The organism is Streptomyces sp. NPDC019396 (assembly GCF_040632375.1).
In the GTDB taxonomy this organism is placed as follows: Bacteria; Actinomycetota; Actinomycetes; order Streptomycetales; family Streptomycetaceae; genus Streptomyces.
The window spans coordinates 1-56,725 of sequence record NZ_JBEYBS010000032.1; the positions used below are offsets into that span (position 1 = coordinate 1).

Annotated in this window: 46 protein-coding genes; 29 read left to right on the forward strand and 17 right to left on the reverse strand. The window is 71.8% G+C overall.

Annotated elements, in window-relative coordinates; genetic code table 11:
- The first annotated feature begins 250 nt into the window (after positions 1–250).
- Positions 251–1,537, forward strand: coding sequence for an aldolase/citrate lyase family protein (locus tag ABZ532_RS27725; protein ID WP_361289419.1), 1,287 nt, complete (start codon positions 251–253; stop codon positions 1,535–1,537).
- 257 nt (positions 1,538–1,794) lie between these two features.
- Here ABZ532_RS27725 and ABZ532_RS27730 read toward each other — a convergent pair whose 3' ends face one another.
- On the reverse strand, positions 1,795–2,070 hold the full coding sequence (locus tag ABZ532_RS27730) for an antibiotic biosynthesis monooxygenase family protein (RefSeq protein WP_361289422.1): 276 nt from the start codon (positions 2,068–2,070) through the stop codon (positions 1,795–1,797).
- A 287-nt stretch (positions 2,071–2,357) separates the two neighbouring features.
- Positions 2,358–3,410 carry a LacI family DNA-binding transcriptional regulator gene (locus tag ABZ532_RS27735; RefSeq protein ID WP_361289425.1) on the reverse strand — a complete coding sequence of 351 codons (1,053 nt, stop codon included), beginning with the start codon at positions 3,408–3,410 and terminating at the stop codon, positions 2,358–2,360.
- A 252-nt stretch (positions 3,411–3,662) separates the two neighbouring features.
- On the opposite strand from ABZ532_RS27735, the gene ABZ532_RS27740 reads away from it, so the two are divergent.
- Together ABZ532_RS27740 and ABZ532_RS27745 are read left to right on the forward strand one after the other, a co-directional pair.
- The gene (locus ABZ532_RS27740) at positions 3,663–4,610 is read left to right on the forward strand and encodes an ROK family protein (RefSeq protein WP_361289428.1); all 948 of its coding nucleotides are present in this window, start codon (positions 3,663–3,665) and stop codon (positions 4,608–4,610) included.
- A gap of 132 nt (positions 4,611–4,742) precedes the next feature.
- Positions 4,743–5,783, forward strand: coding sequence for an NUDIX domain-containing protein (locus ABZ532_RS27745; protein ID WP_361289431.1), 1,041 nt, complete (start codon positions 4,743–4,745; stop codon positions 5,781–5,783).
- Positions 5,784–5,851: 68 nt separating this feature from the next.
- Here ABZ532_RS27745 and ABZ532_RS27750 read toward each other — a convergent pair whose 3' ends face one another.
- Positions 5,852–7,216, reverse strand: a complete 1,365-nt coding sequence (locus tag ABZ532_RS27750; RefSeq protein WP_361289434.1) for a dipeptidase — start codon at positions 7,214–7,216, stop codon at positions 5,852–5,854.
- A gap of 149 nt (positions 7,217–7,365) precedes the next feature.
- Here ABZ532_RS27750 and ABZ532_RS27755 point away from each other — a divergent pair, with 149 nt between their 5' ends.
- Positions 7,366–8,688 (forward strand): geranylgeranyl reductase family protein, encoded by a 1,323-nt coding sequence (locus tag ABZ532_RS27755; protein WP_361289438.1) that lies wholly within the window; start codon positions 7,366–7,368, stop codon positions 8,686–8,688.
- 70 nt (positions 8,689–8,758) lie between these two features.
- Here ABZ532_RS27755 and ABZ532_RS27760 read toward each other — a convergent pair whose 3' ends face one another.
- Entirely contained in the window at positions 8,759–9,043 is a 285-nt protein-coding gene (locus ABZ532_RS27760) for a DUF6332 family protein (protein WP_361289441.1), read from the reverse strand.
- Positions 9,044–9,580: 537 nt separating this feature from the next.
- On the opposite strand from ABZ532_RS27760, the gene ABZ532_RS27765 reads away from it, so the two are divergent.
- The 15 genes from ABZ532_RS27765 (at position 9,581) to ABZ532_RS27835 (ending at position 28,782) form a co-directional block, all read left to right on the forward strand.
- Positions 9,581–11,377: a non-ribosomal peptide synthetase gene (locus tag ABZ532_RS27765; RefSeq protein ID WP_361289444.1), complete on the forward strand. Its 1,797-nt coding sequence runs from the start codon at positions 9,581–9,583 to the stop codon at positions 11,375–11,377.
- A gap of 203 nt (positions 11,378–11,580) precedes the next feature.
- Positions 11,581–14,586, forward strand: a complete 3,006-nt coding sequence (locus ABZ532_RS27770; protein ID WP_361289447.1) for a condensation domain-containing protein — start codon at positions 11,581–11,583, stop codon at positions 14,584–14,586.
- 1 nt (position 14,587) lies between these two features.
- Positions 14,588–14,890: an acyl carrier protein gene (locus tag ABZ532_RS27775; RefSeq protein WP_361289450.1), complete on the forward strand. Its 303-nt coding sequence runs from the start codon at positions 14,588–14,590 to the stop codon at positions 14,888–14,890.
- Positions 14,887–18,321, forward strand: a complete 3,435-nt coding sequence (locus tag ABZ532_RS27780) for a thioester reductase domain-containing protein (protein ID WP_361289453.1) — start codon at positions 14,887–14,889, stop codon at positions 18,319–18,321. Before ABZ532_RS27775 ends, ABZ532_RS27780 begins: the two co-directional genes overlap by 4 nt.
- On the forward strand, positions 18,318–19,280 hold the full coding sequence (locus ABZ532_RS27785; RefSeq protein WP_361289456.1) for a 3-oxoacyl-[acyl-carrier-protein] synthase III C-terminal domain-containing protein: 963 nt from the start codon (positions 18,318–18,320) through the stop codon (positions 19,278–19,280). Before ABZ532_RS27780 ends, ABZ532_RS27785 begins: the two co-directional genes overlap by 4 nt.
- Complete coding sequence (locus ABZ532_RS27790) at positions 19,277–20,782, forward strand: amino acid adenylation domain-containing protein (RefSeq protein ID WP_361289459.1); 1,506 nt, start codon at positions 19,277–19,279, stop codon at positions 20,780–20,782. The genes ABZ532_RS27785 and ABZ532_RS27790 overlap by 4 nt, the downstream gene beginning before the upstream one ends.
- A complete protein-coding gene (locus ABZ532_RS27795) occupies positions 20,766–22,001 on the forward strand; it encodes an MFS transporter (RefSeq protein ID WP_361289462.1) in 1,236 nt (411 codons plus the stop codon). Before ABZ532_RS27790 ends, ABZ532_RS27795 begins: the two co-directional genes overlap by 17 nt.
- Positions 22,002–22,005: 4 nt before the next feature.
- The gene (locus ABZ532_RS27800; protein ID WP_361289465.1) at positions 22,006–23,043 is read left to right on the forward strand and encodes a MupA/Atu3671 family FMN-dependent luciferase-like monooxygenase; all 1,038 of its coding nucleotides are present in this window, start codon (positions 22,006–22,008) and stop codon (positions 23,041–23,043) included.
- Complete coding sequence (locus ABZ532_RS27805; RefSeq protein ID WP_361289468.1) at positions 23,040–23,570, forward strand: flavin reductase family protein; 531 nt, start codon at positions 23,040–23,042, stop codon at positions 23,568–23,570. Before ABZ532_RS27800 ends, ABZ532_RS27805 begins: the two co-directional genes overlap by 4 nt.
- Positions 23,567–24,427 carry a hypothetical protein gene (locus ABZ532_RS27810; protein ID WP_361289471.1) on the forward strand — a complete coding sequence of 287 codons (861 nt, stop codon included), beginning with the start codon at positions 23,567–23,569 and terminating at the stop codon, positions 24,425–24,427. Before ABZ532_RS27805 ends, ABZ532_RS27810 begins: the two co-directional genes overlap by 4 nt.
- Positions 24,424–25,599 (forward strand): acyl-CoA dehydrogenase family protein, encoded by a 1,176-nt coding sequence (locus ABZ532_RS27815; RefSeq protein ID WP_361289474.1) that lies wholly within the window; start codon positions 24,424–24,426, stop codon positions 25,597–25,599. Before ABZ532_RS27810 ends, ABZ532_RS27815 begins: the two co-directional genes overlap by 4 nt.
- A gap of 9 nt (positions 25,600–25,608) precedes the next feature.
- The gene (locus ABZ532_RS27820) at positions 25,609–26,844 is read left to right on the forward strand and encodes a hypothetical protein (protein WP_361289478.1); all 1,236 of its coding nucleotides are present in this window, start codon (positions 25,609–25,611) and stop codon (positions 26,842–26,844) included.
- A complete protein-coding gene (locus tag ABZ532_RS27825; protein WP_361289481.1) occupies positions 26,841–27,743 on the forward strand; it encodes a 3-hydroxyacyl-CoA dehydrogenase family protein in 903 nt (300 codons plus the stop codon). The genes ABZ532_RS27820 and ABZ532_RS27825 overlap by 4 nt, the downstream gene beginning before the upstream one ends.
- Positions 27,740–27,997 carry an acyl carrier protein gene (locus ABZ532_RS27830; RefSeq protein ID WP_361289484.1) on the forward strand — a complete coding sequence of 86 codons (258 nt, stop codon included), beginning with the start codon at positions 27,740–27,742 and terminating at the stop codon, positions 27,995–27,997. Before ABZ532_RS27825 ends, ABZ532_RS27830 begins: the two co-directional genes overlap by 4 nt.
- A complete protein-coding gene (locus tag ABZ532_RS27835; RefSeq protein WP_361289487.1) occupies positions 27,994–28,782 on the forward strand; it encodes a 4'-phosphopantetheinyl transferase superfamily protein in 789 nt (262 codons plus the stop codon). The genes ABZ532_RS27830 and ABZ532_RS27835 overlap by 4 nt, the downstream gene beginning before the upstream one ends.
- Positions 28,783–28,890: 108 nt before the next feature.
- Here ABZ532_RS27835 and ABZ532_RS27840 read toward each other — a convergent pair whose 3' ends face one another.
- Entirely contained in the window at positions 28,891–30,144 is a 1,254-nt protein-coding gene (locus tag ABZ532_RS27840) for an MFS transporter (protein WP_361289490.1), read from the reverse strand.
- 65 nt (positions 30,145–30,209) lie between these two features.
- Between ABZ532_RS27840 and ABZ532_RS27845 the strand changes: the two genes are divergently transcribed.
- The gene (locus ABZ532_RS27845) at positions 30,210–31,433 is read left to right on the forward strand and encodes an ROK family protein (protein WP_361289493.1); all 1,224 of its coding nucleotides are present in this window, start codon (positions 30,210–30,212) and stop codon (positions 31,431–31,433) included.
- A 10-nt stretch (positions 31,434–31,443) separates the two neighbouring features.
- On the opposite strand, the gene ABZ532_RS27850 is transcribed toward ABZ532_RS27845, so the two are convergent.
- Both ABZ532_RS27850 and ABZ532_RS27855 read right to left on the reverse strand, forming a co-directional pair.
- Positions 31,444–32,031 (reverse strand): ATP-binding protein, encoded by a 588-nt coding sequence (locus tag ABZ532_RS27850; protein WP_361289496.1) that lies wholly within the window; start codon positions 32,029–32,031, stop codon positions 31,444–31,446.
- A 213-nt stretch (positions 32,032–32,244) separates the two neighbouring features.
- Positions 32,245–32,577: a hypothetical protein gene (locus ABZ532_RS27855; RefSeq protein ID WP_361289499.1), complete on the reverse strand. Its 333-nt coding sequence runs from the start codon at positions 32,575–32,577 to the stop codon at positions 32,245–32,247.
- Positions 32,578–32,799: 222 nt separating this feature from the next.
- Here ABZ532_RS27855 and ABZ532_RS27860 point away from each other — a divergent pair, with 222 nt between their 5' ends.
- Entirely contained in the window at positions 32,800–33,915 is a 1,116-nt protein-coding gene (locus ABZ532_RS27860; RefSeq protein WP_361289502.1) for a PLP-dependent cysteine synthase family protein, read from the forward strand.
- A 15-nt stretch (positions 33,916–33,930) separates the two neighbouring features.
- Here the strand turns inward: ABZ532_RS27860 and ABZ532_RS27865 are convergent, their stop codons facing one another.
- From ABZ532_RS27865 to ABZ532_RS27875, 3 genes are all read right to left on the reverse strand, one after another.
- A complete protein-coding gene (locus ABZ532_RS27865; RefSeq protein WP_361289505.1) occupies positions 33,931–34,410 on the reverse strand; it encodes an SRPBCC family protein in 480 nt (159 codons plus the stop codon).
- Between the two features lie 111 nt (positions 34,411–34,521).
- Positions 34,522–34,959 carry an SRPBCC family protein gene (locus ABZ532_RS27870; protein ID WP_361289508.1) on the reverse strand — a complete coding sequence of 146 codons (438 nt, stop codon included), beginning with the start codon at positions 34,957–34,959 and terminating at the stop codon, positions 34,522–34,524.
- A 3-nt stretch (positions 34,960–34,962) separates the two neighbouring features.
- Complete coding sequence (locus ABZ532_RS27875; RefSeq protein WP_361289512.1) at positions 34,963–35,442, reverse strand: hypothetical protein; 480 nt, start codon at positions 35,440–35,442, stop codon at positions 34,963–34,965.
- 209 nt (positions 35,443–35,651) lie between these two features.
- Between ABZ532_RS27875 and ABZ532_RS27880 the strand changes: the two genes are divergently transcribed.
- Positions 35,652–37,991, forward strand: coding sequence for a hypothetical protein (locus ABZ532_RS27880; protein WP_361289557.1), 2,340 nt, complete (start codon positions 35,652–35,654; stop codon positions 37,989–37,991).
- A gap of 63 nt (positions 37,992–38,054) precedes the next feature.
- On the opposite strand, the gene ABZ532_RS27885 is transcribed toward ABZ532_RS27880, so the two are convergent.
- From ABZ532_RS27885 to ABZ532_RS27900, 4 genes are all read right to left on the reverse strand, one after another.
- Complete coding sequence (locus ABZ532_RS27885; RefSeq protein ID WP_361289515.1) at positions 38,055–40,481, reverse strand: right-handed parallel beta-helix repeat-containing protein; 2,427 nt, start codon at positions 40,479–40,481, stop codon at positions 38,055–38,057.
- A 98-nt stretch (positions 40,482–40,579) separates the two neighbouring features.
- Entirely contained in the window at positions 40,580–41,233 is a 654-nt protein-coding gene (locus ABZ532_RS27890; RefSeq protein WP_361289518.1) for a hypothetical protein, read from the reverse strand.
- A gap of 152 nt (positions 41,234–41,385) precedes the next feature.
- Positions 41,386–42,219 carry an MOSC N-terminal beta barrel domain-containing protein gene (locus ABZ532_RS27895; protein ID WP_361289521.1) on the reverse strand — a complete coding sequence of 278 codons (834 nt, stop codon included), beginning with the start codon at positions 42,217–42,219 and terminating at the stop codon, positions 41,386–41,388.
- A 62-nt stretch (positions 42,220–42,281) separates the two neighbouring features.
- On the reverse strand, positions 42,282–42,734 hold the full coding sequence (locus tag ABZ532_RS27900; RefSeq protein ID WP_361289524.1) for a DUF6643 family protein: 453 nt from the start codon (positions 42,732–42,734) through the stop codon (positions 42,282–42,284).
- Positions 42,735–42,985: 251 nt separating this feature from the next.
- On the opposite strand from ABZ532_RS27900, the gene ABZ532_RS27905 reads away from it, so the two are divergent.
- On the forward strand, positions 42,986–44,242 hold the full coding sequence (locus tag ABZ532_RS27905; RefSeq protein ID WP_361289527.1) for a TerD family protein: 1,257 nt from the start codon (positions 42,986–42,988) through the stop codon (positions 44,240–44,242).
- Positions 44,243–44,248: 6 nt separating this feature from the next.
- Here the strand turns inward: ABZ532_RS27905 and ABZ532_RS27910 are convergent, their stop codons facing one another.
- Positions 44,249–45,463: a glycosyltransferase gene (locus tag ABZ532_RS27910; protein WP_361289530.1), complete on the reverse strand. Its 1,215-nt coding sequence runs from the start codon at positions 45,461–45,463 to the stop codon at positions 44,249–44,251.
- 58 nt (positions 45,464–45,521) lie between these two features.
- On the opposite strand from ABZ532_RS27910, the gene ABZ532_RS27915 reads away from it, so the two are divergent.
- The 5 genes from ABZ532_RS27915 to ABZ532_RS27935 all read left to right on the forward strand — a co-directional run bounded on the left by ABZ532_RS27915 (position 45,522) and on the right by ABZ532_RS27935 (position 50,243).
- Entirely contained in the window at positions 45,522–46,334 is an 813-nt protein-coding gene (locus ABZ532_RS27915) for an aspartate/glutamate racemase family protein (protein WP_361289533.1), read from the forward strand.
- Between the two features lie 121 nt (positions 46,335–46,455).
- Positions 46,456–47,016, forward strand: a complete 561-nt coding sequence (locus ABZ532_RS27920) for a hypothetical protein (protein WP_361289536.1) — start codon at positions 46,456–46,458, stop codon at positions 47,014–47,016.
- 1 nt (position 47,017) lies between these two features.
- Positions 47,018–48,001: a serine/threonine dehydratase gene (locus ABZ532_RS27925; protein WP_361289539.1), complete on the forward strand. Its 984-nt coding sequence runs from the start codon at positions 47,018–47,020 to the stop codon at positions 47,999–48,001.
- A gap of 121 nt (positions 48,002–48,122) precedes the next feature.
- Positions 48,123–49,703, forward strand: coding sequence for an apolipoprotein N-acyltransferase (lnt, locus tag ABZ532_RS27930; protein ID WP_361289542.1), 1,581 nt, complete (start codon positions 48,123–48,125; stop codon positions 49,701–49,703).
- 36 nt (positions 49,704–49,739) lie between these two features.
- Positions 49,740–50,243, forward strand: a complete 504-nt coding sequence (locus ABZ532_RS27935; RefSeq protein ID WP_361289545.1) for an NUDIX domain-containing protein — start codon at positions 49,740–49,742, stop codon at positions 50,241–50,243.
- Positions 50,244–50,459: 216 nt separating this feature from the next.
- Here the strand turns inward: ABZ532_RS27935 and ABZ532_RS27940 are convergent, their stop codons facing one another.
- Positions 50,460–51,059: a TetR/AcrR family transcriptional regulator gene (locus ABZ532_RS27940; protein WP_361289548.1), complete on the reverse strand. Its 600-nt coding sequence runs from the start codon at positions 51,057–51,059 to the stop codon at positions 50,460–50,462.
- Between the two features lie 85 nt (positions 51,060–51,144).
- Between ABZ532_RS27940 and ABZ532_RS27945 the strand changes: the two genes are divergently transcribed.
- Entirely contained in the window at positions 51,145–52,620 is a 1,476-nt protein-coding gene (locus tag ABZ532_RS27945) for an MFS transporter (RefSeq protein WP_361289551.1), read from the forward strand.
- Between the two features lie 79 nt (positions 52,621–52,699).
- Here ABZ532_RS27945 and ABZ532_RS27950 read toward each other — a convergent pair whose 3' ends face one another.
- Positions 52,700–56,659, reverse strand: coding sequence for a thioester reductase domain-containing protein (locus tag ABZ532_RS27950; protein WP_361289554.1), 3,960 nt, complete (start codon positions 56,657–56,659; stop codon positions 52,700–52,702).
- Between the last annotated feature and the right edge of the window lie 66 nt (positions 56,660–56,725).

Genomic DNA, 56,725 nt, shown 5'->3' on the forward strand with positions numbered 1-56,725 from the left:
CCGATCTTCGACCTCGTCGACTACGGCGTCGTCGGCGACCTCTTCAACGTCGTCCCCCAGCTCACCGAGGACATCAACACCCGCAAGGGCTGATCTCTCCAGGTGGCGTCCGTCCCGGGGCCGCGCGGTGGAATCCACCGCGCGGCCCCGTGCCGTTCCGGTGGACCATTGACGCAGCTCAGTCGTGCCGACTAGCTTCACCATGCGGATAGCTGGTTCCGTTGAACGGAAAATCGGAGGGTGTGCGGCGATGGGGCAGCAGGAGAAGGTGACCACGAGCCTGGCAGGCGGGGTAGGCGAGGCCATCGGCGCCTCCCTCGCGCCGGTCGACTCCGAGCTCGCCCGCCGCTACCCGGGAGACCCCGGCAACCGTCAGCCCGTCCACACCGTCTACGTGCCGGGCGAGGTGTTCTGCGCGGGCACCGTACGGTCCTGGGGCGACCACGCACTCGCCGCCCTGGACGAGCACGCCCCCGACGCGGAAGCCCTCGCGCTCGTGCTGGGCCTCTCCGACGAGCTCGCTGAGCCCGTATACGCCCGGGTGAGGGCCAAGCTGGAGCGCGAGCCCATCGAGGACCTCCGGGTGGACTTCGAGGACGGCTACCGGGGCATCGACGAGGACACGGACGCGGCCCGCGCCGCCCGGCTGCTCGCCGAGGCCGACCCCGACACCACGGCGCCGTACACGGGCATCCGCATGAAGTGCATGGAAGCTGCGGTCCGAGACCGGGGCATCCGCACCACGGACATCTTCCTCAGCGGGTTGATGGAGCAGGGCGGACTGCCCGACGGGCTGGTGCTCACACTCCCCAAGGTCACCTACCCCGAGCAGGTCGCGGCGCTCGTCCGCCTCCTGGAGGCCTTCGAGAACGCGCACCGGCTGGAATCCGGCCGGATCGGCTTCGAGATCCAGATCGAGACCAGCCAGGCCATTCTGGCCGCCGACGGCACGGCCACCGTCGCGCGGATGATCGACGCCGCCGAAGGCAGGGCCACCGGCCTGCACTACGGCACCTTCGACTACAGCGCCTGCCTCGGTGTCAGCGCCGCGTACCAGGCGAGCGACCATCCGGTCGCGGACCACGCCAAGGCGATCATGCAGGTCGCAGCCGCCGGCACGGGCGTGCGGGTGTCCGACGGCTCCACGAACGTGCTGCCCGTCGGCTCCACGGAGCACGTCCACGAGGCCTGGAGGCTGCACTACGGCCTCACGCGCCGCGCCCTGGCCCGCGCGTACTACCAGGGCTGGGACATGCACCCGGCCCATCTCCCCACCCGCTATGCCGCGGTCTTCGCCTTCTACCGAGAGGGCATGGCCGCGGCGGCGGCCCGGCTCGCCGCCTACGCGGCGCGGACCGAGGGCGACATCATGGACGAGCCCGCCACCGCGAAGGCACTCGGCGGCTATCTGCTGCGCGGGCTGGAGTGCGGAGCGCTCGACGAGGCGGAGGTCACCGCGCTCACCGGCCTGTCCCGCTCCGGCATCGAGGCCTACGCCCGTCCCCGTCGCGGTGGGCTCACGGCCGCGGCCGGGTGAGTGGCCGTCGGCTGACGGCCTGGCCCGCGTCTGACGACCGCCGCGGAGGGGCGGATCCCCGTTCGGAGGCTCGGCCGTCACGGCCGTGGTCCGGGGGGCGCGTTCACGATGTGCCCGCACGGCGCTGCCGACCGCCGTGGGGCCCGTCAGATCCGGTACGAAGGGCCTGAGGTGTCAGAGGGCGGACCCGTCACACGGTGCGACCTGCGCACGGAGACGGGCCCGCCACGCGCCCCACCGGCCGGTGGGGCGGACGGTCATTCCACGACGTTGAACACCGTGGTGGTGCGTTCCTCGAGGAGACACGCGTTCATCGGCTGGACGAGCACCTCGTGCTCGGAGCTCGTGCGCCACCGCTTGATGGCGTCCATGTTCTCCCACTCGCTGGTGAGCAGCCACTGGGCGGGATTCTCAGCCGAGCGGCACAGTTGCTCACTGAGATGGCCAGGACTGGCTGCGGCCTTTCTGCGTACCTGTTTGTACGCTCTGACGAAACCGTCCTCCATGCCCTCGCGGACATGGAGCAGTCTCACGACGCGGATGCGGTCCGAATCCTGAGAGACAGCTATCGAAGGCTTCACGATCCCTCTCCCTCCGCCTCGGGCGGAAATGCCGCCCCAACCATTGTCTTGAGTGGTGGACTCAGCGCAACTCGTCGCGACTCTGCGTGTTCGCCGGCGGTGTGCGGCGACCGTATGGCGCCGGGGTGCCCGGTCGCGGCGATCCGGTGCCGGCATGCGGGGCACCCAGCCGGACGCGGGTCAACTCACCTTGTCGTGAACGGGTGCTGCTTCCGCCGGCGGTGCCGGACGCGATTCCCTCAGCGCACTCCGGGCGGAGGCGGCAGCTCGCCCGAGCCACGGGCCAGCAGCCTGGTCGTCAGCTTCACGCGGGCCGGCTCCTCGGCCGCTCCGTCCAGGCGGCGGAACAGCCGCTCCGCCGCCGTGCGGCCGAGGGCCGCCGCGTCCTGGGCGATGACGGTGATTCCCAGCAGATCGGCGAGCTCGATGTCGTCGAATCCGACCAGCGCGACGGGCCCGACCGGTGCCTCGCGCCCCGCGAGCACCCGCACGGCGGTCACGGTCACCCGGTTGTTGCCCGCGAACAGCGCGGTGACCGGCTCCGGCCCGGAGAGCACCTGTTCCACCGCGGCGGTGACCCGCTCGGGTTCGGTCGAGCCGAGCGAGACCCAGCGCTCGTCCACCGGCAGGCCGGCGTCCTCCATCGCGGCGTGGTACCCCCGCAGCCGCTCCTGTGCCGTGTGGATGCGGGGCTGGTCGCCGACGAACCCGATCCTGCGGTGTCCGTGTGCGATGAGGTGCGCGACGCCGGCACGGGAGCCGCCGAAGCTGTCGGACAGAACCACATCCGCGTCGATCCGCCCCGCGGGCCGGTCCACGAACACCGTGGCGATGCCCGCCTTGATCTCCGGTTCCAGATAACGGTGGTCGTCTCCGGCCGGGATGACGATCAGTCCGTCCACGCGGCGGGCGCACAGCGCGAGCACCAACTCCTGCTCGCGGTCCGGGTCCTCGGCGCTGGAGCCGTTGATGAGCAGTGCGCCGTGGGCACGGGCGACCTCCTCGACCGCCCGGCTGAGCGGACCGTAGAAGGGGTCGGCGAGGTCCTCCAGGACGAGCCCGACCGACGAGGTGCGGCCCTTGCGCAGCACGCGTGCGCTGTCGTTGCGCCGGAAGCCCAGGGCTTCGATGGCCTCCTGCACCTTGCGTTCGGTGTCCGGTGTGACGCCCGCCTCGCCGTTCACCACCCGTGAGACCGTCTTGAGCCCGACCCCGGCGCGCGCGGCCACGTCCTTCATCGTGGGCCGGGTGCCATAGCGGTTGGTCTCGGGTCGGCGGGCGAACTCGGCCACAGTGCGCTGTCCTTCTCGTCGTGTCTGCGTGGGCGGTGCGTCTGGCTGATACGTCTGTCGGGGGCGATGCGCCCGCCTGGGGGCGGGAGGGGGGAGTTCCTGTGCGCTGCGCGCCCCGAAGCCGTGGTGCCGTGCGAGGCTGTGGCGTCGAGCATAGGCCCTGGACAACGTTGTCAGCGCAGTGGAGACTGGATGATCGAAGCCGCGGGCCCGGATCCGACCTGCGGCCAGTCGCTGGGAGATCGCTCACTGATGCATAACGACCTCGTCGCCGCGCTCGACATCGGCGGTACCAAGATCGCCGGCGCCCTGGTGGACACCGCCGGCAGGATCCTGCTGCGCGCCCAGCGGCCGACGCCGGCGCGCGAGGACGCCGAGACGGTGATGTGTGCGGTCGACGAGGTGCTCGGGGAGCTCGTGGCCTCACCGCTGTGGGCGCACACCAAAGCCGTCGGCATCGGGAGCGCCGGGCCGGTGGACGCGTCCGCGGGCACGGTCAGCCCCGTCAACGTGCCGGGCTGGCGTGGGTTTCCGCTCGTGGACCGGGTGCGTACCGCGTCGGGCGGCCTCCCGGTCGAACTGGTCGGCGACGGTGTCGCCATGACGGCCGCCGAGCACTGGCTCGGAGCCGCGCGCGGGTATGACGACGCCCTGTGCATGGTGGTCTCCACAGGCGTGGGTGGCGGCCTGGTGCTCGGTGGCCGGCCGCACCCGGGACCGACCGGAAACGCGGGCCACATCGGCCACATCAGCGTGGACCTCGACGGCGAGAAGTGCCCCTGCGGTGGCCGCGGTTGTGTGGAGCGGATCGCGAGCGGTCCCAGCATCGCGCGCCGCGCGCTCGACAAGGGCTGGCGGCCCGGCCCTGACGGCGACACATCGGCGGCAGCGGTCGCCGCCGCGGCGGCGGCGGGCGACCCGGTCGCCGCCGCATCCTTCGAACGTGCCGCCCAGGCGCTGGCCGCGGCCATCGCTGCGGTCGCGGCGCTCGTGGAGATCCGTATCGCCGTCATCGGCGGGGGAGTAGCGGGCGCCGGGGACGTGCTTTTCGTCCCCCTGCGCAAGGCCCTCCACGACTACGCCACGCTCTCCTTCGTGCAGGGCGTCGTGGTGGCCCCGGCCCGCACCGGGAGGGACGCGGGACTCCTCGGCGCGGCGGCCGCGGCCACCGTGGCCGGACCGGCCTCGCCCAAGGACTGACTCCGGGCGCTGCACAGCCCGGAGCGGCCGGTTTCGGACCGCTGCCGACCGGACGCCCTGGCCCGTACGGCCCGGTTCCATGGCAGGGTGTAGCGGAGAGTCCACTGGGGGCTACGGAAAGAGGGGGCAAGCGTGATCGTCTGGATCAACGGTACGTTCAGCGCGGGCAAGACCACTGCTGCTCGCGAGCTGATCGATCTGATCCCGAACAGCACGTTGTACGACCCCGAGGTGATCGGTGGGGCGCTGCGGTATCTCCTGCCGCGCAAACGCCTGGACGAGGTGACCGACTACCAGGACCTGCCGATCTGGCGGCGGTTGGTGGTGGACGCGGCGTCCGCGCTGCTGAGCGAGGTCGGCGGGGGTGTCCTGGTGGCGCCCATGACGCTGCTGCGCCAGGAGTACCGGGACGAGATCTTCGGCGGTCTCGCCGCCCGTCGCATACCGGTGTGCCATGTCCTGCTCGCCCCGGAGGAAACGATCCTGCGGGCCCGTATCGCCGTACGCGAGGAGCCGGACATCCCCGATGCCGAAGAACGCGTACGGCAATGGGCCTACGACCACATCGAGCCGTACCAGCAGGCGCTCCGGGACTGGCTCAGGGCCGACGCCCATGTCGTCGACACCTCGTATCTGACCCCCCGTGAGACCGCCGAGGCCATCGCCGAAGCCGTACGCACCGGCGAGGCCGGGGCGCGCGAGATCGTGCAGACGCCGGAGCCGACCGCGGAGACCGTGGCGGCCGGGGTGCTTCTCTTCGACCACGAGGACCGGGTGCTCCTCGTCGACCCCACCTACAAGCCCGCCTGGGAGTTCCCCGGCGGAGTGGTGGAGCCGGGGGAGTCCCCGGCCCGTGCGGGGATGCGGGAGGTGGCCGAGGAGATCGGCGTACGCCTCGACACCGTGCCCCGGCTGCTCGTCATCGACTGGGAACCGCCACGGCCGCCCGGCTACGGGGGTGTGCGGATGCTCTTCGACGGCGGCCGGCTCGATGCCGGGGCCGCCGCGGAGATCCTGCTGCCCGGTGACGAGCTGAGGGCCTGGCGGTTCGTGTCCGAGGAGGAGGCCGCGTCGCTGCTACCCCCGCACCGCTACGAACGGCTGCGCTGGGCCCTGCGCGCCCGCGAGCGGGGGAAGGTGCTCACCCTGGAGGCCGGGATACCCGTCGGGTAGCGGCCGCCAGGGGCACCCGGTCGGGCGTCCCCCGGCGCCGGCTGACCGGCCGCCGCGGTCCGCGTTCGCTATGCCTGCTTCGAGCGCGCATAGTTCACCAGGAAATGAGCCTCGGCCACCGACAGCCGCTCCAGCTCCTCCGGGGACACACTCTCGTTCACCGCGTGGATCTGCGCCTCCGGCTCGCTCAGGCCGATCAGCAGAATCTCGGCTTCCGGGTAGAGCGCGGCAAGGGTGTTGCACAGCGGGATCGAGCCGCCCATACCCGCCGACTGCATCTCCTCGCCCGGATACGCGATCCGCATCGCCTCGGCCATGGAGGTGTACGCCGGGCTGTTCACGTCCGCACGGAACGGCTGGCCCTGACCCACCTGCTCGAGGCTCACCCGGGCGTTCCACGGCGTGTGCTTCTCGAGGTGGGCGAACAGCAGCTTCGTCGCCTCGGACGCGTCATGGCCGGGCGGCACCCGCAGGCTGATCTGCGCGCGGGCGCTCGCGGGCACCGACGGCGTGGCACCGGCCACCGGAGGGCAGTCGATGCCGATCACGGTGACGGCCGGGCGGGCCCACAGGCGGTCGGCCACCGTACCGGAGCCGATCAGGCCGACACCGTCCAGGACCTTCGCGTCCTTGCGGAAGTCCTCCACCGGGTACTGGAGGCCGTCCCAGGAGGCCCCGGCGCCGAGGCCGTCGATGACGGTCGAGCCGTCCGCCGCACGCAGCGAGTCCAGCACCCGGATCAGGGCCGCCAGGGCGTCCGGCGCGGCACCGCCGAACTGGCCCGAGTGCAGATTGCCCTCGAGCGTGTCGATACGGACGCGGACCATCGTCATCCCGCGCAGGGTCGCGGTCACGGTCGGCAGCCCGACGCGGAAATTGCCCGTGTCGCCGATCACGATCGCATCCGCGCGCAGCAGTTCCGGATGGGCCTCCGCGTACCGCTCGAGGCCGCCCGTGCCCTGCTCCTCCGAGCCCTCGACGATCACCTTGACCGAAACCGGTATCCCGCCGCCGGCCTTGAGGGCGCGCAGGGCCAGCAGATGCATGACGAAGCCGCCCTTGCAGTCGGCGGCGCCGCGGCCGTACCAGCGGCCGCCCCGCTCCGTCAGCTCGAACGGCGGGGACACCCACGCGGCCTCGTCCACCGTCGGCTGCACGTCGTAGTGCGCGTACAGGAGCACCGTCGGCGCACCTTCCGGGCCAGGCAGCAGGCCGTACACCGACTGGGAGCCGTCGGGGGTGTCGAGCAGCGCCACGTCCTGGAAGCCCTCCCCGCGCAGCGCGTCGGCCACCCAGTTCGCAGCCGCCTCGCACTCGCTCCTGGGGGCCACGGCCGGGTCCGCCACCGACTGGAACCGCACGAGCTCCGCCAGCTCCGTCTTGGCACGGGGCATCAGGGACGCGACGGTCTCGGCGATCGGATTCACGGTCATGGGCACGCTCCTTGTGGGTGCGACGTTGTCCTCGGTGGGTGTACTGCGAAGGTACGGCCGATCCTCCCACAGCGGGGGTGCAGGACCGCGCCCGTAGGATGCCGTCGAGAGCTTGGGCCATAGGTTCGGATCGGGAGCAGAAGCACATCGTGAGCAGCGAGAACGCAGACGCCGTCAGCGGACAGGGCGAGCCGGAGCGGGAGGTCCCGGTGTGGGACGTCGTCGTGGTCGGGGCCGGACCGGCCGGGGCATCGGCCGCGTACGCCGCCGCCGTTGCCGGACGAAGGGTGCTCCTCCTGGAAAAGGCGGAGCTGCCTCGCTACAAGACTTGTGGCGGCGGCATCATCGGCCCTTCCAGGGATGCTCTGCCCCCCGGTTTCGAGCTGCCGTTCCAGGACCGTGTGCACGCCGTCACGTTCTCGCTGAACGGAAAGCTCAGCCGCACCCGCCGCTCGCGCCGGATGCTCTTCGGGCTCGTCAACCGCTCCGAGTTCGACGCCGGCCTGGTCGAGCGGGCCCAGAAGGCCGGAGCGGAGCTGCGCACCGGAGCCACTGTCTCCCGCGTGGAGCAGCACGGTCCGGCCGTACCCGACCGCCGCACCGTCGCGGTCGTGCTCGCCGACGGGGAGACCGTGCTGGCGAGGGCCGTCGTCGGCGCGGACGGCAGTGCCAGCCGGATAGGGGCACACGTCGGGGTCAAACTCGAGCAGGTTGATCTCGGCCTGGAGGCCGAGATCCCGGTGCCCGCGACGGTCGCGGAGGACTGGGCGGGGCGGGTGCTCATCGACTGGGGCCCGATGCCCGGGAGTTACGGCTGGGTTTTCCCCAAGGGCGAGACGCTGACCGTGGGGGTGATCTCGGCCCGCGGCGACGGGGCGGCCACCAAGCGCTATCTGGAGGACTTCATCGCCCGGCTCGGTCTGTCCGGCTTCGAGCCCGCCGTCTCGTCCGGCCATCTCACCCGCTGCCGCGCCGAGGACTCCCCGCTGTCGCGTGGGCGGGTGCTGGTGTGCGGTGACGCGGCCGGTCTGCTGGAGCCCTGGACCCGGGAGGGCATCTCGTTCGCCCTGCGCTCGGGCCGGCTCGCGGGGGAGTGGGCCGTACGCATCGCAGAGGCGAACGACGCGGTGGACGCCAGGCGCCAGGCGCTGAACTACGCCTTCGCCATCAAGGCGGGACTGGGCGTGGAGATGGCGGTCGGGCGGCGGCTGCTCACGATCTTCGAGCGCCGCCCCGGCCTGCTGCACGCGACCCTCAGCGGCTTCCGGCCCGTCTGGAAGGCGTTCGCCGACATCACCCGTGGATCGACCTCGCTCGCCGGCATCGTGCGTTCCCGGCCGATGGTCCGGCGCGCGCTGGAGGCGCTGGACCGGGTACAGCCGACCGATGCGGGGCCCGGCGGCGAGGGCGGTGGGGAGACGGGCGGCGCGGCCGGGGATCCCGACTCCGACGGGGCGGTCGTCAGCCCCTGACGCTGATCCGGAACGACCCGGAACGACCCGGAACGGCCGGGAACACTCCGGAAAACGAGTGACCTGGGGCTTACGGGCGCTCGGGACCCGTCCCCTCGGGGCGGTTTGCCTGAGCACCGTCGCGTCCACGGGGAAAGCGCCACAGCACGTGCACGATGCGGGCCGTGAACACCACGGCCCCCAGCACAAGACCCGCGATCCGCAGGGCGCGTGCCACGGAGCGCGGCAGATCCAGCGCGAACGCGGGGCCCATGACGGCTCCGCCCACCAGTGCCGCCGCGAAGGCGGCACTGAACAGCGCGTATCCGATCTCGACGGTGATCGCGTCCCGCTGCGCCTGAGTGCGTCTGCTCATGGGGAGAGTGTCACAAGGCCCTGGTATGCGGGCAATCACCCACGCGCCACGGTCCATTGCCGCTCTCCTCGGGTTTCGCTGCTCCGCTACGCCGATGGTCACTCCACGGAGCCGCCCTGGGTCTGGTGATTCTTGAAAAGGTGAAGAGTGAACTTCCGGAATGGTTAATTCACTATGCGCCCGGCGACGCTGAAGTAACCATTCCGGAAACACGCCGGGCTGCCGCCCCCGGGATCCGGGTGGCAGTGTCAGACTGCCTCAGTCCTTGATCGCGGGCAAGCGCAAGTGGCGTGTGTGTAAGGCGAGTTGTGCACCCTGGCATCGATTTTCGGTCAAGGTGTTCTCGAGTTTCCGCAGGTGGCGCGCGTAAGGAGGATGTGAGCATCCGCCAATTGACTTTCGAGTGCTTGACGAGCGTTGACAAGATCTCGGGCCGGTGCGAGCCTCGGGGACAGCCATGCGGCGAAGTCGACGACCGAGCCGCGTAGCCATTGTTCGAAACGGGGGAAGTTGAAATTGCGTGACCAGTTAGGTGCTGTGGACAGTCCTGCCCGCGTCCAGACGGGGGCTCCCGGAGTGCACCGGCTAGTGGAGGAGTGGGTACGACGCCGGCCCGACTCCCTCGCGGTGCACGACCCGGTCACAGGGAAGTCACTCACGTACGCGGAGTTGTGGCACAGGGCCGGCGGGCTCGCCGGGGCACTGGCCGGTATGGGGATCGGCAAGGGCGACCTGGTCGCCGTCGATCTGCGCCGGTCCGCTGAGCTCGTCGTGGCCTTCCTCGGCATCGTCCGGGCGGGAGCCGCCTACCTCCCCCTCGACGCGCAGGCTCCGCGTGAGCGGGTGGCCGGCATTCTCGCCGAGTCCGCCGCGGCAGCTGCCGTGATCGCGCAGGACACCGAGCCGGACCGGATGCCGCCGGGGCTGCGCACGCTCACGGCCGAGGCCGAGTCGGACCGGCAGGCCCTGTACGAGGCCGGTGGCGAAGACCCGGTCTACGTCACGTACACCTCCGGGTCTACCGGGCGCCCCAAGGGCGTCGTCATCCCGCACCGTGCGGTGATCCGGCTGGTGACCAGGCCCAACTACTGCGTCATCGAGCCCGGTGAGCGGGTCGCCAACACCTGCAACCCGGCCTTCGACGTCACCACCTGCGAGATCTGGTCCACGCTGACCTCGGGGGGCACGGTCGTACCGTTCCCCACGGTCACGGACCTGACGATGGAGGACTGGATCGCGCTGGTGCGCGACGAGCGCATCGCCACCATGTTCCTGACCACCTCCCTGTTCCACACGGTCGCCTGGGAGCAGCCAGGCGCGTTCGCCACGCTTCGCAACCTCGTCGTCGGCGGCGAGCAGCTGGATCTCTCCGCCAGCCTGCGGGTTCTCGCGGCCGAGCCTCCCGCGCGGTTGGTCAACGGATACGGACCGACGGAGGCGACCGCCTTCGCCACGTACTTCGAGTGCACCCCCGAGAGCCTCGCCGGCCGTGAGCGGGTGCCGATCGGGTACCCGCTCCAGCAGACCACCGCCCATGTCCTGGGCGACGATCTGGCCGAGGTCCCTCCGGGCGAGCCGGGCGAACTCTGCCTCGGAGGACCGGGAGTCGCCCTCGGCTACCTGGGCCGCCCGGACCTCACCGCCGACCGGTTCGTGACCGAACCCCGTACCCGCGACCTCGTCTACCGCACCGGCGACCTCGTACGGCTGCTGCCCGACGGGGCGCTGGAGATGCTGGGCCGGCGTGACCGGCAGGTGAAGCTGCGCGGATTCCGCATCGAGCTGGAGGAGATCGAGCAGGCCGCCGTCGCGACCGGGCTCGCGGACGCGGCGTTCATCGAGAAGGTCGGCGAGGGGACGGCGGCCGAGCTGGTCGGGTGCGTCCTTCCCGACTCCCGCTCCTCGGTGCCCGACGGCGACCTCCCCGGCGCGCTCACCGCCCGGCTCGGCGAGCGGCTCCCTCCGTACATGGTTCCGCTGCGGTGGCTCGTCCTGTCCGAGCTGCCCATCGGTGCCACGGGCAAGGCGGACCGCGCCCGGATCGCGGAGCTGCTCGCCCGGCAGACCGGAGGCACTGAGGCCGGGGGCCAGGACGTACTGCTGCCGGACGACGAGATCGCACGGACCGTCCAGAAGCTGTGGCAGGAGGTCCTCGGGGCGACCACCGTGTCCCCGGGTGACAACTTCATCGACATGGGCGGCAACTCCATCCTCGCCACCCAGCTCGCCTCCCGTATCCAGAAGCAGGTGCCGCTGCGGCTCGAGCCCGCGGACATCCTCCTGGCGGACTCGCTGGCCGACCTGGTCGGCAAGGTGCGCGCCGCCGCCGAGTGAGCCGGGGCGGGCTCGTCGGCTCCGCCCCTCCACCGTGTGACGTGTGACCGCCGAAGCGCGCGGACGCCCAACCCGGTGCGCCCCCTACCGCGGGGGCGCCCGGTGCCCCTTGTGTACCGGGCTCTCTCAGGCCTGGCCTCTGTTCGCCTGTTCCCCCTATTCCACCAGTCCGGTTTCACCCTGCCCGTCGTGGAGGGAAAACGTTGGATAAGTCCTGTCCGCCTGTCCCGCGCAGGCTCGGAGCACGCAGTGCGCCGCTGTCCTACGCCCAGGAGCGGCTCTGGTTCATCGATGCCTCCATGCCGGGGGCACCGACCTACAACGTCCCCCTGTTCACCCGGTGGCACGAGCCAGTCGACCCGGACGCGCTCGAGGCCGCCCTGACCGCACTCGTGGCGCGCCACGAGATCCTGCGCACCACCTATGGCACGCGTGAGGGCGTACCGGTGCAGTGCGTGGGCGAACCCTGGCCCGTTCCGGTCGAGGTCGTCGACCTCACCGGGGTCCCGCACGCCGCCGAACGGGCCCGCGAGGACGCGGCCCGAAGGGCGCGCGAGCCCTTCGATCTGGCCGAGGGCCCGCTGCTGCGCTGTGTGGTCTGGCGCGGTCTCCCGGACGGCGATGCGATGCTCCTGACCATTCATCACATCGCCGTCGACGGATGGTCGCTGGCTCCCGTCTTCGACGACCTCGCGGATGCCTACCGGCAGGCGTGCGCAGGGGACAAGCCGGCACTGGACGAACTCCCCCTTCAGTACACCGACTTCGCCGTCTGGGACCGGGGCCAGGCAGACGACCCGGAGCTGCGGGAGCAGCTCGCGGAACGGGCACGGGAGCTCGTCAGGTCCCCGGCTCGGCTGCCTCTGGCGGGCCGCCTGGCGGGGGGCGAGCCCATCGGGTCGGCGCCCGGTGAACAGATCGACTTCCAGGTGCCGCAGGAGACCTGGACGGATGTCTGCGCCCTGGCACGGACCCTGAGGGCGACCCCGTACGTCGTCGCGCTGGCCGCCTTTCAGACGGTGCTGCTGCGTTGGTCGGGACGCACCGGGTTCCTCGTCGGCACACTGACCGCGAACCGTCCCCATCCCTCCCTGGAGGAGCTCTCCGGGTTCTTCGTCAACACCGTGCCGCTGCGCTGCTGGATCGAGCCGGAGGACACCTTCTCCCTGCTGTGCCGCCAGGTGCGCGGAGAGGCGTTCCGCTCCCTCAGCCACCAGAGGCTGCCCTTCAACCAGCTGACCGCCGCCGTCACCGAGGCCAGGCAGGAAGGGCGCAGCGCACTGGTCGACGTGGGATTCACCCTGCAGAACATGCCGCAGTCCGGCGACACGGCCCGGGCGCTGTGGCACAGGCCGGTCGAGCTGCCCACCGGAAAGGCGAAGTTCGACGTCCTGATGCTCCTGGAGGAGACACCGGACGGGCTCAGGGGCGCGCTGGAGTACGCCACGGACACCTACCCCCGCGATGTCGCCGAGGGGATCGCGGAGGATTTCCGGGAGCTGCTCGCCGCGGTCGTGGCCGCCCCCGACCGGACGGTTCGCGAGCTGGTGGAGGGCCTGGGAGGTATAGAGCCCCGGGTGGCCGCGCTCGGCGAGCCGTCGTCGGGGACGGCACGGACCACGGCCGACCCGGCCGAGGTGCCCGAGATCGCCGTGCGGCGGGCCGTCAGCCTGTTCACCACCGTCCTCGCCCAGGCAGGGCGATTGCGGGCCGGGGAAGCCGAACCCGGGCCGGCGTCCGACTTCTTCAGCATGGGCGGCCACTCGCTGCTCGCGGTCAGCATGCTCACCGAGGCCCAGCGCCGGTACGGGGTGGCGGTGACGGCCCGCGCGTTCCTCGCGGACCCGACGGTCGCCGGTCTGGGCCGGCTGCTGTGTGTTCCGGAGGCCGAACGGTCCCCCCAGCCGGTGGGGGCGAGGGCGGACGAGCCCGGCCCTTACCCGGCGACCCCGGTCCAGCAGCGGTTCCTCTTCCTCGACCGGATAGCGGAGCAGCGTGCCGCGTACGTGCTGCCCACGGTGCTGGAGTGCGAGGGGCCGCTGGACCGCGCTCTGCTGCGCCGGGCGCTGGAGGAGGTGCTGGGCCGCCACCCGGCGCTGCGGTCGCGTTTCGAGCTCGACCGCAAGCTCAGGAAGTTCGTCTACCGGACGGACGGCTCCGCGCCGGAGATACGCGAGACCGACGCGACGCACTGGTCCGACGACCGGTTGTCCGCCCATGTCGACGAGCTGGCCTGGACCCCCTTCGACCTCGCCACCGAGGCCCCGGCCCGCGTCGATGTCATCACGGCGGGGGAGAACCGTACGCTGATCGTCCTGGCCGTCCACCATGCTGTCGCGGACGGCTGGTCGGCCCGGCTGCTGACCCTCCAGACGGCCGAGGTGTACCGGGCGGCGCTGGAGGACCGCGCACCGGTACTGGCGGACCCGGTACACCCCAGGCTGCTGGCCCCCGCCGCCGACGACAGCGCCCTGGCGGCCCGGCTGGCCGAACTCTCGGGCGCTCCCGTCGATGTGGCACTGCCTCACGACCGCCCCCGAGGCAACCGGCAGTCCACCGCCGCACTCTCCTGCCGCGTGACTCTTGACGAGGACCTCACCGGCCGTCTCCGCACGGTCCTCGACGAGCTCGGCTGCACCACCTTCATGGGGGCCGCTGCCCTGCTCGCCGCCACGCTGGCCCGGGCGGGTGAGCAGCGGGACTTCCTGTTCACCTTCCCCTGGGCCGGGCGGGAGACGGCCGGTGCCGACGCTGCCGTCGGCATGTTCGTCAACACATTGGTGCTGAGGGCCGATCTGGGGGACGGGCCAAGCTGGCGCCAACTGCTCGGCAGGCTGCGGCGGGCCGGTACCGACGCCTACCGGGCAGCCGATCTGCCCTTCGACGCGCTGGCGGCGGCGCTCCACCCGGACCGGGGGCTGGACCGGCCGCCGGTCACACCGGTCTACCTGGCAGCCGTGGACGTCCCGGACGGCACACCGGACTTCGGTCCCGGTGTCGCGGTGCGCCGCCGGAAGCCGCACCACATCCACACAAAGTACGAGCTGGAGCTGACGGCCGTCGCGGACGGCGGCCGGCTGGAGCTGAACGCCGAGTACGCGACCGCGCTGTTCGACGCGGACACCGTCGCCGACCTGCTGTCGTCGCTCACCGCGAGCGCGGCCGATCTGGTGACCGATCCTGACGCGCCCGTCATCAAGGAGAAGTGACGTGATAGAGAACGCCGACCGACTCACCGAGGTGCGCGATGCCTGGGCGGAGACTTTGGGCATCGAGCCGGACGAGGTACCGCTGGAGGAGAACTTCCTCGAAGTCGGCGGGAACTCGCTGCTGCTCCTGCTGCTGTGGGAGCAGCTCAACGAGCTGACGACGCGGGAACTGCGCGCGGCGGACCTGTTCGAACACGCGACGGTGCGTGCCCAGGCGGCACTGCTGGACGCCCCCGAAGAGGAGCACAAGCCGGTGGTGCGGGGCGCCACGGAGCGCGGCAGGTTGCTGGGGCGTGCCCGATGAGCGACGGTACGGACATCGCCGTCGTCGGGATCGGCTGCCGCTATCCCGACGCCTCGACGCCGCAGGAGTTCTGGCGCAACATCGACTCCGGCCGGGTGTCGATGCGCGATCTCACCGACGAGGACCTGCACGCGGTCGGCGTGCCGGAGCGGGCCCTGCACGCCCCCGGGTTCGTTCGGACCGCCGCGGTGCTGCCCGGCGCCGCCGACTTCGCCGCCGAGTTCTTCGGCGTACCGCCCACCGAGGCGGAGACGACCGACCCGCAGCACCGGATCTTCCTGGAGACCTGCTGGGAGGCGCTGGAGGCAGCGGGACACCCCCCGAGTGCCGACGGACCCGTGGTCGGGGTGTTCGCGGGGAGCGCCCCGACCCTGTACTCGGCCGCGCTGCTCGCGGAGATGACCCGTACGCACGGGCTGAAGGCCGCCATGGACGACCTGGGTCTGACCCTGGGAGGCCTGGGCGACCTGATGCCGTCGCGGGTCGCGTACAAGCTCGGTCTGCGTGGTCCGGCCGTCGGGGTGCAGACGGCGTGCTCATCGTCGCTGTACGCGGTGCACTACGCGACGCTCAGCCTGCTGTCGGGCGAGTGCGACATCGCGCTGGCGGGCGGCACGACGGTGACCGAGCCGGTCACCGGGTACCGCTACCAGCCCGGTGGGCTGTCGTCCGAAGACGGCTACTGCCGTTCGTTCGACGCCGGATCCACGGGGACGGCGTTCAGCTCGGGCGTCGGTGTGGTGGCGCTGCGACGGCTCCAGGACGCGCTGGCGGACGGCGATCCCGTGCTCGCCGTGGTGCGGGGTACGGCCGTGGGCAACGAGGGCGCCGAGCGCCCCGGGTTCACGGCACCCACCCGCCGCGGGGTCGCCGACGTGGTGGCCACCGCCCTGCGGGTGGCCGACGTGGATCCGGACCTGCTGCGGTATGTCGAGGCACACGGGTCCGGCACGGCGCTCGGGGACCACATCGAACTGGTGGGGCTCACCGACGGCCTGCGGTCCGGGTCCTCCCAGGTGGGCTACTGCCGGCTTGGCTCGGTCAAGGCCAATGTCGGCCACACCGGCTCCGCCGCAGGAATCACCGGCTTCATCAAGGCGGTGCACATCGCCCGGACCGGCTCGCTGCCGCCGCAGCCGATGTTCGAACGGCCGCGTGACCCGGGCATCCTCGCGGACAGCCCCTTCGTCATCGAGACCGGGCAGCGCGTCTGCGAGGACACCGACCGGCACGTACTGGTCAACTCGATGGGCGTCGGCGGTACGAACGTGGCGGCCGTGCTCGCACCGCCGCCGGAGCCGGTCCGGCCCCCGGCCGAACAGCGTCCGGAGGTCCGGCTGCTGCTGTCCGCCCGTACCCGGAAGGAACTGGACGCGCTCTCCCGCGAGCTGGCCGATCACCTCGAGGCGGAGCGGCCCCCTGTCGCGGACGTGGCGCACACCCTGCGGACGGGCAGGCACCATTTCGCCGAGCGGCGCGTGGTGACCGCGGCCCCCGAGAGGCTCGCCGCCGCGCTCCGGCTGCCGCGCCCGCCGTTCGTGATGACCACACGCGCCGAACAGCGGCGCGGGGCCGCGCTGCTGCTGCTCGGCGAGGCCGCCGGGGCTCTGGACACCGTATCGGTGCTCGAGGCCGCGCTGCCCGCGGGGACTTTGGTCCTGCGGGAGGGGGCGGAGACGCCCGCCGGGGCGTTCGTGATCCAGATCGGCGGCGAAAGCCCGGGCGGGGACCACCACGTCCTGTCCGCGGAGGCCGACGCGGTGGACGCGGCGCTCAGCGCGGCATGGGCCGCCGGGGTACCGGTGGACTGGGAGGCCGCGGCCCAGGGCCGCGGACGCCGGATCGCCCTGCCGACGTACCCGTTCACGCGCCGGCGGTACTGGGCGCTGGACCGGATGCCCCCGGTCACCGAACCGGTGGAACCGGCCGCCCCCGTACGGGAGGAGACCGCTCCGGACACGTCGGCCGACTCGCTGGAGGAAGGGCTGCTCACCCTGTGGCGGGAACTGTTCGGCACGGCCACCATCGGCCTGGACGAGGACTTCGGTTCGCTCGGTGGCACCTCGCTGCTGTACGTCCGCATGGCGCTGGAGATCCAGGAGCGGTACGGGGTCCTGCTCAACATGCACCGGGCGGGCGGCAGCCGCACGACGGTGCGCCGTATCGCGGAGATAGTGCGCGGTCATCTGGGCGGCGGGGACGAGGGCTACCGGGTGGCCGACGGAGACGGCCCGCTGATCGACGAGGACCTCAGCCGGCCGCTGAGCCCTCTCGCCGACCGTGAGACCGCGGGCCGGGACATCCTGCTGACCGGCGCGACCGGATTCCTCGGCGCGTTCCTGCTGAGCGAACTGGTGTCCAGGACGAGTGAGCGGATCCACTGCCTGGTCCGGGCCCGGGACGAGGAACACGCCTGGCGGCGGCTGCGGGAGGCCGCGGAGAGCTACGGGCTGCCCGCGCCTCCCGCCGATCGGGTGCGGCCGGTCCCCGGCGATCTCAGGACCGCAGGCGAGGCGCTGCGCGGGCACGACGGCGGCGCGCTGAACACACGGGTCGGCCATGTGCTGCACTGCGGCGCCCGCGTGGTGTTCACCGAGCCGTACCGGGTGCTCAGGGACGACAACCTGCTTCCGGTGATCGACCTGGTCAACTGGGCTCGGGAGAACGGCATCCAGGACTTCAGCCTCGTCTCGACGGTCGCCGCCACCGGCCATGCCATGGGTGAGGGCAGCCGGATCCTGGAGACCCGGGAGCAGCCGCTCGACCCGGAGCAGGGCGGCTACGGCGTCAGCAAGTGGGTCGCGGAGCGCCTGCTGGAACGGGCCGAGCGCGACGGCATGCGGGTGCGGATCTTCCGGCCCGGCGTGATCCTCGGCTCCACGGACACCGGCGCCTGCAACGACAAGGACCTCATCTGGCACATCCTCGCCAGTGGCCTGGCGGTCGGCGCCCGCCCTGTCGATCCGGCGGCCTGGCCCGTGGCGCCGGTCGACCTGGTGGCCCGGGCCATCGTGGAACTGTCCAGGACGCCCGGTTCGGTGGGTCGCGCCTACCACCTGGCGCATGAACGGCTGATCAGTCCGCAGGGCATGTTCGAGCTGCTGCCGGCGGCCGGGCTGCCCACCGAGGCGGTCGAGCTCGAGGAGTGGCGCGGCCTCGTCGCCAAGGAGGCGCTGAGCGACGGCAGCGATGTGCTGTCGAACATGGCCCTCTACGGCATGGAGGGCGAGCAACTCGGCGAGGACGACATGCAGACCGACGGATGGCAGCCGTGGCTGCGGGAGAACGGTCTCAGTCCGGCGCCCACGGGTGAGCTGCTGCTCAAGGGCCTCAACTACCTGGCGCGCGGCACGAGTCCGGTGGGCACCCTGCTCGGCAAGGTCCTCGACAGCGCAACGTTCCAGCAGACCGAGGAAGGGAGCCGGCGATGAGCATCGGCATCGGAGCGGTCCACTGCCTCCTGCCGGACCGGCGTACGGCGGTCACCGAACTGCCCGAGTTCGCACTGCTGGGGCACGAGGACGCGGAGTTCGCCCGCGGCTGCGGAGTGGACACCGTAGGCGTGGCCGACACGGAGGAACAGGGGGAGTTGGCCGCGCGGGCCTGCCAGGAACTGCTCGCGGCTCATCCCGGCGACCCCGACGTGATGTTGATGGTCGGTGCACGGGCACCGGACGTCCTGCTCGGCTCGGACGTGTGCCGGGTGCAGTCGCAGGCCAAGGTGACCTCACCGCTGACCTTCACCGTGGACGGTCTGGGCTGCACCGGATCGAGCGTGGCCTGGGGACTGGCGAGGGACCTGCTGCTCGCGGACCCGAGCCGCCGGAGTGTGCTGATCACCCATGCCAGCAGGCCCACGGGTGCCGACCGGATACGCTTCCCGGTCACGGTGGTCGGTGACGGCGCCTTCGCGATGACCATGGTCCGCGGCGGGCGGCCGGTGCTCCGCGGGCACCGGCAGGAGACGGACGGCTCCTTCCACGACCTGTTCCGCGTGGACTACAAGCAGACACCCTGGTACGAGTGGCGCGAGGAGTGCCAGGCGCCCTCCCGGTACCGGTTCCAGCTCGCCATGCAGAGCCGGCTGCGCCTGGGCCGTCTGGTCGAGGAGGTCCTGGCCGACGCGGGGATCGACCGGGGCCGGGTCGCCGCCACCCTGATGCAGAACGTCACCGCGAGCGCCTTCGATTTCTACGCGGACCTCCTGGCTCTGCCCATCCACCCGGTCTGCCGGGAGCACCTGGCCCGCTACGGGCACCTCGGCGCGATGGACGTCGTGGTGAACCTGGACCGGCTGGTGAGCAGCGGGGAGCTGAGCGAAGGCGACTTCGTGCTGGTGCTCAACAACAGCCCCGTCGCGGCCTGGGCGGTGACGCTGTGGGAGATATGAACCGCACTCTGTACGAATGGTTCGCTGACAGCGCCGAACGGTACCCGGACCACGTGGCCGTCGAGCTGCCCGGCAGGACCCTGACCTATGCCGCTCTGCTGCGCGCGGCGGAGGCCACGGCCGAGCGCATCGCCTCGACCGATGCCGGGCCTGTCGAACGGGTCGGGCTGCTGGCCTCGCGCAGCGCGGTCGCCTTCGCCGGGTATCTCGCCGCGCAGCGCCTCGGCGCCTGCGTGGTGCCGCTCAACCCCGGGTATCCGCACACCCGCAACCAGGACATCTGCACCCTCGCCGGGGTGGATCTGGTGGTGGCCGACAGCGCCGTACGGCAGGGGCCCGGCACACCGCCGTGGCCACTGCTAGAGCTGTCCGCCGACGAGGTGCTCGACGCGGTACCGGCCGGCCGGCTGCCCGCGTACACGGCCGAGCCCGACCGGGTCGCGTACCTGCTGTTCACCTCGGGCTCGACGGGGCGTCCCAAGGGCGTGCCGATCCGGCACCGGAACGTGGCGCCCTTCCTCTCGTACAACATCAACCGGTACGAGGTGGGTCCCGGTTGCCGGATGTCGCACACCTTCGACCTGACCTTCGACCTCTCGGTCTTCGATCTCTTCGTCACCTGGGGCGGCGGCGCCACCCTGGTCGTGCCGGAGCCGACCGAACTCCTCAGCCCGGTCGCCTACCTCACCGAACGGAGGCTCACGCACTGGTTCTCCGTGCCGTCGGTGGTGTCGGTCAGTGCCGAACTCGGCCGGCTCCCGGCCGGGCAGGTGCGCGAGCTCCGGTACAGCGTGTTCTGCGGGGAGCAGTTCACCTACGGCCAGGCCCGCACCTGGCGTGCGGTGGCCCCCGGCTCGGTGATCGACAACATCTACGGGCCGACCGAACTCACCCTCGCCTGCACGGCTTTCCGGGTCCCCGCCGACCCGGAGGACTGGCCGCGCACGTCCAACGACACGGTGCCGATCGGGGAGCCGTACCCCGGTCTCGACCATGTGATCACCGAATCCGGCGAGTTGTGTGTACGCGGAGCCCAGCGTTTCGACGGCTACCTGGACGAGCGGGACAACGCGGGCCGCTTCACGGACCACGACGTGACCGGGCCGCCCGAGGCCGACCGCTACTACCGCACCGGCGACCGCGTCAGCCGCGAGGAAGGACAACTGGTCCACCGGGGACGCCTCGACGAGCAGGTGAAGATCCGTGGATACCGGGTCGAGCTGGGGGAGATCGAGGCCGCGCTGCGCCGCCACCCCGAGGTCGGACAGGCCGTGGTGGTCGCCGTGCGCGATGGCGAGGAGACCGAGCTGATCGGCTGCCACACCGGCGATCCCGTTCCCCGCATGCGGTTGATCAGGCATCTGCGGGACGTGCTCCCGATCCACATGGTGCCGCGCCGGTTCGTGCACCTGGAGTCGATGCCGCTGAACGCCAACGGCAAGGCGGACCGCAAGGCGCTGACCGCACTCGTGAAGGAGACCGCCGATGTCGTATCTCAGTGAGCTGGTCCCGCCCCCGGGTCCCGTCCGGCTGCTGTGTATGAGCAATCTGGCGAAGACGGTCGGCAACGGCATCATGCTCGCCGTCACCGTGCTGTACTTCACCCGCTCCGTGGAACTGTCGGCGAGCGAGGTCGCCCTTGCCCTCACCATCGGAGGCGTGCTGGGGATGCTGGCCAGCGTCCCGGCGGGTCACATGGCCGACGTGCTGGGCCCACGCGCCACCACCATCGTGTTCATGTGCCTTCAGGGCGCGTTCCTGACCTGCTACGCGTTCGTGGAGAGCTTCCCGCTGCTGGTGGTCGCCGCCTGCCTGGTGCTGGTCACGGAGTCGGCCACCGACGCGGCACGCGGTTCGCTGATCGCCGGGATCGTCCCCCCGGACGGCCGGGTCAAGGCATGGTCCTATCTGCGCTCGGTGAGCAACCTCGGACTCTCGCTCGGCGCGCTGGCAGGCGGTGTGGCACTGCACTTCGACGAGGCGGCCGGATACCGGGGCGTGCTGGTCGCCGGAGGCCTGCTGGTCTTCGCGGCAGGGCTGGCCTACTTCCGGCTGCCGCACGTGGCACCGCAGCCCAAGGAGAAGGACGGTCCGGTCTGGATCGTGCTGCGGGACCTCCCCTACGCCACCGTCTCGGTCCTCAACGCGGTCCTGACGATGAACACGGTCATCCTCAACGTCGGACTGCCGCTGTGGATCTCCCAGCACACCGACGCGCCGACGTCCACGTACTCGGGCCTGATCCTGCTCAACTCGGTGACGGTGGTGCTGCTCCAGGTGTGGGCGAGCAAGGGCGGTGACACCGTCACCGGTGGTGCGCGGGCGCTGCGGCGCTCCGGGCTGCTGCTGGCCGCCTGCTGCGCGGTGTTCGCGCTGGCCACGGGCCGGCCCGCCTGGCTGGCCGTGGTCATCCTGGTGGCCGGAGCGGCCCTCCACGTGCTCGGCGAAATGATGTGGAGCACGGGCTCGTGGTCGCTGTCCTTCGGTCTGGCCCCGGAGCACGCCCAGGGCCAGTACCAGGGCCTGTTCGGCATGTCCACCCAGCTCGGCACGATGGTCACGCCGGCCCTGGTCACCGCACTCGTCGTCGGCATGGGCCAGACCGGATGGCTGCTGCTCGGCGCGGCACTCGCCGCCGCCGGACTCCTCGCGCCCTCGGCCGCGCGATGGGCCCAGAACTCACGCCGACTGGCTCCGGCCGCACTCTCAACGGAGACATGAGCCCATGGATTTCAGTCTGTTCTACTTCGCCAACGACAGCCTCGAAAACGACAGCGACCGCTACCGGGTGCTGCTGGAGGGCGCGCGGTTCGCGGATCAGCACGACTTCGCGGCCGTGTGGACGCCCGAACGGCACTTCCACCCCTTCGGCGGTCTCTACCCGAACCCGGCCGTGACCGGGGCCGCCGTCGCGGCCGTCACGGAACGCGTGGCGATCCGCGCGGGCAGTGTGGTCGCCCCGCTGCACCACCCCCTGCGCATCGCGGAGGAGTGGTCCGTGGTGGACAACCTCTCCAACGGCCGGGTCGGGGTCTCCTTCGCCTCCGGCTGGCACGCGGTCGACTTCGCGTTCAGGCCCGAGGCCTACGCCGACCGGAGGGAGGCGCTGCCGGAGCAGATCGACCAGGTCCGCCGGCTGTGGCGCGGCGAGGAGATGACCGTCCTGGACGGCACCGGCAGCGAGCAGCGTGTGCGGATCTACCCGCCGCCGGTACAACCGGAACTGCCGGTATGGATCACCAGCGCGGGAGGGGTGGAGACCTTCCGCCGGGCCGGCCGGGCCGGAACCGGGATCCTCACTCATCTGCTGGGCCAGGACCTGGACGAACTCGCCCTCAAGATCGCGGAATACCAGACCGAGCACAAGCAGGCCACCGGTCGGCCGGGCCATGTCGCGCTGATGATCCACACCTATCTGGGGACGGAGGAGGACGAGGTCCGAAGCACCGTGCGAGAGCCGCTCAGCGACTACCTGCGCAGTTCCCTCGGCCTGCTGCTCGGCTCCGGTCTGGACGGCAACCGCCGCATCGACCCCGCAGCGCTGCGTCCCGACGATGTCGAGTTCATCGTCCAGCGCGCCTTCGACCGCTACTTCGACCACGGCGGACTGCTCGGCACTCCCGACAAGGCGCTGCGGGTGATCGCACGGCTGCGGGAGTGCGGAATCGACGAAGTGGCCTGTCTCGTCGACTTCGGGCTGCCCGCCGATACGGTGCTGGCGGGCCTGGAGCATCTGGGCCGTCTGCGGGAGCTGGCCCGATGAGCGCCCGGGTCCCGGTGACCGCCCCGGTCCAGGACGAGGCGGGCTTCCGCCAGGTGGCGGGGCGCCTGCCCACCGGCGTCACCCTGCTCAGCACCGTGATCGACGGACAACCGCACGCAACGCTGGTGAACTCCTTCACCACCGTGTCCACGGACCCGCTGCTGGTCCTCGTCTCGCTGAGCACCGCAGGCCGCACCTGTGCCCGGGTGACCGCGACCGGTGCCTTCGCGGTGACCGTGCTGTCCGCCGAACAGCGGGACGCCGCACAGCGGTTGGCCGATCCCACCCGCGCACTGGGCATCGAGGCCATGGGCGACGACTGGCGGCCCGCACCCCACTCCGGCGCGCCCGTGTTCGCGGAAGGGGTCGGCTATTTCGACTGCGCCGTGGAGCAGGCCCACCAGGCCGGGGACCACACCGTGGTGATCGCCGGCGTACGCGCTTTCGGTGTCCTGTCCGACCGGGCACCCCTGCTGTTCGTACGGAGCCGGCTCGTAGCGCCGGCGAACCGAGGAGAACTCTCATGACCGACGGCACCCACCGCCGTACACCTGACGCATTCGACACCGCCGTCTCCCGGCTGCGGGTCCCGGGCATGGGGACCGAGGTGGTGGCCCCGCTGCTGGCCAACCTCGTCAGGATGACCAGGCCCCGCCGGGTACTCGAGGTGGGGATGGGCTACACCACGCCCTTCCTGGCAGCCGCCCTGGCCGAGTCCGAGGCCCTGTTCGAGGAGGAGTCGGCGGCGCTGGCCGCCAAGACCCGCCCGTACCTGGACGGCGGCGCGGAACTCGACGAGACCTGGCTCAACGCCGAACCACCGCTGGCCGTACCGGCTCAGTACCTGGAGCCCTACCGGCCCCAGCTGGTCGCGGTGGACGATCTGTCGATCGCCGACTCCTCCGCGGGCCGGGTCAAGGAGGTCCTCGACGAACTCGGGCTCACCGACCGGGTCACCATCGTCAACGCGCCGCTCCAGGAGTGCAGGGCACTACTGCCCGAGGACTTCACCCCGATCGACTTCGCCTGGGTGGACGCCTGGGAGTGCCTGTTCTTCCTCGACCACTTCCTGGATCTGATCAACCCGGACGGCGGCCTGATCGCCCTGCACTACCTGATGACCTATCCGGAGGGCGAGGCCATCCTGCGCTATCTCGACCGGATGGTGCGCTCACGCCCCGGCGAGCTCGAGGTCATGAACCTGCTGGAGCCGCACAAGCTCGTCCAGAACAGCGTCACGCTGATCCGGCGCACGGGCGGCGCACCGCGCCGGTACGCCTCGAAGGGCGGGCTGATCGACTACGGCGGCGAGCTGCGGGACCTCGCGCGCGAACAGGCCGCGACCCACCACACCACCGAGACACCTCAGGAGCGGTCACGATGACGACGGCACCGGCCATGCACTTCGCGCCCACCCGCGAGCAGACGGTCCTGCGCAACCGCGTCCGCCGTTTCGCCCGGCAGCAGCTCGGCGCCGACGTCGCCCGCCTCGACCGGGAGCGGCTCTTCGACCGGGACGGCTGGAAGGCGTGCGCCGACTTCGGCGTCCTGGGCTGGCCGATCCCCGCCGAGTACGGCGGCGCAGGACTCGACCCCCTCACCACCATCATGGCCTTCGAGGCACTCGGCCAGGGCTGCGCGGACAACGGCCTGGTCTTCGCGATCAACAACCACCTCTTCGCCTGCGCCGTGTACCTCCTCGACCACGGCACCCCCGAGCAGTGCAAGCGCTGGCTCCCCGCGCTCTGCGACGGCTCCCTGATCGGCGCGCACGCGCTGACCGAGGAGGAGACCGGCTCGGACATGCTGTCGCTACGCACCACCGCGGTCCGGGACGGCGGGCGGTACGTCCTCAACGGCACGAAGATGTTCATCAGCAACGCCCCCGTGGCCGACCTGTTCATCGTCTTCGCCCGCACCAGTGAGACCGCCGCCCCCCAGCAGGCCCTGTCCGCCTTCATCGTGCCGGCCGACACCCCCGGCCTCACCGTCCGGGAGATCCCCAAGGCCGGGCTGCGCGGCACCCCGATGGGCGAGGTCTCCTTCACCGACTGCGCTGTCCCGGCCGACCTCCTGCTGGGCAGCGAGGGCGGCGGATACGCGGCGTTCACCCGGACCATGGAGTGGGAGCGCGGCTTCATGGTCGCCAGCCAGGTGGGTGTGCTGGCCCGGCTCGTCGACCGATGCGTCCGCCATGCCTCCACCCGGCAGCAGTTCGGGCGTCCCATCGGCGACTTCCAGGCCGTCTCCCACACCATCGCCGACATGCGGGTGCGCCTGGAGCTGTCCCAGCTCCTGCTCTACAAGGTGGGCTGGCTGCGCTCCCAGGGGCGGCTCGCGCTCAACGAGGTGTCGATGCTGAAGCTGTACGTCAGCGAAAGCCTCAAGGCCAGTGCACTGGAGACCATGCAGCTCCACGGCGCCCGCGGCTACACCGAGGACCTGGGTGTGGAGCGGGAGGTACGCGACGTGCTGGCCGGGACCATCTACGGCGGCACCTCCCAGATCCAGCGCTCGATCATCTCCGGACTGCTGGGCCTGTCCGGCCCGGCCTGAGAGGAACCGATGTACCGATACCAACTGGCGCTCGACGAACCGCTCTCCGGAGCGCATATCGACGAACTGCGGCGCCGGGTGTACTTCGTCTCCGAGTCGATCACCGGCTTCGAGCTCAAGATGTCCGACGACGGCGCCGCAGTGGTGGCGGTCGGTGTGGAGACCGCGTCCGAGGCCGACGTCGAGGAACTCGGCCGCAAGCTCAAGGCGGTCATCGCCACCGAGGTCCGCCCGCAGCTCGCGTCACCGCCCAAGGTGCTGTGGCGCTCGTCGTCCAGCCGCCGGGCGCGCGAGGACACCTCCTTCGAGGCCATGCGCGCCGACGGCGTGGTCCACGAGGTCGGGCCCGGCCAGGTGGCCCTGGGCCATCCCGCGCTCACCGCTGTCGACGCACTGGACCGGCTGGTGCGCGACATCGTGCTGGACGAGTTCGGCGGTGTCGAGTACCGCTACCCCACGACACTGCCGGTGAGCGCGCTCCACCGCAGCGGCTATCTGTCCTCGTTCCCGCAGCACCTGATGTTCGCCGCCAGGCTGCAGGGTGAAGTGGACACGTACCAGCAGTTCATCGGGGACACGCAGCGGCACGGCACCATCGGGGAACACATCCTGCACCGCTGCGGCCCGGTGGAGCGCGTGCTGCCGCCGACCATGTGCTACCACACGTTCAACCAGTGGGCCGGGACGGCCATCCCCGGCGAGGCGATGGTGGTGACCGCACGCGGCGGCTCCTTCCGCCATGAGTCGCGCTACCACGCGACCCTGGAGCGGCTCAGCGACTTCACCATCCGCGAGATCGTGTTCATGGGCCCGACGGACTTCGTCCGTCAGTCCCGGGAGCGCTTCCGGCGGCGCGCCGTCGCACTCATCGAGGAACTCGACCTGTTCGGCCGGTGCGAGGTGGCCAGCGACCCGTTCTTCGCGGGCGCCGACGGTGCCGCCCGGGTCTCCTCGCAGCGGCTCCTGGAGCTCAAGCACGAACTCCACCTGGAAATCGAGCCCGACGGCGACACCATCGCCGTCGCCTCCTTCAACCTGCACGAACGGCACTTCGGCGAGGCATTCGACATCCGCGGCCAGGACGGCGAGATCGTCTGCTCCGCCTGCGTGGGCTTCGGTCTGGAAAGGCTCGCCTACGCGGTGCTCCGGCAGTACGGGTGGGACGTGGCCGACTGGCCGGCCCTGCTGCGTGACCAGTGCCCACCCTTCGTTCACCAGCTCTCCGCTTCCAAGGAATCGCGATGACCGAAACCAGTACGATCCAGCGCGTCGGTGTCCTCGGCGCGGGCACGATGGGCATCGGGGTGTCCCATGCCTTCGCCGCGGCGGGCCTGCCCGTGGTGCTCGTGGACACCACCACCGAGGCGCTCGACCGCGCCCGCAACACCATCGAGGCCAACGTGCGCCTCTACACGATGATCGACCGCACCCAGGCAGCGGTCTCACCGAAGAGCGTTCTCGACGCGATCACCTTCACCACCGAGCTCGACGGTCTGTCCGACGTGGACTTCGTGGTGGAGAACGTCACGGAGAACTGGGACATCAAGGAGGCCCTCTACCGCGAGCTCGACCGGATCTGCCCGCAGCACTGCGTGTTCGGGGTCAACACCTCGGCCATCCCCATCACCAAGATGGCATCGGTGACCTCACGGGCGGAGCGGGTGATCGGCACCCACTTCATGAACCCGGTGCCGCTCAAGCCGCTGGTGGAGGTCATCCGCGGCTTCCACACCACGCCCGAGACGGTCGACCTGACCACAGGGCTGTTCCGCCGGATCGGCAAGGACAGCGTCGTGGTCGAGGACTCCTCCGGATTCGTCACCAACCGCGTGGCGATGATCACCGTCAACGAGGCCATCTTCCTCCTCTCCGAAGGGGTCTCCACGGCCCCCGACATCGACCGGCTGTTCCGCCAGTGCCTGGGCCACCAGATGGGGCCGCTGGAGACCGCCGACCTGATCGGTCTCGACACGGTCCTCTACTCACTGGACGTCCTGCTCGACAACTTCGACGACCCCAAGTTCCGTCCGGCCCCGCTGCTGCGCAAGCTCGTGGCGGCCGGTCGGCTGGGCCGCAAGAGCGGCCACGGTTTCTATTCCTACGAGCCGGCCACGTCCGGCAGCACGACGGGAGTCTCCTCATGAGCGAATACCTGGAAGAAGTCCACGAGTTCGTCGCCCAGCACGCGGGCGGGCAGCGCTTCGCGGACGACGAGGACATGTTCGCCGCAGGGCGGATCAACTCGCTGTTCGCGGTGCAGCTGGTGATGTGGGTGGAGCGTACGTACGGCATAGCCGTGCAGGGCGAGGACCTGGACATCGCCAACTTCCGTACCGTCGCGGACGTCGCCCGGTTCGTGGAGACCCGGCTGGGGACAGACGCGGCCGTGGCCTCTTGACGCCTCGCTCGGCCGAGCCGGTGCCGCGGCAGACGACGTTCGACCCGTCGTCTGCCGCGGTACCCGGGCGGGAGCCCGTCGACTGCGATGTGTGGTGGGCGGCCCCGGTGACGGTGCCTGCCCACCGCCTCGCCCTCCTCGACCCGGCCGAGAGACAGCGGTACGCGCGCCACGAGGCCGATGGCAACCACGGCGCGCGGGACCGCCACGCCACGGCGGCCGTCCTCCTGCGTACCCTGGCCGCCCGCTACACCGGCTGCCCCGCCGACCGCGTCCGTGTCGACCGGACGTGCCCAGGCTGCGGGCAGCCGCACGGCAAGCCCCGACTCCCCGGTCTCGACCTGCATGTCTCGCTCTCCCACACCGACGACCTCATCGCGGTGGCCGTCACGCGCGCCGGTCCCGTCGGGGTCGATGTGGAACGGATCGACCGAGGCCTCGACCACCGTGCTCTCGCCCGGTACGCCTTGTCGGACGAGGAGACCGCGTGGTTCCGCGAGACGGAACCCGTCACCGGCTTCTACCTCGTCTGGACCAGGAAGGAGTCCATCCTCAAGGCCACGGGCGACGGTCTGCGCGTCCCCATGGCCACCCTCACCCTGTCCGCCCCGGGCCTGCCGGTCCGGCTGCTCGACGCCACCGCCCACCCCGGCCTTCCCGCGCGCGCCCGCACCACCGACCTGCGCCCGGGGCCGGACCATGCCGCGGCGGTCACGGTCCTCGCCGATCGACCGGTGCGGATCCGCGAGTCGGACGTGCGCGCGGACTGGCTCGTGCGGGAGTGATTCCCAGCGCATCGTCCCGGGAGCCGTGGGCACGGGCATTGACGTGCTGCGCGGGCCGTGGCGCGCGGCAACGATCCGCGCACCACGCGGGCTGTGCCGAGCTTCGGGTCAGTGCGCCCGGGACGGTTCCGACGGGTGGCGGTACCGGGTGGACGTACGCGCCGCAAATCCGATGACCCCTGCCGTGGCGGCGAGCCCCGCCACTGTCGTGAGAGCCACCGGCAGGGAGAACCAGTCGGCGAGGAACCCGATCGCGGGCGGCCCGAGCAGCATCCCGCCGTAGCCGAGCGTGGACGCGGTGGCCACACCCGAGGGTCCGGCCAGGGCACCGGCGCGGCCCACCGCCACCGGGAAGATGTTCGCCAGACCCAGCCCCGTGACGGCGAAGCCCGCGAGGGCGAGCCAGGTGGTGGGTGCCAGCGCGCCGATGAGCATGCCCGCCGCGGCGGTCGCGCCACCCGCGGCCAGGACCCTGGTCTGGCCCAGGCGCTCCAGCAGGGTGGTGCCGGTCAGCCGGCCCACGGTCATGGCGAGTGCGAAAAGCGCGTATCCGGCTGCGGCGATGCCCGGATGGGCGTGGAGGTCCTGCTCCAGGTGGAGCGCTCCCCAGTCCGCCAGGGCTCCCTCCCCGTACGCCGTGCACAGCGCGATCACTCCGAACAGCACGACGAGTCGGCGGGTGCGGCTGCTGCGGCCGGCGGGTGCCGGCGTGGCCGTGGGGGACGCGGCGTCGTCCGGCAGTGCGGGCAGGCGGTGCCGCAGCAGCATCGGCCCGGCCACGGCCGTGGTCAGCAGGCCTATCACGGTGAGCGAGAGGAGATGGGTCTCGGGGGAGAGGCCCGCGGCGACCAGCCCGCCGATGCCCGCCCCGATCATGCCCCCGAGGCTGAACGCGGCGTGGAAGCCGGGCATCACGGGGCGTCGCAGCGCGGCGACCAGCTCGACGGCGGCGCTGTTCATCGCCACGTTGACACCGCCGTAGGCCGCGCCGAAGGCGAGCAGCACCAGGCCGAGGGCGAGCGCCGAATGGGTCTGTGCGGGCAGGGCGATGCTCAGCGACATGAGGGCCCCCGCGAGTACCGTCACCGGGCGCGTCCCGAAACGGCCGCACAGGCGTCCGGTCAGGGTCATCGTGACCACCGCGCCCGCGGACACCCCGAGCAGGGCCATGCCCAGGGCGCTGGCCGAGGCCCCGGTCTGGTCCTTGATCGCGGGGATGCGGACCACCCAGCCGGCGAACAGGAAGCCGTCGAGGGCGAAGAACAGGGTCAGGGCGGTGCGGAGGCGGTTCAGTGAGTGGCGGGCGAGGTCTTCGCCGTGGCTCCCCGGGGCGGCCGTCCGTGATTTGTTTAGTAGCGGCACAAAGTCAGCGTAAGGGGTGAGGCGCTCGCGACACAACCTCGCGGGATCATGGGAGACTCGCCCTCATGAGCGGCAAGGTGACGACCACGCGGACGAGGCTGGAGAGAGGCCGTAACGTACTCGGCCCCGCGCTGGAACTGGTGCACACCGGCCGGGCGCCCACCCGCGCCGTGCTCACCGCCGAACTCGGCGTCACCCGCGCCACGGCCGGAGCCGTGGCGGCGGAACTCGAGGCGCTCGGGCTCATCCGCGTCGACTCCCGGCCGGAGGCCGCGGGCTCCCAGGGCCGCCCATCGCACCGGCTGTCGGTCGACGGCGAAGGGCCGGTGGCACTCGCCGCCCAGGTGCACGCCGACGGGTTCCGGGCCGCGCTCGTCGGACTCGGCGGCGCGATCGTCGCCACCGCCCCCGGCTGCGTCACGGTCTCCGCCGACCCGGCCCAGGTGCTCGGCGAAGTGGTGGAGGCTGGAGCCCAACTGCTCCGCGCCAGCGGGCGGCGGTGTGTCGGGGCCGGGCTCGCCGTGCCCTCCGCGGTGGCCGAACCCGAGGGCACCGCCCTGAACCCGCTGCATCTGGCCTGGTCCGCGGGCGCTCCGGTGCGGGACATCTTCACCGAGCGCGTCCGTGCGGTGGGCATCGAGGGGCCGGTCTTCACGGGCAACGACGTCAACCTCGCCGCCCTCGCCGAGCACCGGCACGGCGCGGGCAGGGGAGCGCGGCATCTGCTCTGTGTGGCCACCGGGCATCGCGGCGTCGGTGGCGCCCTGGTGCTCGACGGGCGGCTGCACACGGGGAGTTCGGGCCTGGCGCTGGAGGTCGGCCACCTCACCGTCAACCCCGAGGGCCGTCCCTGCCATTGCGGCAGCCGGGGCTGCCTCGACGTGGAGGCCGACCCGCTGGCCTTCCTCACCGCGGCCGGCCGCGATCCGGGCCCCGAGGTGTCACTCCTGCAGCAGTCCATCGACCTGCTGCGCACCGGATACGGCGAACTCTCGGTGCGGGCCGCGGCGGAGGAGATCGTGGACCGGCTCGGCCTCGGCCTCGCGGGCCTCGTCAACATCCTCAACCCCGACCGCATCATCCTCGGCGGTCTGCACCGCGAGCTCCTCGACGCCGACCCCGAGCGGCTGCGCGCGGTCGTCGCGGACCGCAGTCTGTGGGGGCGCAGCGGCGGAGTGCCGATCCTGCCCTGCACCCTCGATCACAACAGCCTGGTGGGTGCCGCCGAACTGGCCTGGCAGCCCGTCCTGGACGACCCGATGAGCCTGCTTCCGGCCCGCGCGTCCTGAGTCTTCGCCGTCAGCGGGAGGAGGCTGCGGAGCGGGCCACGGCGGGCGTGCGCGCCTCGTGTGCAGGTCCCGTCCCCGCGTCGACGACGGCGAAGGGCTCGTCCAGCGAAACCACGCCGGCTCCGTCGGTGGCGACGGGCGTGGCCACGCCCGCACCGCACACCACGGCATCGGCGAACGTCGGCCGGTACGCCAGGGGCAGTGGCGCCGGAAGTGTGAACCACACGGCCTTGCCGCCCTCGCCCTTGGGCCGCACGCCCCAGCTCTCGCTCAGCGCAGCTATCAGTGCGAGTCCCCGGCCCGTGGTCTCCAGCCGGCTGCCCGTGCTTCCCGCGGTGGGCAGCCGCGGGTCATGGTCGTGCACCGAGACGGTGAGCCGGTTGAGCAGCACCTCGAGCTCGACGGCGCACAGTTTGTCCGGCTGGGCGTGCCGGTGCACGTTGGTCAGCAACTCCGTGACGCCCAGCGCCGCATGGTCGATCAGGGGATCGAGATGCCAGTAGCGCAGTTGCGCCGACACGATTCTGCGGACCTGACCGATCCGCGCCGGCAGAGCCTGGAGCTCCACCCTGCAATGCCTGCTTGCCTCGCTGATCACGGCTGCGACTCCCCGAAAGAGGTCCGGAAGAAGGCGAAGGAACGGATCCAGCAGTTGGCTGCCTGCTGTGTGTGCCGACGGTCTGGATCGCAGAGTAGCCGCCGGTGAACCCTGAGTGATGAAGTCAAGCGTGAACCAGGAGTGACGACTGCGCAACTCCACGCGCGGGTCCCCGTGTGCAGCCGTGGGGCGAGCGGTGACCAGGTACGGCGGTCAGTCGAGGTCGCCCCCGGCTCTGCGCACCGCGTCCAGGAACCGGCCTGCCAGCGCCGTACCGTCGAGCCTGTGGCCGTCCTGTGTGCGCCCCGGGCGGTCCATGGTCAGCCGGTAACGGGTGCCGTTGACCGTCGCGACGGTGCTGTCGTCGCCCGCGAACCACGGCCTGCCCGCATGGACGGCGTCCACCGGGGCACTGTCGATCACCCGGCCGTAACTCGTCAGCAGGGCGAGACGGCCGTCCTCGATGAGGACCTGACCGGCCTTGGTCAGCGAGCGGGGCCACCGCTCGATCCGTACACCCGTGGCACTGAACTCCGGTTCCTGCAAGACCGCCGCCCCCTTCGCACGACTCGTACGAGCTGCCGCACCCAGTCTGCCCAGCCGGTCGCGGGGACGCCAGGGTGCATTTCGACACCTTGCCACAAGTAGTTGCTATGAAACCCCAAAGTGAACGTTTGTGCAGGTGAGGGGCTTATGGTGCAGTGGGGAGTGGGCTGGCGGGGCGTGCAGGATTCAAGAAGCGGCAAGTGCAGGCAAGGAGTGGGGCGCATGAGTACGTACGAGGCGGCGGCCACGATCGACGTGGACCGGAGCGACACCGAGTACCGGGCGTGGCTGAAGGACGCGGTCCGGAAGGTGCAGGCCGATGCGAACAGATCGGCCGACACCCATCTGCTGCGCTTCCCCCTGCCCGAGCAGTGGGGCATCGACCTCTACCTGAAGGACGAGTCCACCCATCCCACCGGAAGCCTCAAGCACCGCCTCGCCCGCTCGCTGTTCCTGTACGGGCTGTGCAACGGCTGGATCCGCCCCGGCAGACCGGTCATCGAAGCCTCCAGCGGTTCGACCGCCGTCTCGGAGGCCTACTTCGCGAAGCTGATCGGCGTTCCGTTCATCGCCGTCATGCCGCGCACCACCAGTGCCGAGAAGTGCCGTCTCATCGAATTCCACGGCGGACAGTGCCACTTCGTGGACGACCCGATGAAGGTGTACGAGGAGTCGGCGGCGCTCGCGGTCGAGTGCGGTGGTCACTACATGGACCAGTTCACCTATGCCGAGCGGGCGACCGACTGGCGTGGAAACAACAACATCGCGGAGTCGATCTACCAGCAGCTGAACCGGGAACGCTATCCGGAGCCCGCCTGGATCGTCGCCACCGCCGGTACGGGCGGCACCTCCGCGACCATCGCCCGCTACGTCCACTACATGCAGTACGACACCCGCGTGTGTGTGCCCGACCCGGAGAACTCCTGCTTCTTCGACGGCTGGACCCGCGGCGACGCGACGGCCACCAGCGACTGCGGCTCGCGAATCGAGGGCATCGGCCGCCCCCGTATGGAACCGAGCTTCGTCCCCGGCGCCATCGACCGGATGATGAAGGTGCCGGACGCGGCGACCGTCGCCGCCGTCCGCGCCCTGGAACGGGCCATCGGCCGCAAGGCGGGCGGCTCCACCGGCACCGGGCTGTGGAGCGCGCTGAAGATCGTCGCGGAGATGGTGACCGCAGGGGACAAGGGCAGCGTGGTGACACTGATCTGCGACCCGGGCGACCGCTACCTCGACAAGTACTACTCCGACGCCTGGCTGGCCGGACAAGGTCTTGACATCGCCCCGTACGCCGAGGCGATCGACCGCTTCCTCGCCACGGGGAGCTGGCCGGACTGAGTGCCCGTCAGCGGCTCAGCCGGCCCGCGACGCGAGACGGCGGTCGAGACGGCGCACCGCGTCCCGGAAGGAGTAGCCCACGCCTGCCTTCCCCAGCCGCATCCCGACCCGGAGCAGCCCCGGGCCGTCGACCGCCATGGTCCACCGCACCCGGGTCCCGGTCCCTGCGGGCGCAAGGCACCACTCCTCGAGCATGGCCCGCACACCGGGCAGATTGGTTTCGTCGATCCGGTAGGCGTACCGCGTCGCCGGCTCCGACGCCATGACCGTCTCCCGGAAACGGATCCCGCCCCGCAGAGCGACATCCCGGCCGGCGCCCTCCCGGGTCGGCTTCGCCCGCGCCACGGCGGTGAACCAGGCCGGCCAGCCTTCGACGTCGTCGGCGAGTGCGCGGTAGACCTCCGACGGAGACGCGGCGACGTCGGCGGTGAAGACGAGGCGCACGGGGGCGGACTCGGCGAAGTCGAGCGGCACGGAATTCAGCCTGCGTGGCATCGGAGCGTACCTCCGGGTGGGTCGGGGCGGCGTGGCGTACGGGCCGGGACACCATAGCCGCCGGAACGTCGATGCGGCAGCATGCCAACGTGAGCGAAGCGCTGGCCAGTCCTAGGCCCTGACCAGCAGGCCGTCGACCACCCGGCCGAACACCCGGCGGGCCGCCAGTGCCACAGCCGCATCCAGGGCGCGGGGCACGCCCCGTGGCCGGAGCTCCTCCTCCCAGGTCACCCGGGACCCTCCGGGCGCCTCCCGCACCACGATCTCGGCCCAGCCGAGGACGACCCGACCGCGCTTCTCGAGGCGGCACCGGCCCGGGAGTCCCGGGGCCGGGGGCTGCCAGTGCACGACCTCCATGATGTCGTCGAAGGCGCAGGGACCCAGCCCGGTGCGGGCGACGAAGCGGGTGCCCGCGCCCGTTGGGGCGGGTGTGAGGACCGAGATCCGGGTCAGCGGTACGTGCGCCGCGTGCGCGGGCCAGTCGGTGAGGCGCCGCCAGGTCTCGGCGGCGGGGAGCGGTGTCGTACGGACGACGCGGAAGACGGCCATGGCTCAGTCCCCGGTGGCCGTTTCGCGCCCGGGTGCCCCGTCCGCCACCACCGGACGCGGCAGACGTTCCGTGAGCGACGCACGCGCCCCGTCCGGCAGTCCCTCGGTCGCCGTGCCGCCCGGCAGGGCGAGGGCGCTTCCCGGCGCGACCATGCCGAGGGCCGTCCGTGCGATGTCCTCCGTCGCGCCGGGCTCCGGCGCCGACTTGGCTCCGCACCCCGGCTCATGTGCCCTCGCACCGCCGTGCCCCGCCTCGCCGTGCATCGCACCGCCGTCCACCTTCGTGACGGCCCCCCGCCGGGCGAGAGCGTCCGGACCGCGGCTCACGGTCACAGGGGAGACGTCCCCACTGCGGGTGAGCACGCTGCCCCGGGCACCGCCCCGGCGCCGCACCCCGTCGCGGAACAGGGCGCGCCGCTGTTCCGCGCGGAGGTCCTGCCTGCCGTTCACCACCGGGGTCGCTCCTTCGGCTGGGCTGTTCATCCTGCCATGGTCCAGAGGCACTCGTACGGGGGAGATTCCAGGAGAAGCCCGCGCCGGTGAGCCACGGAGCGCGACTCTGGACACGCGGTCGATCCTCCCAGCGGAGAGGAGCCACGGAATTGTCTGCTGCCACCCCCGCACACGAACCGGCTTGTGAACCAGCCCGTTTACCCGCACCATCGGCCGAAGCCGAGGGCGGCGGTGCCGCCCTGGAGCTCCTGGTCCACGGCGTCGGCGGCGCCACCCCGCAGGACATGCTCGGCGACCCCCGCACCGTCAGGATCACCGGCGACGCGACCGCGGCCGTCTACCGGCGCCCCGAGGACGCCGACGCCGAGCAGCACCCCGACCGGACCGCACACGGTCCGGTGCCCGAGGCGTACTCCTGGGCCAACCTCACCTCGGGCAACGGCGCCCGCGCGCTCTGGCTGCTGCTCCTGCCGTTCATGGTGGTCAACCTCGCGCACTGGATGCGCCCGACGACCAAGGGCCCGCCGGCCGCGGTCAGATGCTACGGAATGCTGGTCCGGCTCGTGGCGCTCAGCCTCACCGCCCTGCTCACCGCGGCCGCCTGCGAGGTCGCACTCGATCTGACGGCCTGGCAGTGCGCGGGCTCGGCACCCTGCTCGGCGCGCCGGTCCTGGCTGGGGTTCCTCTCCGCGGCGGGCGACGGCTGGTGGTCACAGCCGGGCCGGCGCCTCTCACTGGCGGCGCTCGTCCCCACGGCACTCGTGGGACTGCTCTGGTACCTGTCCAACCGCACCTGGAGCGCCTACGAGTCCCAGCGGCCGCCCGCCACCGAAGCCGCACACGGCACCGGAGCCACCAGAGTCACCGGAGCGATCGCGACCGGCGGCACCACGGGCGGGCCGTCGTCCATGCGCCCCGCACTCGGGCGGCCCGGCTTCTGGTACGGGCGGCGCATCGTCGCCCGGCTGCGGGCCGCGCACACCGCGGCCGGATTCCTGATCGTGGCAGCCGCCGTCGCCGGGGCGGCCGCGCGCCACGACCGCGGTGCGGACGTCCTCGCGCTCGATCTCGTGGGCCGGGCCCTGGAGTCGGTGCTCGCCCTCGCCGGTGCCTTCGTCGTCGCGGTCGTGTTCCGCCGCGGGCACAGCGACAGCCTCATCGACCAGCGCGTCGACCGTGCCGTCGTCGGCTGGCTGCCCGGCGTCTCCCTGGTCCTGCTGGCCCTCGCCATGCTCTACGCGTCCTGGTCCCGCCCCGGCTGGGCCTCCCACGGCACACTCCCCGGCGAGGAGGCCTTCCGGATACTCACCCTCGTCCAGGGCGTCCTGATCGTGGCCCTGGCCGTGTCCGCTCATCTCCTGCACCGGCGTGCCCGCCATCCCCGCACCGCCCTGAACGGCCTGGGCGGGCCCGCGGTCGCCCTCCTGGCCTGCGCCCTCGGCGGGGTCATGACCGGTGGCGTCGCCCAGCGGGTCGCCGACTGGCTGGACGGCCCCGGAACACCGGGGATGGGCCGCGGGCCCATCACCGGCCCGCCCGTGCTGCTCAGCTGGCAGGCGTCGGTCATCCCCGTGCTGCTGCTCCTGCTACTCGTCCCGCTGGCGGTACTCGCCGTACGGACATGGCGCACCGCCCGCTCCCTCGCCGCGGCGGTGGAACAGGACTACCCCGCCGAGCGGCCCGACGAGGTCCGCACCAGGCGCATTGCCGCCACCCGGGCCACCGCGGCCCTCACCGACGCCATCCCTGCCATCATCGGCATCCTGTGCACCGCCACCCTGCTGCTCGGCGGGGGCGCGCTGGCAGGCTCCTGGGCGACCGGTGAGGTCCCGGGCGAAGCCTTCGACCGGGCCCATCCGGTGGTGGAGGCCATCGCCGACGCCGCACAGACACTGGGCTCGCTGCTGATCGGGCTCGGCTTCGTGCTGATCGTCACCTGGGGCAGACGCGCTTACCGGGACGCGGCGGCCCGGCGGACCATCGGCATCCTCTGGGACGTCGGCACGTTCTGGCCGCGCGCCGCCCACCCCTTCGCCCCGCCCTGCTACGCCGAGCGGGCCGTGCCCGACCTCACCTGGCGCATGGCTTCCTGGACCGGCAGCACCGGCGGACGCCTCGTCATCTCGGGCCACTCACAGGGCAGCGTGCTGGCCGCCGCCGCGGTCTGGCAGCTCCCCGCCGCCACCCGGCGCAGAGTGGCCCTGCTCACCTACGGTTCCCCCCTGGAGCGCCTCTACGGGCGCTGGTTCCCCGCCTACTTCGGTCCCGCGGCACTTCGCGCGCTCCACCGGGAGCTGCACTGCTGGCGCAATCTCTGGCGCCACACGGATCCGATCGGCGGACCGCTGCTGCTCCCGCCCGAGCAGGGCAAGCCCGCCGTCGACCGTGCAGCGCTGAGAGACCCGGTGGTCTACGGGCGCACCGACAGCCATCCCCTTCCGGAACCGATACTCGGCCACTCCGACTACCAGGCCGACCCTGCTTTCGCGCAGGAACGCAGGGAGCTGCTCGACCGGCTGCCACCCGCGCTTCCGGGCCAGCGGGCCCCGGTACACACGGCGGATCCGCCAGATGACTGAGACAGGCTCCTTGACGGAGCGCCGGATGCCGGCCAGGGAGAACCGCGCTCGACCTCGCCCTGCTCAGGGCAGCTCGGGCAGGTCGTCGGGCACCAGCAGGGTCAGGTCGTCCGTGCTCATTTCGGCGAACCCGGCGACCCGGCCCGCATGACGCTCCACCATCGACTCGAAGGTCTGACGCGCGGTACGGCCGTTTCCGAACGCGGCGCCCTTCGGCAGTGCGGTGAAGTACTTCAGCAGCGCCTCGCCGGTACCTTCGCCCAGTCGGTACTCGTGCTCCTCGGCCTGCTGTTCCACTATCCGCAGCAGCTCATCGGGCATGTAGTCGCTGAAGGTGATGGTCCGTGAGAAGCGTGATGCCACGCCCGGGTTGACGGTCAGGAAGCGCTCCATCTCCGTCGTGTACCCGGCGACGATGACGACCACCGCGTCCCGGTGGTCCTCCATCAGCTTCACCAGGGTGTCGATGGCCTCCCGCCCGAAGTCCCGCCCCGAGTCCTCCGGTGACAGCGCATAGGCCTCGTCGATGAACAGCACCCCGCCCCGGGCCCGGTCGAACGCCTCCTGGGTGCGGATCGCCGTCGAGCCGATGTGCTCGCCGACCAGGTCCACCCGGGACACCTCGACGAGATGCCCGCGCTCCAGCACGCCGAGGGACGCGAGGATCTCGCCGTACAGCCGGGCGACCGTCGTCTTGCCGGTGCCGGGGGAGCCGGTGAAGACCAGATGGCGGCGGACCGAAGCGGCCTTGAGTCCCGCTTCCTGGCGGCGGCGACCGACCTCGATCATGTTGGTGAGGGTGCGGACCTCCCGCTTGACGCTGTCCAGACCGACCAGGTCGTCAAGCGCGCTCAGCACGTCGTCCGGGGTGCGGACGGGAGCCGACCGGACCGCGTCGGACCCGGCGGGTTCCTGGACGGGCGCGGCGGGATGGTGTGCCGGGAGCTCGCCGAGCAGCCCGGGCGAGCGCTGCGACTGGGCGGTGGTCACCACCGCCGGAGCGGGCGCCGTCGCAGCGGGCACTCCGCTGGCGTCGCTGGTGCAGTCCTCCGCGCGCACACCCTCGCCGGGGAACTCGTAGCCCCCGCGCGCACAGCGCTCGGTGCGGCAGCGCATCAGCGTCGTACGGCAGCCGTCGGTCACATGGAAGCCGTAACCCGAACTGTCCGTCACCCGGCAGGCGTGGAAGGTGCCGCGGCCTTCCGCCGACACGTAGAAACCCGCCTCCACCGGGGAGGTCACCGTGCAGCGCTCGATCGAAGGGTCGGCCCCCTTGGTGACGATCACTCCCGTCTGCGCCTTGTCGATGGTGCAGTTGTTCAGGGTGCCCCCGCTGCCGTGGTCGCGGAACCACGCGCCCGTCGAGGCTTCCCGGATCCGGCAGTCGTCCAGCTGTGCCGTGGCGCCGTCGCTGACGGACACCGCCGTGTTCCGTACCTGCGCCAGATCACTGTCGACCACGTCGGCACGCGAACCGCGGTCGAGCACGAAGAGCGCATCCGGCACGTCGTGGACCCGGCAGGAGTCCAGCACCGCGGTGGCGCCGTCGCTGACCCACACGGCGGGGTAGTCGCCCGTGCTGTCGTGGATCTCGCACTGGTTGGCGTCCACCCGGGTCCCCGGGTCCCACACCGACAGGCCGTTGCGTCCGAACCGCCGGACGGTCGACCTGGTGAGCGTGAGCACCGAACGCGAGCGCAGATCCACCGCGTTCTCGGGTATGTCATGGATGTCGCAGTCGGAGAGGGTGAGCACCGCGTCCGTGTCGAGGGTGACACCGTCGGCTGAGGTGCGGTGCACGCTGGATTCGGTGAGATGTGCCGTGGCGCGCGAGGCGATCTGCACACCGGTGCCCTTGATCTCGTACACCTCGCAGCCGATCGCCTCCAGCGCGGTCGACTCGCCCGTGATGCTGAGCCCCGCGCCCGAGGCATGGTGCACCCGGCAGCGCTCCAGCCGGGGATGGGCGCCCCCGTGCACCGAGACCCCGGACTGACCGGCCGCGACGACCTCGCACTCCTCGAACACGCCACCCGCACCGTCCAGGACGGCGATGCCCACACCCGCGGGGTTGTCGACCGTGCAGCGGCGCACGGTCGGCCGGGCCGCGCCGCGCACCTCGACACCCGCCGCGGAGCGGGTGACGATCCGCAGATCGGTCAACTCCGGTGTGCCGTCCTCGATCAGCAGCGCGGGCGCCGCGGTGTCCTGGCCCTCGACATGCAGGTCCCGCACGGTCGCGGAGGCCCGTATGGTCAGCGGGACCCCTTCGGAGGGCGCGATCCGCACCGAGCCGGCCGCTCCGTCGGGCCCGCGTAGGGTCACGGCACACCGCACCACCAGGTTCTCCCGGTAGGTCCCGGGGGAGACGGTGAGGATGTCACCGTCGGCGGCGGCCTCCAGGGCCGCGGCGAGGGAGGCGTACTCGCCCGTGCGGCGCCGCCACCGCGACGTGCCGGTGTGCGTCACCTGGACCGTGCCCTGTGCCATGGTGCTGCCTTGCCCCCACCTCGTCGTTCACCCGCCACGCTCTTGCTGTGCCCGGCGTGGCCCCACCGTAGCGTGACGGAGGCGCGGCGGGTGACCGGTCAGCACCCTGTGCCCGTACGGCCCCAGTCAGGACCGGATTTCGCCCATGCCCGGTCGAGATCCGCATACCTGTGCCGCATCAGCCGCCGTACGAACCGCCGTCTGCCGCTTTCCACCAGCCCGGCCAGGGCGGCCGCGACGCCGAGACCCGCGAGCACGGCGTGTGCCCGTGCGGCACCGCCGTCCAGGGGACGCGTGACGGACCGGTCCCGGCTGTCGGTCCATATCCGTATGGTGTCGCCCGCGCGCACGGTCACCGCGCGCACGGTCACCGCGCGCACGGTCACCGCGCGCACGGTCACCGTGCGCGCGGGCACTCTGTCGCGGTGCTGTTTCCCGTCTCTGCCCGTCCACTCGGCGACCACCGTGATGCGGGTGCGCTCCTCGCTCCGGGCGTCCGGATGGGCGGCCGACCGCTTCGGCTGCGGCAGCACGCGCACGACCCGTGCGGTCGTGGGACGCCGGTCGGTCCGCTGGACGCGCACGGTCTCGCGGAGCGCGGAATCGGCCAGTGCTCCGCAGCGCCATCCGGCGGCCGGTGCGCCGACGGCCAGTAGCAGCACCGCGGCCAGCGTCGCCCATGCCTCGACCAGATCGGTGGTGCGCCGCAGGGGATTGCGCCGCCAGCGCCACACACCCAGGAAAGCTCGCACAGGTCCGCCCCCTCTGCGCCGTGACGGCCTCGCAGCCCGCACAGACCTCGCAGGGCTTCGACACCGCTCGGAGAAGCCGGCACATCCCGGCGCAGATCCAACGAGCGGGAGGGCGCGGGGGTTCCGTCACCCGATGAACCGCGGAGGCTGCGTCAGTCGATGATCCGTACCGGGTCCCCCACCCTGACCGACCCGGATGTCTCCGGGACCAGGTTCTGGCCGAACACCAGCCGGTCCCCGAAGCGCCGGTGGCGGGCTAGGGTCCGCAGCGGTTCCCTGCCGCGTGCCGCCGTCGACTGGTCGGTGGTGGTCACGACACAGCGGCCACACGGCTTGCTCACCCGGAAGCGGACCTCGCCGACCTGGACGTGGCGCCACTGGTCCTCGGCCCACGGGTCGCCGCCGTCCACGACGAGATTGGGCCGGAAGCGGTTCATGGGCAGTGGGCCCTCGCCCGGGTTGTCTCCCTGCTCGATGAGGGAGTTCAGCGCGTCGAGCGACGCGCGCGTGGCCACCAGCAACGGGAACCCGTCGGCGAACGAGACCGTCTCACCCGGTCGTGCGTAGTCCGGAGCAACCGGCCTGCGGTGTGCGGGGTCGTCGAGATGCACCAGCCGGACCGGTGCGCCGACGTACGCGCTGAACCAGTCGTCGGAGGCGGCGCCGGCCGGCACCGCCTCCACCTTCTCCCCGAAGATCTCCACGACGACCGTGCCCTCCGGCTCGGGCACCGTCACGGTCAGCGGCGCCTGACCGGGCGCCGTCACCAGGATCCCGCCGTCATGCCCGGGCACGGCGGACGCCAACGCGAGCCGTGCGTGCTGGCGTTGGGTCACTGCCCGGCCCGTGGCGTCGACGACCATCCACCGGCGGTCACCGGCAAGGCCCCATGGCTCCACGACCGCCGTGTCCGGAGCGAAGCCCGCGAGGGACTTCACCGGGTGGACATGGATGGAGTGGACGGAGCGCTGCACGGGACCGGTCATAGGGCCATCCTGCCAGCAGACGTGCCGGTGTCGCCCGGCACCGGCGTATCCGCTGGTACGGCCTAGTATCCGCCGCCCTGGTACGGGCGGTTGTACGGGTCGTCGTACGGAGCCGGGGTCGGCATCGGGCGCGGGGCCGCGGGGCGCATCGCCTCGTAGCCGGTCGCCAGCGGCCTGGGCATCTGCTGGGGCTGGACGCCCGGGTAGCCGCGCGGGGCACCGGGCTGCTGGGCGATGTACGGCGCCGGGGCCTGTTGCAGCGGGACGGGCTGCGACATCTGCTGCGGGTAGCCGTACGACGGTGAGGGCTGGGAGGGAGCTGCCGGGAGGGCGGGCAGAGCCGCGGGCAGCGCCGGCATGTAGCCGCTGCCGACGGAGTCATAGGCGGCGGGCACTCGGATCGGGGCGATCTGAGGCGTGCCCCGCTCAGCGACCAGGGAGTCGTAGATCGGGGTGTCGGCGAACGGCGGCACGGAGTAGTAGCCGCCACCGTAGGTGGAGCGGGGGGAGGTCATGGCACATAAGTTAAGCCCACGATGTGCTGGTTGGGGAGCCCGATAAGAGGGTTGTTTGACGTGTTACCAGTGACCGGCGATCCCCAATGCGAGCGAATTATGGAAAATCGGTCGCCCCGAGGCATCTAGATCATGTAAAGGGCGAGCTGAGAAGGGGTTACCCACGGGTCGCAGGGGTGCCCGGACCGCGTCCGGCGCTACGTTGGGCGCATCGAGTCGACCGGGTGCCAGGACCCGTGATGGGGGCGAGGATGTCCATGCTCAAAGGGGCGAATGTCCCCGTACCCGTGCCGATCGTCCATGTGGAGCTGGGCTGGCGCTCCGGGAGCGGTGCGCCCGACGTCGACGCCTCGGCTCTGCTGCTCGCATCGGACTCGGGAAAGGTCCGCTCCGACGCGGACTTCGTCTTCTACAACCAGCCCGAGCACGCTTCCGGTGCCGTCCGCCACGAGGGCAAGCGCACAGCGGGCGCCATGACCACCGACCACATCACCGTCGACCTCGGCCGTGTCGAGCCGTCCGTCGAGCGGATCGTGCTCGCGGCATCGTCGGACGGCGGCAGCTTCGGACAGGTGCCGGGGCTGTACGTCCGGGTGCTCGACGCGGCGGGCGGCGCGGAGATCGCCCGCTACGAGAGCGGCGACGCGACGGTCGAGACGGCGTTCATCCTCGGCGAGCTCTACCGGCGCCAGGGTGCGTGGAAGTTCCGCGCGGTGGGCCAGGGGTACCAGAGCGGACTCGAAGGACTCGCCACCGACTTCGGCATCACGGTCGACGAACCGCAGCAGCCCGCACCCATGCCGACTGCCCCGGTCCCCGCGACCCCGCAGGTGCCCGCAGCGGCCTCGGCTCCGGTCGCCCCCCCACCCGTGCGCCTCAGCAAGATCACCCTGACCAAGGAGGCGCCCACCGTCTCGCTCGCCAAGCAGGGCGGGACATCCGGCACCATGCGCGTCAACCTCAACTGGGAGGTGCGCAAGCAGTTCACGGGCTGGGGCGCCAAGCTCGGCCAGGCCGTGGCCATGCACGCGGATCTCGATCTCGACCTCTGCGCCCTCTTCGAGCTCGGTGACGGCCGCAAGGGAGTCGTCCAGGCTCTCGGCAACGCCTTCGGGGCCCTCCACCAGCCCCCGTACATCCAGCTCGACGGTGACGACCGCACCGGCTCCGTGGCCACCGGCGAGAACCTCACCGTCAACCTGGACCACAAGGACAAGCTCCGCCGCGTCGTCATCTTCGTCACCATCTACTCCGGTGCCCGCAGCTTCGCCGACCTGCACGCCACGGTCACCCTCCAGCCCCAGCACGGCGCACCCATCGAGTTCTCGCTCGACGAGTGCACCGTGCCCTCGACGGTCTGCGCCCTCGTCCTCCTCACCAACCAGGGCGGTGATCTGGTCGTCCAGCGAGAGGCGCGCTATCTCGTCCCCGAGCGAGGGGTCAGCCCGCAGCGCACGATCGACCACGCGTACGGCTGGGGCATGAACTGGACACCCGGCAGGAAATGAGCCCACTCAGCGGTCCGGCGCGGCCTCGGGGCGCGCATAGGTGCGCCCCTTCCAGGCCGCGCCGCGCCCCCGGTAGTGACGCAAGGCCGAGTCCACCGTCATCAGCAGGTAGAGCAGCGCGGTGACCGGAAGCAGCGGGGCCAGCCACAGCGTCTGCCGGTAGTAGCGCAGTATCGGGACATACGTCCCGGCCATCACCGCCCACGCCGCGAGACCCGCCCACCGCGCCACCGCGTCCCCCGCCCCGCACACCCCTGCGAACACCGCCACCGGCGGCACCAGGTACACCAGCGAGAGACCCGCCACCGTCCCGGCGAGCAGCACCGGGCTGTGGCGCAGCTGGGCATACGCGCTCCGGGAGACCATGTGCCAGAGGTCCGCCAGCCGCGGATACGGACGGACGCTGTCCACCCGCTCGGCGAGACCCAGCCACACCCGCCCCCCGGCCCGCCGCACCGCGCGCGCCACCGCCACGTCGTCGATGAGCGACTGCCTGACCGACCACGGAATGCCCGCTCGTACCGCGGTCGAGGTCCGCAGCAGCACACATCCGCCGGCCGCGGCCGTCGCGAGGGCCCGCCCGCCGTCCGCCTTCCCGTCGCCCGCTCCGCGGTTGATCCAGCGGAACGGATAGAGCTGCGCGAAGAAGTAGACGAAGGCAGGCACCACCAGGCGCTCCCACAGGGTGGCCACCCGCAGCCGCGCCATCTGCGAGACCAGATCGATCCCGTGCGCATGCGCCGCGGCGACCAGATCGGACAGGCTGTCCGGCTCATGCGCGATATCGGCGTCCGTGAGCAGCAGATACTCCGGGTCCCCGGCCCGTGCGAGCGCGATGCCGTGCCGCAGCGCCCAGAGCTTGCCCGTCCAGCCGTGCTCCGGTTCCCCCGGGGATGCCACGGTGAGCGGCAGCCCGCCGTAGCGCTCCGACAGCTCGTGTGCCAGGGCGCCCGTGCCGTCCGTACTGCCGTCGTCCACGAGGATCACCTCGGCCTCCCCCGGATACGACTGCCGCAGCAGCGACGGAAGGCTCTCCGGCAGTACGGCGGCCTCGTCCCGGGCCGGTACGACGATCGCCACCGACGGCCAGTCGTCGTACGCCCACGGCGCCGCCTCGCGCCGGGGCAGCCGCTGATCCGTACGCCAGAAGAAGCCCTGCCCCAGCAGCAGCCACAGCCACACGGCCAGGGAAACCACGGCGATCCACGCGAGGGTGCCCATTCTTCGCAGTCTGCCCCACAACGGCCGGGCCGCAAGGGCCGTCGGCTAGGGTGACCGGGTGAAGATCGCACTGATGGACTCCGGGATCGGCCTGCTGGCGGCCGCCGCCGCGGTGCACCGCCTGCGACCCGACGCGGACCTGGTGCTCTCATGCGATCCGGACGGGATGCCCTGGGGACCCCGCACACCGGAGGATCTGACCGCACGCGCGCTCACCGTCGCACGCGCCGCCGCGGCGCACCGCCCGGACGCCCTGATCGTCGCCTGCAACACCGCGTCCGTGCACGCGCTGCCCGCACTGCGCGCTGCGCTGGAGCCTGGCGTGCCCGTGATCGGCACCGTACCCGCCATCAAGCCGGCGGCCGCGGGCGGCGGGCGGGTGGCCATCTGGGCCACCCCCGCCACGACCGGCAGCGCCTACCAGCGTGGCCTCATCCGCGACTTCGCCGACGGCGCCGAGGTCACCGAGGTGCCCTGCCCCGGGCTCGCGGACGCCGTCGAGCAGGCCGACGAGGACGCCATCGACCGGACCGTCGCCGCAGCCGCCGCTCTCACCCCAATGGACGTACGGGCCGTGGTCCTCGGCTGCACCCACTACGAACTGGTCGCCGAACGCATCCGCGCCGCCGTCAGCGCGGGCCGTCCCGACGGGCTGGGGCCGGTCGTCCTGCACGGTTCGGCCGGTGCCGTAGCCGCCCAGGCGCTGCGCCGCGCCGACGCCCAGCCCGCTCCCGCCGCCGCACCCAACACCCGCCTGACCGTGCTGCTCAGCGGGCAGGAGGGCGCGCTGCCCCGGCCCGCGCTGGCGTACGCCGAAGGCCGGCTGCTGGCCACGGCGAACGCGGTGGATCCGGTCACTCCGGCCCGCTGACCCGCACGTCACAGCGGCCCCCGCGGGCCGGACCCGGCCTGCGGGGATGCGCCCGGCAGGCCACGTCCGCGAGCCGGTCGGCCCGGTGCCACCGGAGCGGAACGTGAGTACGCTGCTGCACATGACGGACCACCCCGGTGTTGAGGGGCAGGCCGCTCAGGCGCCGCCCCCGATCTGGACCGGCCGCGCGACCAACCGCATCCAGTGGGTGCTGGCAGCGGTCGGCGCCGGATGCATGGCGCTCGGCATCGAGCTCGCCGTCGACGCCCCCTGGACCTCAGGCGTCCTCGCCCTGCTGATGTCGGTGATCGGCTGTGTCGCCGCCGGCCTGCTGGTGCTGTTCGGCACCCTCGCCTTCGTCCATGTGGCGGTCACGGTCGACCGTGACTGCTTGGAGGTGCGCTGCGGCCACATGGGCCTGCCGCGGCGGAGGATCCCCCTGGACTCCGTGGTGGGAGCCGACTTCGTCCCCCGGGTCTGCCCGCGCCAGTGGGGCGGCTGGGGCTACCGCTGGCGTCCCGAGCAGGGCACGGCGGTGATCGTCCGCCGCGGCGAGGGCCTGGCGCTGAGACTCGGCGACGGCCGGATGTTCACGGTGACCGTGGACGACGCGGAGACGGCCGTCCGGGTGATCCGTGACAGACTGCGGCTGACCTCGAAGGGGACCGCAGCGGAGATCTGACGTGCACGAGCTGACCTATGACGACATCATCTCCGCCACGGCGCGCGTCGGTGGACGCGTACGACCTGTCACGGTCGCCCCGGGTGAACCGGGAGCCGTCGGGAACGGCACCGGCGAGACGTACGACGTCTGGCTGGCACTCGAGTACATGCAGCACACCGGCTCGTTCAAGGCCCGTGGCGCCCAGAACTTCATCCAGGCCCACCGCGACGCCGGCACCTTCCCGGACGCGGGGGTGACCATCGCCTCCGGTGGCAACGCGGGCCTGGCCTGTGCCTGGGCCGCCCAGCAGCAGGACGTGCCGGCCACCGTGTTCCTGCCCGCCACCGCGCCCCGGGTCAAGGTGGCCCGCTTGCGCGGCTTCGGCGCGGATGTGCGCCTCGTCGGTACGGAGTACGCCGAAGCACTCGCCGCCTGCGAGGAATTCGCGGCGGCTACCGGCGCGCTCGCCAGCCATGCCTACGACCATCCGCTGATCGCGGCGGGCGCGGGCACTCTGCTCGAGGAGATCAGGGCGCGGATCCCGGGCGGCCCGGACACCGTGGTGGTGGCGGTCGGCGGTGGCGGGCTGTTCGCCGGGGTGGCCACCGCCGCGGAGCGGCACGGCATCCGCACGGTGGCGGTGGAGCCGGCCGGATGCCGGGCGCTGAACGCGGGGCTTGAGGCCGGCCGCCCGGTCGACGTCTCCGTCGACTCGGTGGCGGCGGACTCCCTCGGCGCCCGCCGGGCTTCCGCGATGGCCCTCGCGGTCGCTCGGCGCGAGCACGTCCGCTCCGTGCTGGTCGCGGACGAGGAGATCGTCCGGGCGCGCAGAGCGCTGTGGGACCGGCACCGGGTGGCGGTCGAGCACGGCGCGGCGACCGCGCTGGCCGCGCTCACCGGCGTGGACGGCCCTGACCGCCACGGCTATCGCCCTGGTGACGGGGAGCGGGTGTGCGTGGTCCTCTGCGGAGCGAACACCGACCCCCGAGACCTCGCCGGGTAGGTCGTCAGACGGTCACCGGAACGGGGCCGGCGCTCCCCGCGACCGCCGATCGCGGCTCAGGAACCGGCCGCTGAGCCGGGCCCGACTTCCCTGAGCCCTCCGGAAACGTAGACTCCGGCAGGTGAGTGCCACCCTGACTCCCGTCGACACCCAGCCGCCCGCCCCCGAACCGGGACCCCGGCCGAGGCGGTTCACCCGGCCGGCCGCCGCCGTGCTGTCCGGTGTGCTGCTGTTCCTGAGCTTCCCGCCCCGGCCGCTGTGGTGGCTGGCCCCGGCGGGTTTCGCGGTGCTCGCCTGGTGTCTGTACGGCCGTCGTCCGCGCGCGGCGCTCGGTCTCGGGTACCTCGCGGGCCTGGGCTTCCTGCTACCCCTCCTGGTCTGGACGGGCGAGGAGGTGGGGGCGCTGCCCTGGGTCGCGCTCTCGGCCGTCGAGGCGCTCTTCGTCGCCCTGACCGGCGTGGGCATCGCCGCGGTCTCCCGGCTGCCCTGGTGGCCGGTGTGGGGCGCCGCTGTCTGGGTGGTCGGCGAGGGGGTACGAGCCCGGGTGCCGTTCGGCGGCTTCCCCTGGGGCAAGATCGCCTTCGGGCAGGCCGACGGGCTGTTCCTGCCGCTGGCGGCGGTGGGCGGCACCCCGGTCCTGGGCTTCGCGGTGGCGCTGTGCGGTTTCGGTCTCTACGAGCTGGTGCGTCAGGTCCGCCGCTACCGGCGGACCGGAGAGCTGGGGCGCGGACCGCTGGCCGCCGCGGCGCTCAGCGTGCTCGTCCCCGTCTCCGGGGCGTTCGCCGCACTGCCCCTGGTCGACGACTCGCCCGAGGACGGCACCGCGACCGTCGCCGCGGTCCAGGGCAACGTGCCCCGCCTCGGACTGGACTTCAATTCCCAGCGCCGAGCGGTCCTGGACAACCACGCCCGGCGCACCGAGCAGCTCGCCGCCGACGTCGCCGCCGGCAAGGTGGCCAAGCCCGACTTCGTGCTGTGGCCGGAGAACTCCTCCGACCTCGATCCGTACCGCAACGGCGACGCGCGCCTGGTGATCGACCGGGCCGTGCGGCGGATCGGTGCCCCCACGGTGATCGGCGCCGTGCTCACCCCGGACACGGGCAAGCTCCGCAACACCCTGATCGAATGGGATCCCGAGCGCGGCCCCGTCGACACCTACGACAAGCGGCATGTGCAGCCGTTCGGCGAGTACATCCCGATGCGTTCCTTCGTCCGCCTCTTCAGCGCCGACGTCGACCGTGTCAGCCGTGACTTCGGACCCGGCAACAAAGTGGGGGTCTTCGATCTCGCCGGTACCAAGGTGGGCCTCGCGACCTGCTATGAAGCCGCCTTCGACTGGGCGGTACGTGACACGGTCACCCACCGCGCCCAGCTCATCTCGGTACCCAGCAACAACGCCACCTTCGGCCGCAGCGAGATGACCTACCAGCAGCTGGCCATGTCGCGGGTACGGGCGGTCGAGCACAGCCGTGCCGTCGTCGTCCCGGTCACGAGCGGTGTCAGCGCGATGATCAACCCGGACGGGAAGATCGTGCAGCAGACGGAGATGTTCACACCGGACGCCCTGGTCGCGGAGATCCCGCTGCGCTCCTCGCTCACCCCCGCCACCCGTATGGGCACGCTCCCCGAGGGCCTGATCGCCGCGCTCGCGGCCGGGGCGCTCGGCTGGGTCGGGTACACGCGTCTCCGCCGCACCTCCTGAAGGCGACCTCGAGCCGCTGCACATAGGGTCGACCCCATGGGCACCCCTGACTTCATCAGCCGGATCCGTGCCAGCGCGGGCACCCAGCTCCTCTTCCTGCCGGGTGTGAGCGCCGTGGTGTTCGACGACGACGGACGGATCCTGCTGGGGAGACGTGCCGACACCGGTGGGTGGTCGATCATCGGGGGCATCCCCGAGCCGGGTGAGCAGCCCGCGGCGACCGCGATCCGGGAGGTGTACGAGGAGACCGCGGTGCGCTGTGTGGTGGAGCGGGTCGTGCTGGTCCAGGCGATGCCCAGGCCGATCACCTACCCGAACGGGGACCGGTGCCAGTTCATGGACATCTGCCTGCGCTGCCGGGCCGTGGGCGGCGACGCCAGGGTCAACGACGAGGAGTCGCTCGACGTGGGCTGGTTCTCCGTGGACGCTCTCCCGGAGCTCGAGGACTTCGCCGTGTTCCGGATCAAGCAGGCACTCGCCGACGGCCCCACCTGGTTCGATCCCTCGGTCCCCGGGGCCGGGAGCCACGCGGGCGCCTGACCCGGACACCCCGGCATCCGCACCCCGTTCAACGAGGGGATCCGCCTGCTCGTCGCTCGATCGGGACGGCGGGCTTCGACCGGGGCGTCCACGCCCCCGGTGGCCAGGACCACGAGGCCGGACGTGCGGCGGCAGCGGCCACGGCGACCTGACGCCGGCGCGAACGGAGCCCGGATTTGGCGGTGCGTCAACGGACACCGCCAAGTCCGGGCCGTTTCACGCGGTGTGCTCGGGCCGCGGGCGCAGTCCGTCGAGGACGATGCCCAGGTAGCGGCGCCAGTCGGCGACCCCGGCCTGCACTACGTGGCAGAGGCCGATGTAGAGCGGCGACACATCGGACACGGTCAGGTCCGCGCGCACCGAACCCTCGGCCTGGGCCCGTTTGAGCACCTTGTCGGTCAGCTCGTTGAGCTCGGCGATAGCCTCCGCGTCGAAGGTGCTCCCGCCGACCATCGCCGTGATCGTCTCCGCGTAACCGCGGTCCTGTTCCTGCATGATTCCGCAGAACTCCAGCGACCGGGCCAGGCCGTTCCACGGGTCGGGGTCGGGGAGCACCTCGTTTCTGAGGAAGTCCAGGGTCTGCTGGAAGCGGTGCTCCACGATCGCCTCCGCCAGTGACTCCTTGGTCGGGAAGTGGCGGTACACCGTCCCGACGCCCACCCCCGCCCTGCGGGCGATGTCGCCCATCTGTGCGTCCCGGCCGGACTCGGAGAAGGCGGCCCGCGCTGCGTCGAGCACCTTGAGCCGGTTGCGGGCGGCGTCGGAGCGCAGTTTGCCGCCGGGGGGCGTGCTGGAAGGGGGTGGGGTGTTTGACAAGGGGAACCGCGCCTCCGTATCGTCCTATCCGGAATCGGACGTCCGATTCCGTTTACCACTTTACCCTCAGGAGCGTATCCCTCCCATGGCCACGCCTCCCGCTTCCGCCTTATCCCCTTCGTCCCCGGACCCGCTTCGCTGGAAGGCGCTGGTCGTCCTGGCCGTCGCCCAGCTGACAGTGGTGCTCGACGCCTCGATCGTGAACGTCGCACTGCCCTCGATCCAGCGGGATCTGCACTTCAGTGACTCCGACGTCCAGTGGATCGTCAATGCCTACGCACTCGCCTTCGGCGGCTTCCTGCTGCTCGGCGGCCGGACCGCCGACCTGCTCGGGCGGCGGCGGGTGTTCATGACCGGACTCGGACTGTTCGCCGTCGCGTCGCTGCTCGGGGGCCTCGCCCCTGGCGCGGGGTGGCTGATCGCCGCCCGTGTCGGCCAGGGCCTCGGCGCCGCGATCATCGCACCCGCCGCACTGTCCATCGTCACCACGACCTTCACCGAAGGCGCCGAACGCAACAAGGCCCTCGGCATCTGGGGCGCGCTCGCCGGAGCGGGCGGCGCCATCGGTGTGCTGCTCGGCGGCGTGCTCACCCAGTGGGCCGGCTGGGAGTGGGTGATGTTCGTCAACGTGCCGATCTGCGTCGGTGCCGCCGTCCTCACCCCGCGCCTCGTCCGCGAGAGCCGCGGCCATGAACGCACCGGCATCGACTTCGCCGGTGCCGCACTGGTCACCGGCGGTCTCAGCCTGCTGGTCTACGCGCTCGTGGACGCCGAGCGGGCGGGCTGGGGCTCGGCCAGGACCATCGGACTGCTGGTGCTGGCGGCCGTGCTGCTGCTGGTCTTCGCCCTGGTCGAACTGCGTGTCGTGAAGCACCCGGTGATGCCCCTGCGGATCTTCCGCAACCGCAACCTCTCCAGCGCCAACATGGTCTCCCTGCTGGTGGGCGCCGCGCTGCTGTCGATGTTCTTCTTCATCTCCCTCTACCTCCAGCAGGTGCTCGACTTCTCCGCACTCGAAGCCGGACTGTCCTACCTGCCCTTCTCGGTGGCGAGCATCCTCGCAGCCGGTGTGGCCTCGCAGCTGGTGACGAAGGTCGGGCCCAGGCCCATCCTCCTCACCGGTCTGGCGCTCACCACGGTGGGCCTGCTGCTGTTCACCCGTATCCCCGCCAACGGCACGTTCGCCGGGGACGTGCTGCTGCCCTCGGTGGTGGCGGCCCTGGGGCTCGGGTTCTCGTTCGTGCCCGTGACCATCGTCGCCGTCTCCGGTGTGACACCCCAGGAGTCGGGCCTCGCCTCGGGACTCATCAACACCACCCAGCAGATCGGTGGTGCGCTCGGCCTCGCTGTGCTGTCATCCGTGGCCAACGCGCGAATCGGCGAACTCCTGGAGGGCAAGCGGCCCGACGGCCCGGCCGTGGCCGACGCGATGACGGAGGGCTTCCGGCTGGCCTTCGCCGTCGGAGCGGGCTTCGCCCTGCTCGGCGTGGTGATCACCCTGCTGGCCGTTCCCAGGATCGACCGTTCGGTACGGGACGACGTGCCGGTCGCGGCGATCTGACGGACGGCACGCACGGAGACCCGGCACCGGCCCGGCCATCGCGGCCGGGCCCGTGCCGTGCTCTGCGTCTGCCGGTGCGTCAGTAGGACAGCCCCGGGCAGTACACCCCCGCCCCCGGCGTCGTGTACGAGCCCCGTACGACCAGCGTCTCCAGCCGCTCCAGGGCCATGCCCCGGGTGCGGAACGCCCAGCTCAGGGTGTCGGGCATCAGACGGCCCGGGATACGCAGCCGGGGCGCGGGACCGTCGGGAGCCGTCCTGCGCATCAGCTCGCCGGCGCCCGTGTACAGGGCCCGCACCGCGGCTTCCGAGACCGCCGTCAGATGCCCCAGGTCGGACAGACCCGTGGTGTAGCCGGCGATCGCACCGGTCGACCGGTCCACGGCGACATACGGCTGCGACCAGCCGAAGGCCCGCTTGGCGGACATGTGGATCTCCCCGTCCCGCGGATGGCCGTTGACCGTTCGGTAGAGCTCCTGGCACGCGGGTACGTCGTCCTCGGACATCGGGCGCACCGTGAAGCCCGCCAGGTTCGCGGGGGTGGGCGGTGCGTACCCGGTGACGACGGAGAGCTGCTCGTGCGGCACGAAGCCGAGCGAGGAGTACAGCCGGTACGCGCCGAGGTTGTTGGTCACCTGCACGGCACGCACGGAGTCCCGGCCGTGCCGTGCGGCCGCCCCGACCACCTCGTCCATCAGCAGGCGTCCCACTCCGCCGCCCTGTGCCCCGGGAGCGACGCTCAGGGGGCCGAAGGCGGCCACCGATTCGCCCAGGACCAGGAAGTTGGAGCCCACCACGGCACCCGTGCCGTCGACCGCCACACAGGCGAGGCAGCCGGGCGAAGCGAGCCGGTCCCGGAACATCTCCGTCACCGCGTCCACCGATGACCACTCGGGCGCGAGGCCCAGCGAGGCGTTCAGCGTGTTGAAGGCGTCGAAGCAGATGCCCGCCATCGCCGGCAGGTCCCGCCACGCCGCCTCGCGGACCCGGATGCCCTCTCCGCCCGCCGCACGGTCCGTGCCGTTCTTCCCGGTGCCGCTTCCCGGTTCGGGGAAGTAGCCGACGCGGACGAAGAACCCCACGTACTTCTCGAAGAGCTCACGCGTCATGGGAGGGCAGTCGATGCCGGTACCCGACAGCAGTTCCCGGGTCTGGGAGGTGTCGACGGACAGATAGTGGTTGCGCCCGCTGTAGATGGTCGACTCGAAGGCGTCGATCATCGCGACCATCGCGTTGTCACGGTCGGCGCGGATGCGCTCGACCCATGCTTCCCAGCGCAGTTCGTCCAGACGGTAGCCGAGGGACCGCAGGGAGTCCGTCATCTCGGAGAACGGCAGATGCGTCCCGTTCGCGAGATGGTGATCGCGGCCCGCCCCCCGCTCGTCGCGGGACAGCCGCAGGATCGCCGCGCTGACATGGTCGACCGGCACCAGATGGAAGATTCCGGCGGGATCCGCCGGTACGGCGCCGGCCTGCACGATGCCCTTCATGCTCAGCCAGACGAAGTCGTGGGTCTGGCAGAAGCCGCGCTCCGAGTCGCCCGAGATCTCGTCCACCCGGTAGACGGAGACCGGCAGCCCCCGCTCCCTCGCGAGCCCGATGATCTGCTCGGCCACCAGCTTCGTCTGCCGGTAGCCGGAGGACAGCGCCTCGGCCGGCCCGGGCGGATCGGTCACCTTCAGAGCCGTTCCGGGGATCGCCTCCGCGGCGAACACACCCGTGGACGAGACATGGTGGACGGGCACGGTCCGGTGCCGGGCGGCAAGCCGCAGGATCTCCGCGGTGCCCGTGACGTTGGCGTCCCTCAACGCCGAGTAGGGATAGAGGCCGTTGACGGTCGCCGCGGCGTGGTAGACGGCGTCGACGCTCCGGGCGAGTGCGTCGAAGCGGTCCGGGACAAGCCCCAGCAGGGGCTGGGCGAGATCGCCGACGACCACGGACAACCTGGTCGTGTCGATGTCGTCCCAGAACTCGTACCACTCCAGGTTCTTCCGCAGCCTCGCCTGTGCGTCCGCCTCGTCGGCCCCCCGCACCAGGCAGTGCACGGTCGCACGGGTCGTGCGCAGCAGATCGCGCAGCAGGTACGCGCCGAGGAATCCGGTCGCGCCGGTGAGGAGCACCTCCCGCGGGTCGTCCGCGACCCGGATGACCTCGTCGGCGGGCGTGATGTCCGCCGCCAGCACGACCTCGGCGGCGAAGTCCACGGCGTCCTCGTCGGTGCCCGGCGCGGCGGACACCGCGTCCAGCACCTTCACCAGCAGATGGTCGGCGAGCACCGCCAGGGTCGGATGCTCGAAGACGAGCGTCGGACGCAGGCTCACCCCGCAGAAGTCGCTGATCTGGTTGCGCATCTCCACGGCCATGAGCGAGTCGACCCCCAGATCCAGCAGCGGGACATCGGGGTCGATGTCGCCCGCGCCGTCGTGGCCGAGCACTGCCGCGACCCGGGCGGCAATCCGGTCCATCATGTGGAGGAGCTGCTTCTCCTCGTCCATCCCGGCGAGTGCGGCGGCCAGCCGCGCCGCGACCTCCGGACGTTCGCCCGGCTTGAGTGTCCGTCCGGCAGGAGCCGCCTCATGGACGTCGGCGGCCGGCTCCGGGACGGGTGCCGGTGCGGGGGTGGGGGCGGCGGGTGTGGGCAGCCAGTGGCGCCTGCGCTGGAACGCATAGGTCGGCAGCGTGATGTGACGGGTGCCGGTGCCCTCGAAGAAGGCCGTCCAGTCGACCGGGACACCGACGGTGTGGAGCGCGGCGGCGACGCCCACGGCGGTCGCGGCGGCGGGCCGGTCACGCCGGGACACCGGCAGCGCACGGTGGTCGTCCCCGTCGCCGACGACATGGCGCACCAGGGCCGTGAGCACCCCGTCGGGGCCCAGTTCGACGAAGGTGTCGGTGCCCCGGTCCCGCAGTGTCCCGACCGCGGCGGCGAACCGTACGGCCGAGCGAAGCTGTCCGACCCAGTACCCGGCGGTCAGCAGCTCGGCACCGGCGAGTTCGCCGGTGGCCGTGGAGACGACCGGAATGTCGGGCGCACCGTAGGCGACCGTGCGGGCCACGGCTTCGAACTCCTCCAGCACCGCGTCCATACGGGGCGAGTGAAAGGCATGACTGACCGTCAGGCGCTTGGCTCTGCGTCCCTGTCCGGCCAGGGCCCGGGCCACCTCGGAAACGGCGTCCTCATCGCCTGAGACGACGACCGACCGGGGCGCGTTCACCGCGGCGATCCCCGCCCGGGACTCCCTGCCTTCGAGGAGCGGCAGTACCTCCTCCTCGGTGGCCTCAAGGGCGACCATGGCACCGCCGGCGGGCAGTGCCTGCATCAGCTCGCCGCGGGCGGTGACCAGCCTGGCCGCGTCGGGCAGCGAGAACACCCCGGCCACATGGGCCGCGGCGAGTTCGCCGATGGAGTGCCCGGCGAGCGCGTCGGGCCGCACTCCCCACGAACGCAGCAGCGCGAACTGCGCCACCTCCAGGGCGAACAGGGCCGGTTGGGCGAAGCCGGTGCGATGGACACGCCCGTCGTCCTCGGCGTCACCGGAGGTCAGCAGCAACTGCCGTACCTCCGGGTCCAGATGCTCGCACGTCGCGTCCAGTGAGGCAGCGAACACCGGGAACGCCTCGTACAGTTCGCGGGCCATACCCGCCCACTGGGAACCCTGCCCCGTGAAGAGGAAGGCGGTGGTACGTGCGGGCCCGGCGAGTCCCTTCGTCAGTCCGGCCGCGGGCTCGTCCTCCGCGAGCGCGCCGAGGCCGCGCAGCAGCCCCCGTGCCCCGTCCCCACCGGCCCCGCTGTCCGCGACCACGGCGGCACGGTACTCGAGACCGGCACGGGACTGCGCCAGCATCCGTCCCACGTCCACGGGTTCGCATCCGGGCGCCGCCCGCAGGAAGGACTCCAGACGGCGGGCCTGCTCGCGCAGCGCGGCGGGGGACTTCGCGGAAAGCAGCCACGGCACGGCGGTCAGTGGCCGCACCGGGATCTCTTCGGCAGCGTGGGTGCGGGGTGCCTCCCGGAGCTCATGCCCGACTACTGGCGCCATACCGGTCAAGGCTCAACGTCAGCTGCATCAATCTAACGGCCTGGGCCGCCTGAAGAGTCCCCAGGA

Coding starts and splice junctions, on each gene's coding strand:
- ABZ532_RS27725 (WP_361289419.1), top strand. CDS start 251: ATGGGGCAGCAGGAGAAGGTGACCACGAGCCTGGCAGGCGGGGTAGGC.
- ABZ532_RS27740 (WP_361289428.1), top strand. CDS start 3,663: ATGCATAACGACCTCGTCGCCGCGCTCGACATCGGCGGTACCAAGATC.
- ABZ532_RS27750 (WP_361289434.1), bottom strand. CDS start 7,216: ATGACCGTGAATCCGATCGCCGAGACCGTCGCGTCCCTGATGCCCCGT.
- ABZ532_RS27760 (WP_361289441.1), bottom strand. CDS start 9,043: ATGAGCAGACGCACTCAGGCGCAGCGGGACGCGATCACCGTCGAGATC.
- ABZ532_RS27780 (WP_361289453.1), top strand. CDS start 14,887: ATGAGCGACGGTACGGACATCGCCGTCGTCGGGATCGGCTGCCGCTAT.
- ABZ532_RS27785 (WP_361289456.1), top strand. CDS start 18,318: ATGAGCATCGGCATCGGAGCGGTCCACTGCCTCCTGCCGGACCGGCGT.
- ABZ532_RS27790 (WP_361289459.1), top strand. CDS start 19,277: ATGAACCGCACTCTGTACGAATGGTTCGCTGACAGCGCCGAACGGTAC.
- ABZ532_RS27795 (WP_361289462.1), top strand. CDS start 20,766: ATGTCGTATCTCAGTGAGCTGGTCCCGCCCCCGGGTCCCGTCCGGCTG.
- ABZ532_RS27800 (WP_361289465.1), top strand. CDS start 22,006: ATGGATTTCAGTCTGTTCTACTTCGCCAACGACAGCCTCGAAAACGAC.
- ABZ532_RS27805 (WP_361289468.1), top strand. CDS start 23,040: ATGAGCGCCCGGGTCCCGGTGACCGCCCCGGTCCAGGACGAGGCGGGC.
- ABZ532_RS27810 (WP_361289471.1), top strand. CDS start 23,567: ATGACCGACGGCACCCACCGCCGTACACCTGACGCATTCGACACCGCC.
- ABZ532_RS27815 (WP_361289474.1), top strand. CDS start 24,424: ATGACGACGGCACCGGCCATGCACTTCGCGCCCACCCGCGAGCAGACG.
- ABZ532_RS27820 (WP_361289478.1), top strand. CDS start 25,609: ATGTACCGATACCAACTGGCGCTCGACGAACCGCTCTCCGGAGCGCAT.
- ABZ532_RS27825 (WP_361289481.1), top strand. CDS start 26,841: ATGACCGAAACCAGTACGATCCAGCGCGTCGGTGTCCTCGGCGCGGGC.
- ABZ532_RS27830 (WP_361289484.1), top strand. CDS start 27,740: ATGAGCGAATACCTGGAAGAAGTCCACGAGTTCGTCGCCCAGCACGCG.
- ABZ532_RS27845 (WP_361289493.1), top strand. CDS start 30,210: ATGAGCGGCAAGGTGACGACCACGCGGACGAGGCTGGAGAGAGGCCGT.
- ABZ532_RS27860 (WP_361289502.1), top strand. CDS start 32,800: ATGAGTACGTACGAGGCGGCGGCCACGATCGACGTGGACCGGAGCGAC.
- ABZ532_RS27865 (WP_361289505.1), bottom strand. CDS start 34,410: ATGCCACGCAGGCTGAATTCCGTGCCGCTCGACTTCGCCGAGTCCGCC.
- ABZ532_RS27870 (WP_361289508.1), bottom strand. CDS start 34,959: ATGGCCGTCTTCCGCGTCGTCCGTACGACACCGCTCCCCGCCGCCGAG.
- ABZ532_RS27875 (WP_361289512.1), bottom strand. CDS start 35,442: ATGAACAGCCCAGCCGAAGGAGCGACCCCGGTGGTGAACGGCAGGCAG.
- ABZ532_RS27885 (WP_361289515.1), bottom strand. CDS start 40,481: ATGGCACAGGGCACGGTCCAGGTGACGCACACCGGCACGTCGCGGTGG.
- ABZ532_RS27895 (WP_361289521.1), bottom strand. CDS start 42,219: ATGACCGGTCCCGTGCAGCGCTCCGTCCACTCCATCCATGTCCACCCG.
- ABZ532_RS27900 (WP_361289524.1), bottom strand. CDS start 42,734: ATGACCTCCCCCCGCTCCACCTACGGTGGCGGCTACTACTCCGTGCCG.
- ABZ532_RS27905 (WP_361289527.1), top strand. CDS start 42,986: ATGTCCATGCTCAAAGGGGCGAATGTCCCCGTACCCGTGCCGATCGTC.
- ABZ532_RS27910 (WP_361289530.1), bottom strand. CDS start 45,463: ATGGGCACCCTCGCGTGGATCGCCGTGGTTTCCCTGGCCGTGTGGCTG.
- ABZ532_RS27920 (WP_361289536.1), top strand. CDS start 46,456: ATGACGGACCACCCCGGTGTTGAGGGGCAGGCCGCTCAGGCGCCGCCC.
- ABZ532_RS27935 (WP_361289545.1), top strand. CDS start 49,740: ATGGGCACCCCTGACTTCATCAGCCGGATCCGTGCCAGCGCGGGCACC.
- ABZ532_RS27945 (WP_361289551.1), top strand. CDS start 51,145: ATGGCCACGCCTCCCGCTTCCGCCTTATCCCCTTCGTCCCCGGACCCG.
- ABZ532_RS27950 (WP_361289554.1), bottom strand. CDS start 56,659: ATGGCGCCAGTAGTCGGGCATGAGCTCCGGGAGGCACCCCGCACCCAC.